The 55,100-nt window shown below is 63.6% G+C and carries 60 protein-coding genes and 5 tRNA genes (1 of these 65 cut by a window edge); 57 read left to right on the top strand and 8 right to left on the bottom strand.

Features of this window, described 5'->3' with window-relative positions; all coding sequences use genetic code 11:
- The 3 genes in view from EO174_RS19655 to hemA are tightly spaced (each overlapping or abutting the next) and all read right to left on the bottom strand, a layout consistent with a single transcriptional unit that may run on beyond the window.
- On the bottom strand, positions 1-1,030 hold the 5' portion of the coding sequence (locus tag EO174_RS19655) for a tetratricopeptide repeat protein (protein ID WP_126946794.1). Its footprint begins 677 nt before the window's first position; only the first 1,030 of its 1,707 coding nucleotides appear in the window; the start codon lies at positions 1,028-1,030; its stop codon lies beyond the left edge, outside the window.
- The gene (gene prfA, locus EO174_RS19650; protein WP_126946791.1) at positions 1,027-2,112 is read right to left on the bottom strand and encodes a peptide chain release factor 1; all 1,086 of its coding nucleotides are present in this window, start codon (positions 2,110-2,112) and stop codon (positions 1,027-1,029) included. Before prfA ends, EO174_RS19655 begins: the two co-directional genes overlap by 4 nt.
- Positions 2,090-3,388, bottom strand: a complete 1,299-nt coding sequence (hemA, locus tag EO174_RS19645) for a glutamyl-tRNA reductase (protein ID WP_126946789.1) — start codon at positions 3,386-3,388, stop codon at positions 2,090-2,092. The genes prfA and hemA overlap by 23 nt, the downstream gene beginning before the upstream one ends.
- 65 nt (positions 3,389-3,453) lie before the next feature.
- Here hemA and EO174_RS19640 point away from each other — a divergent pair, with 65 nt between their 5' ends.
- The 55 genes from EO174_RS19640 (at position 3,454) to EO174_RS19370 (ending at position 47,682) form a co-directional block, all read left to right on the top strand.
- Positions 3,454-5,142 (top strand): tetratricopeptide repeat protein, encoded by a 1,689-nt coding sequence (locus tag EO174_RS19640; protein ID WP_126946786.1) that lies wholly within the window; start codon positions 3,454-3,456, stop codon positions 5,140-5,142.
- Positions 5,139-5,792: a lipoprotein insertase outer membrane protein LolB gene (gene lolB / locus EO174_RS19635; protein WP_126946784.1), complete on the top strand. Its 654-nt coding sequence runs from the start codon at positions 5,139-5,141 to the stop codon at positions 5,790-5,792. The genes EO174_RS19640 and lolB overlap by 4 nt, the downstream gene beginning before the upstream one ends.
- Positions 5,774-6,661, top strand: coding sequence for a 4-(cytidine 5'-diphospho)-2-C-methyl-D-erythritol kinase (ispE, locus tag EO174_RS19630; protein WP_115676527.1), 888 nt, complete (start codon positions 5,774-5,776; stop codon positions 6,659-6,661). The genes lolB and ispE overlap by 19 nt, the downstream gene beginning before the upstream one ends.
- Before the next feature lie 3 nt (positions 6,662-6,664).
- Positions 6,665-6,741 (top strand) — tRNA-Gln (locus EO174_RS19625).
- A gap of 153 nt (positions 6,742-6,894) precedes the next feature.
- Positions 6,895-7,854, top strand: coding sequence for a ribose-phosphate diphosphokinase (locus EO174_RS19620; RefSeq protein ID WP_104582258.1), 960 nt, complete (start codon positions 6,895-6,897; stop codon positions 7,852-7,854).
- 110 nt (positions 7,855-7,964) lie between these two features.
- Complete coding sequence (locus tag EO174_RS19615) at positions 7,965-8,600, top strand: 50S ribosomal protein L25/general stress protein Ctc (protein WP_104582259.1); 636 nt, start codon at positions 7,965-7,967, stop codon at positions 8,598-8,600.
- 49 nt (positions 8,601-8,649) lie between these two features.
- Positions 8,650-9,234, top strand: a complete 585-nt coding sequence (gene pth, locus EO174_RS19610; protein ID WP_126946781.1) for an aminoacyl-tRNA hydrolase — start codon at positions 8,650-8,652, stop codon at positions 9,232-9,234.
- A gap of 74 nt (positions 9,235-9,308) precedes the next feature.
- Positions 9,309-10,400 (top strand): redox-regulated ATPase YchF, encoded by a 1,092-nt coding sequence (ychF, locus tag EO174_RS19605; protein WP_104582261.1) that lies wholly within the window; start codon positions 9,309-9,311, stop codon positions 10,398-10,400.
- A gap of 154 nt (positions 10,401-10,554) precedes the next feature.
- Positions 10,555-10,640: transfer RNA gene (locus EO174_RS19600), tRNA-Tyr, on the top strand.
- 29 nt (positions 10,641-10,669) lie between these two features.
- Positions 10,670-10,743 (top strand) — tRNA-Gly (locus EO174_RS19595).
- Positions 10,744-10,776: 33 nt separating this feature from the next.
- Positions 10,777-10,852: transfer RNA gene (locus EO174_RS19590), tRNA-Thr, on the top strand.
- A gap of 46 nt (positions 10,853-10,898) precedes the next feature.
- The gene (gene tuf, locus EO174_RS19585; protein WP_104582262.1) at positions 10,899-12,089 is read left to right on the top strand and encodes an elongation factor Tu; all 1,191 of its coding nucleotides are present in this window, start codon (positions 10,899-10,901) and stop codon (positions 12,087-12,089) included.
- A gap of 106 nt (positions 12,090-12,195) precedes the next feature.
- Positions 12,196-12,271: transfer RNA gene (locus tag EO174_RS19580), tRNA-Trp, on the top strand.
- Positions 12,272-12,320: 49 nt separating this feature from the next.
- Positions 12,321-12,731, top strand: a complete 411-nt coding sequence (gene secE / locus EO174_RS19575; RefSeq protein ID WP_104560438.1) for a preprotein translocase subunit SecE — start codon at positions 12,321-12,323, stop codon at positions 12,729-12,731.
- 13 nt (positions 12,732-12,744) lie between these two features.
- The gene (nusG, locus tag EO174_RS19570; RefSeq protein ID WP_016900683.1) at positions 12,745-13,302 is read left to right on the top strand and encodes a transcription termination/antitermination protein NusG; all 558 of its coding nucleotides are present in this window, start codon (positions 12,745-12,747) and stop codon (positions 13,300-13,302) included.
- 199 nt (positions 13,303-13,501) lie between these two features.
- Complete coding sequence (gene rplK, locus EO174_RS19565) at positions 13,502-13,930, top strand: 50S ribosomal protein L11 (RefSeq protein WP_016900682.1); 429 nt, start codon at positions 13,502-13,504, stop codon at positions 13,928-13,930.
- A 3-nt stretch (positions 13,931-13,933) separates the two neighbouring features.
- Positions 13,934-14,632 (top strand): 50S ribosomal protein L1, encoded by a 699-nt coding sequence (gene rplA / locus EO174_RS19560; RefSeq protein WP_104582263.1) that lies wholly within the window; start codon positions 13,934-13,936, stop codon positions 14,630-14,632.
- Positions 14,633-15,181: 549 nt separating this feature from the next.
- Positions 15,182-15,715, top strand: coding sequence for a 50S ribosomal protein L10 (gene rplJ / locus EO174_RS19555; RefSeq protein WP_104582264.1), 534 nt, complete (start codon positions 15,182-15,184; stop codon positions 15,713-15,715).
- Between the two features lie 54 nt (positions 15,716-15,769).
- Entirely contained in the window at positions 15,770-16,135 is a 366-nt protein-coding gene (gene rplL, locus EO174_RS19550; RefSeq protein ID WP_008574194.1) for a 50S ribosomal protein L7/L12, read from the top strand.
- A 294-nt stretch (positions 16,136-16,429) separates the two neighbouring features.
- Positions 16,430-20,581, top strand: a complete 4,152-nt coding sequence (rpoB, locus tag EO174_RS19545; protein ID WP_126946778.1) for a DNA-directed RNA polymerase subunit beta — start codon at positions 16,430-16,432, stop codon at positions 20,579-20,581.
- Positions 20,582-20,681: 100 nt separating this feature from the next.
- Complete coding sequence (rpoC, locus tag EO174_RS19540) at positions 20,682-24,896, top strand: DNA-directed RNA polymerase subunit beta' (protein WP_104582265.1); 4,215 nt, start codon at positions 20,682-20,684, stop codon at positions 24,894-24,896.
- Between the two features lie 222 nt (positions 24,897-25,118).
- The gene (gene rpsL, locus EO174_RS19535; RefSeq protein ID WP_002811712.1) at positions 25,119-25,493 is read left to right on the top strand and encodes a 30S ribosomal protein S12; all 375 of its coding nucleotides are present in this window, start codon (positions 25,119-25,121) and stop codon (positions 25,491-25,493) included.
- 12 nt (positions 25,494-25,505) lie between these two features.
- The gene (rpsG, locus tag EO174_RS19530) at positions 25,506-25,973 is read left to right on the top strand and encodes a 30S ribosomal protein S7 (RefSeq protein WP_005993356.1); all 468 of its coding nucleotides are present in this window, start codon (positions 25,506-25,508) and stop codon (positions 25,971-25,973) included.
- A gap of 137 nt (positions 25,974-26,110) precedes the next feature.
- Positions 26,111-28,228, top strand: coding sequence for an elongation factor G (gene fusA, locus EO174_RS19525; protein WP_046345811.1), 2,118 nt, complete (start codon positions 26,111-26,113; stop codon positions 28,226-28,228).
- A 48-nt stretch (positions 28,229-28,276) separates the two neighbouring features.
- On the top strand, positions 28,277-29,467 hold the full coding sequence (gene tuf / locus EO174_RS19520; protein WP_104582262.1) for an elongation factor Tu: 1,191 nt from the start codon (positions 28,277-28,279) through the stop codon (positions 29,465-29,467).
- Positions 29,468-29,930: 463 nt separating this feature from the next.
- Positions 29,931-30,242, top strand: a complete 312-nt coding sequence (gene rpsJ, locus EO174_RS19515) for a 30S ribosomal protein S10 (RefSeq protein WP_003486723.1) — start codon at positions 29,931-29,933, stop codon at positions 30,240-30,242.
- An 11-nt stretch (positions 30,243-30,253) separates the two neighbouring features.
- Positions 30,254-30,904: a 50S ribosomal protein L3 gene (gene rplC / locus EO174_RS19510; RefSeq protein WP_006450633.1), complete on the top strand. Its 651-nt coding sequence runs from the start codon at positions 30,254-30,256 to the stop codon at positions 30,902-30,904.
- Positions 30,905-30,916: 12 nt separating this feature from the next.
- The gene (rplD, locus tag EO174_RS19505) at positions 30,917-31,522 is read left to right on the top strand and encodes a 50S ribosomal protein L4 (RefSeq protein WP_016900669.1); all 606 of its coding nucleotides are present in this window, start codon (positions 30,917-30,919) and stop codon (positions 31,520-31,522) included.
- Positions 31,519-31,818 (top strand): 50S ribosomal protein L23, encoded by a 300-nt coding sequence (rplW, locus tag EO174_RS19500; protein ID WP_002811694.1) that lies wholly within the window; start codon positions 31,519-31,521, stop codon positions 31,816-31,818. Before rplD ends, rplW begins: the two co-directional genes overlap by 4 nt.
- Positions 31,819-31,828: 10 nt before the next feature.
- Positions 31,829-32,656 carry a 50S ribosomal protein L2 gene (gene rplB / locus EO174_RS19495; RefSeq protein WP_003486715.1) on the top strand — a complete coding sequence of 276 codons (828 nt, stop codon included), beginning with the start codon at positions 31,829-31,831 and terminating at the stop codon, positions 32,654-32,656.
- Positions 32,657-32,662: 6 nt separating this feature from the next.
- Positions 32,663-32,932 carry a 30S ribosomal protein S19 gene (rpsS, locus tag EO174_RS19490; RefSeq protein WP_005993369.1) on the top strand — a complete coding sequence of 90 codons (270 nt, stop codon included), beginning with the start codon at positions 32,663-32,665 and terminating at the stop codon, positions 32,930-32,932.
- A gap of 13 nt (positions 32,933-32,945) precedes the next feature.
- Positions 32,946-33,281, top strand: coding sequence for a 50S ribosomal protein L22 (gene rplV / locus EO174_RS19485; RefSeq protein WP_002811686.1), 336 nt, complete (start codon positions 32,946-32,948; stop codon positions 33,279-33,281).
- A gap of 17 nt (positions 33,282-33,298) precedes the next feature.
- Positions 33,299-34,033 carry a 30S ribosomal protein S3 gene (gene rpsC / locus EO174_RS19480; protein ID WP_102252623.1) on the top strand — a complete coding sequence of 245 codons (735 nt, stop codon included), beginning with the start codon at positions 33,299-33,301 and terminating at the stop codon, positions 34,031-34,033.
- Positions 34,034-34,038: 5 nt separating this feature from the next.
- Entirely contained in the window at positions 34,039-34,452 is a 414-nt protein-coding gene (gene rplP / locus EO174_RS19475) for a 50S ribosomal protein L16 (RefSeq protein ID WP_011036127.1), read from the top strand.
- On the top strand, positions 34,452-34,637 hold the full coding sequence (rpmC, locus tag EO174_RS19470; RefSeq protein WP_006450638.1) for a 50S ribosomal protein L29: 186 nt from the start codon (positions 34,452-34,454) through the stop codon (positions 34,635-34,637). The genes rplP and rpmC overlap by 1 nt, the downstream gene beginning before the upstream one ends.
- Before the next feature lie 11 nt (positions 34,638-34,648).
- A complete protein-coding gene (gene rpsQ / locus EO174_RS19465) occupies positions 34,649-34,918 on the top strand; it encodes a 30S ribosomal protein S17 (protein ID WP_102252624.1) in 270 nt (89 codons plus the stop codon).
- 14 nt (positions 34,919-34,932) lie between these two features.
- Positions 34,933-35,301, top strand: a complete 369-nt coding sequence (gene rplN / locus EO174_RS19460; RefSeq protein WP_003486699.1) for a 50S ribosomal protein L14 — start codon at positions 34,933-34,935, stop codon at positions 35,299-35,301.
- Positions 35,302-35,316: 15 nt separating this feature from the next.
- Positions 35,317-35,634 (top strand): 50S ribosomal protein L24, encoded by a 318-nt coding sequence (rplX, locus tag EO174_RS19455; RefSeq protein WP_003486696.1) that lies wholly within the window; start codon positions 35,317-35,319, stop codon positions 35,632-35,634.
- 11 nt (positions 35,635-35,645) lie between these two features.
- A complete protein-coding gene (gene rplE, locus EO174_RS19450) occupies positions 35,646-36,188 on the top strand; it encodes a 50S ribosomal protein L5 (protein ID WP_010371090.1) in 543 nt (180 codons plus the stop codon).
- Positions 36,189-36,206: 18 nt separating this feature from the next.
- Positions 36,207-36,512: a 30S ribosomal protein S14 gene (rpsN, locus tag EO174_RS19445; protein ID WP_005917137.1), complete on the top strand. Its 306-nt coding sequence runs from the start codon at positions 36,207-36,209 to the stop codon at positions 36,510-36,512.
- A 205-nt stretch (positions 36,513-36,717) separates the two neighbouring features.
- On the top strand, positions 36,718-37,116 hold the full coding sequence (gene rpsH / locus EO174_RS19440; RefSeq protein WP_010371096.1) for a 30S ribosomal protein S8: 399 nt from the start codon (positions 36,718-36,720) through the stop codon (positions 37,114-37,116).
- Between the two features lie 15 nt (positions 37,117-37,131).
- Positions 37,132-37,659 carry a 50S ribosomal protein L6 gene (gene rplF / locus EO174_RS19435; RefSeq protein ID WP_104608441.1) on the top strand — a complete coding sequence of 176 codons (528 nt, stop codon included), beginning with the start codon at positions 37,132-37,134 and terminating at the stop codon, positions 37,657-37,659.
- 90 nt (positions 37,660-37,749) lie between these two features.
- Positions 37,750-38,109, top strand: coding sequence for a 50S ribosomal protein L18 (gene rplR / locus EO174_RS19430; RefSeq protein ID WP_016900655.1), 360 nt, complete (start codon positions 37,750-37,752; stop codon positions 38,107-38,109).
- A gap of 158 nt (positions 38,110-38,267) precedes the next feature.
- A complete protein-coding gene (gene rpsE / locus EO174_RS19425; RefSeq protein WP_003486682.1) occupies positions 38,268-38,810 on the top strand; it encodes a 30S ribosomal protein S5 in 543 nt (180 codons plus the stop codon).
- Positions 38,803-38,994, top strand: a complete 192-nt coding sequence (gene rpmD / locus EO174_RS19420; protein WP_104582267.1) for a 50S ribosomal protein L30 — start codon at positions 38,803-38,805, stop codon at positions 38,992-38,994. The genes rpsE and rpmD overlap by 8 nt, the downstream gene beginning before the upstream one ends.
- Before the next feature lie 4 nt (positions 38,995-38,998).
- On the top strand, positions 38,999-39,442 hold the full coding sequence (rplO, locus tag EO174_RS19415) for a 50S ribosomal protein L15 (RefSeq protein WP_016900650.1): 444 nt from the start codon (positions 38,999-39,001) through the stop codon (positions 39,440-39,442).
- A gap of 7 nt (positions 39,443-39,449) precedes the next feature.
- Positions 39,450-40,817 (top strand): preprotein translocase subunit SecY, encoded by a 1,368-nt coding sequence (gene secY, locus EO174_RS19410; protein ID WP_016900648.1) that lies wholly within the window; start codon positions 39,450-39,452, stop codon positions 40,815-40,817.
- A 349-nt stretch (positions 40,818-41,166) separates the two neighbouring features.
- The gene (rpsM, locus tag EO174_RS19405; protein ID WP_003486672.1) at positions 41,167-41,523 is read left to right on the top strand and encodes a 30S ribosomal protein S13; all 357 of its coding nucleotides are present in this window, start codon (positions 41,167-41,169) and stop codon (positions 41,521-41,523) included.
- A gap of 10 nt (positions 41,524-41,533) precedes the next feature.
- Positions 41,534-41,926 (top strand): 30S ribosomal protein S11, encoded by a 393-nt coding sequence (gene rpsK, locus EO174_RS19400; RefSeq protein WP_003486671.1) that lies wholly within the window; start codon positions 41,534-41,536, stop codon positions 41,924-41,926.
- A gap of 15 nt (positions 41,927-41,941) precedes the next feature.
- Complete coding sequence (gene rpsD, locus EO174_RS19395) at positions 41,942-42,568, top strand: 30S ribosomal protein S4 (protein WP_002811641.1); 627 nt, start codon at positions 41,942-41,944, stop codon at positions 42,566-42,568.
- A gap of 53 nt (positions 42,569-42,621) precedes the next feature.
- Positions 42,622-43,620 carry a DNA-directed RNA polymerase subunit alpha gene (gene rpoA, locus EO174_RS19390; protein WP_002811635.1) on the top strand — a complete coding sequence of 333 codons (999 nt, stop codon included), beginning with the start codon at positions 42,622-42,624 and terminating at the stop codon, positions 43,618-43,620.
- A 180-nt stretch (positions 43,621-43,800) separates the two neighbouring features.
- On the top strand, positions 43,801-44,184 hold the full coding sequence (rplQ, locus tag EO174_RS19385; protein ID WP_003486665.1) for a 50S ribosomal protein L17: 384 nt from the start codon (positions 43,801-43,803) through the stop codon (positions 44,182-44,184).
- A 326-nt stretch (positions 44,185-44,510) separates the two neighbouring features.
- Positions 44,511-45,029 carry a disulfide bond formation protein B gene (locus tag EO174_RS19380; RefSeq protein ID WP_115676249.1) on the top strand — a complete coding sequence of 173 codons (519 nt, stop codon included), beginning with the start codon at positions 44,511-44,513 and terminating at the stop codon, positions 45,027-45,029.
- Positions 45,030-45,077: 48 nt separating this feature from the next.
- Positions 45,078-46,469 carry a 3-deoxy-7-phosphoheptulonate synthase class II gene (locus EO174_RS19375; protein WP_126946775.1) on the top strand — a complete coding sequence of 464 codons (1,392 nt, stop codon included), beginning with the start codon at positions 45,078-45,080 and terminating at the stop codon, positions 46,467-46,469.
- A gap of 85 nt (positions 46,470-46,554) precedes the next feature.
- Positions 46,555-47,682: a mechanosensitive ion channel family protein gene (locus EO174_RS19370; RefSeq protein ID WP_104582270.1), complete on the top strand. Its 1,128-nt coding sequence runs from the start codon at positions 46,555-46,557 to the stop codon at positions 47,680-47,682.
- Here EO174_RS19370 and EO174_RS19365 read toward each other — a convergent pair.
- The 3 genes from EO174_RS19365 to typA all read right to left on the bottom strand — a co-directional run bounded on the left by EO174_RS19365 (position 47,672) and on the right by typA (position 51,708).
- Complete coding sequence (locus EO174_RS19365; protein WP_206515094.1) at positions 47,672-49,282, bottom strand: amidase; 1,611 nt, start codon at positions 49,280-49,282, stop codon at positions 47,672-47,674. The two genes, EO174_RS19370 and EO174_RS19365, sit on opposite strands and share 11 nt — an antisense overlap.
- Positions 49,283-49,388: 106 nt before the next feature.
- Complete coding sequence (locus tag EO174_RS19360; RefSeq protein WP_181116471.1) at positions 49,389-49,808, bottom strand: DUF2127 domain-containing protein; 420 nt, start codon at positions 49,806-49,808, stop codon at positions 49,389-49,391.
- A gap of 70 nt (positions 49,809-49,878) precedes the next feature.
- A complete protein-coding gene (gene typA, locus EO174_RS19355; protein ID WP_104560414.1) occupies positions 49,879-51,708 on the bottom strand; it encodes a translational GTPase TypA in 1,830 nt (609 codons plus the stop codon).
- 218 nt (positions 51,709-51,926) lie between these two features.
- On the opposite strand from typA, the gene EO174_RS19350 reads away from it, so the two are divergent.
- Both EO174_RS19350 and EO174_RS19345 read left to right on the top strand, forming a co-directional pair.
- Positions 51,927-52,421 (top strand): peptidylprolyl isomerase, encoded by a 495-nt coding sequence (locus EO174_RS19350; RefSeq protein ID WP_016904578.1) that lies wholly within the window; start codon positions 51,927-51,929, stop codon positions 52,419-52,421.
- A 117-nt stretch (positions 52,422-52,538) separates the two neighbouring features.
- Complete coding sequence (locus tag EO174_RS19345) at positions 52,539-53,525, top strand: malate dehydrogenase (RefSeq protein WP_104582273.1); 987 nt, start codon at positions 52,539-52,541, stop codon at positions 53,523-53,525.
- Positions 53,526-53,717: 192 nt separating this feature from the next.
- On the opposite strand, the gene EO174_RS19340 is transcribed toward EO174_RS19345, so the two are convergent.
- Together EO174_RS19340 and EO174_RS19335 are read right to left on the bottom strand one after the other, a co-directional pair.
- The gene (locus EO174_RS19340) at positions 53,718-54,332 is read right to left on the bottom strand and encodes a glutathione binding-like protein (protein ID WP_119130814.1); all 615 of its coding nucleotides are present in this window, start codon (positions 54,330-54,332) and stop codon (positions 53,718-53,720) included.
- Between the two features lie 63 nt (positions 54,333-54,395).
- On the bottom strand, positions 54,396-54,857 hold the full coding sequence (locus tag EO174_RS19335) for a cell wall hydrolase (RefSeq protein ID WP_104582275.1): 462 nt from the start codon (positions 54,855-54,857) through the stop codon (positions 54,396-54,398).
- Positions 54,858-55,100 lie beyond the last annotated feature (243 nt).

Raw genomic sequence — 55,100 nt, 5'->3', positions numbered from 1 at the left:
CGCGATAGAACGGCTCCAGCGACGGCGGCAGCGCAAAGGCATCGCCCAGCACGTAGTCCATCCACGGCGCGCCCGATGTGCCCGGGTAGGCCAACCAGTTCAGCTGCACCGGCGCCGGCCGCAGCGCGAACACTTCCGGGCGCCCGCCGCCGCCCCAGCCGCGCAGGTCGAACAGCAGATCGATGCCCTGGTCGCGGATGTGCTGCGCGGTGGCCAGGTGCCCGAGCGTGGTGACATCGTGCAGCGTGGTGGCGTGCGCCAGGCGCGTGCGGATCGCGCTGCGGTCGTCGTGGCTGGTGGCGAACAGATGCAGTTGCAGCGCCGGCTGCCGGCGCTTCAGCGCTTCGAACAACGCCACCGTCAGCAAGCCGGTGGGGTGCGCGCCAAACCCATTGGAAACGAAGCCCAGCCGCAGCGCACCCCGGCTGCGCACGGCAGTCGGCGCCAGCGGGCGCAGCATCGCGGCGACGGCCTGCGCGCGCGTCCGTGCACATGCCAGCTGTTCGGCTGCGCTGGCGTCCTCGCTCAGGAAGGCGAACGGTTCCACCGCCGCAGCGCCCTGCGCCACGGCATTGCGCACCTGCGCAGCAAGTGCGTCCAGCGCGCGCCAATCGCACAGGCGGCGCCGCCAGTTGAGCAGTTGCGCAGTGATGTACGGCTCGTCGGGCAGCAACTGATGCGCACGCGTATACGCGGCCGCCGCAGCTTCGGCCTGGCCCGCATCTTCCAATGCATGCCCAAGCCATAACGCGATGCCCGGATGCTGGGGCACCAGGTCCGATGCCTGCTGCAGCAACGCTGCCGCCTCGGCGTGCCGTTGCTGCGTCCAACGCACCCGGCCAAGCCGGGCCACGGCTTCCGGGTGGCCCGGCTGCAGCGCGAGCGCGCGTTGCACCGCGGCCTCGCCCGCAACGATCGCGCCCATGCCGAGTTCGGCATCGGCCAGCATCAGCCAGGCGACGAAATCGCCCGGCTGGCGCCGCACCGCCTCGCGCAGCTGCAGCAGCTCGCGCGGGACCTGCGCACTCACGGGCTGTCGCTCAACCGTGCCAGTTCGTCGGCCTGATGCTCGTGCAGCAGGCGTGCGATCAGTGCATCCAGGTCGCCTTCGATGATGTTGGGCAGGTCGTACAGCGTCAGGCCTTCCACGCGGTGGTCGGTGATGCGCCCCTGCGGGAAGCTGTAGGTGCGGATGCGCTGGCTGCGGTCGCCACTGCCAACCTGCAACTTGCGCGTCTGCGCTTCGGCGGCGGCCGCCTTGCTGCGTTCGGCTTCCACCAATTGCGCCTTCAGCCGCTTCATCGCCTTGTCGCGGTTGGCGTGCTGGCTGCGCTCGGTCTGGCATTCCACCACCACCCCGCTGGGCACGTGGGTGATGCGGATCGCCGACTCGGTCTTGTTGACGTGCTGGCCGCCGGCCCCGGAGGAGCGGAAGGTGTCCACTTTCAGGTCGGCCGGGTTGATCACGATCTCTTCCACGTCGTCGGCTTCGGGAATGATCGCCACCGTGGCCGCCGAGGTGTGGATGCGGCCCTGCGATTCGGTCGCCGGCACGCGCTGCACACGGTGGGTGCCGGATTCGAACTTCAACCGCGAATACGCGCCGCGTCCGACCACCCGTGCCACCACCTCCTTGTAGCCGCCGTGCTCGCCGGGGCTGTCGGACTCGATCTCCACCTTCCAGCCCTGGCGCTCGGCATAGCGCGCGTACATGCGAAACAGGTCGCCGGCAAAGATCGCCGCCTCGTCGCCACCGGTGCCGGCGCGCACTTCCAGGAACAGGTTGCCGTCGTCGCGCGGGTCGCGGGGCACCAGCAGCAACGCCAGTTGCGCATCCAGTTCTTCCAGGCGCGCCTGTGCGGCGGCGATCTCCTCCTCGGCCAGCTCGCGCATTTCCGGATCGTTGCGCATCGCTTCGGCCGCGGTCAGGTCGGCCTTGGCACGCGCCTCGTCTTCCAGGGCCACGGCCACCGGCTCCAGCTGCGACAGTTCGCGCGACAGCGTGCGGAACCTGTCGTTGTTGCTGACCACATCGGGGTCGGAGAGCAGGTGCTGCAGTTCTTCGCGGCGCTCGGCCAGCGCTTCGAGCTTACGGCGCAGGGTCGGCGTCATCGGTCCTCGCGATCGGGGTAGTGACAGGGGGATGTTGGTAACCGGGCTTTTCCGGGAACAGCCGGTCGGCCGCGCTGGTCAATTCCAGGTCGTTGTTGAGCGCAGCATCGCGCAGCGCGGCGGTGGGCGGATGCAGCAGCCGGTTGGTCAGCGCGTGCGCCAGCTGTTCCAGCACCTCGTCGGCCGGCTTGCCGTTGTGCAATTGCTGGCGCGCCTTGGCCAGCAGTTCGTCGCGGGTGCTGTCGCCGAACGCGCGCAAGCGCTTGAGCGGCGCCTGGCGCGCATTGGCCTGCACCGTTTCGACATAGCGTGCCACCTGCAGGTCGATGATGGCCTCGGCCTGGTCGGCGGCTTCCCGGCGGCCACGGCGGTTGTCTTCCACCGCGCGTTCCAGGTCGTCCACGGTGTACAGGTAGGCGTCGCCCAGCTCGGCTACCGAGGCTTCGATATCGCGCGGCACCGCCAGGTCGAACAGCAGCATCGGCTTGCGTTTGCGCGCGCGCAGCGCCTGGTCCACCTGCGCGCGCGTGACGATCGGCTCGCGCGCGGCGGTGGCCGAGAACACCACGTCGGCCTCGGCCAGGTGGAGGTCCAGATCGGTCAGCGGCAGTGCGTAGCCGCCGTGCTGGCTGGCCAGCGCCTGCGCATGGGCGAGCGTGCGATTGGCGATCAACAGGCGGCGCACGCGGCCTTCGCTCAGATGCTTGGCGGCCAGCTCGATGGTTTCGCCTGCGCCGATCAACAGCACGGTGGATTCGTTGAGCCGTGCGAAGGATTCCTGTGCCAGCCGCACCGCGGTGGAGGCCACCGACACCGGGTTGGCGCCAACGCGGGTATCGGTGCGTGCCCGCTTGGCCACCGAGAAGGTCTGCTGGAACAAGCGGTCCAGTCCGCTTCCCAGCGCGCCGTGCGCACGCGCCACTGCCCAGGCATCCTTCACCTGGCCCAGGATCTGCGGCTCGCCCAGCACCATCGAGTCCAGCCCGGTGGCGACGCGGAACAGGTGGCGTACCGCCTGCTCCTCCTGATGCTGATACAGATAGCCGCTCAAGCCAGGGGCGTGGGTTTCCAGCCAGCTCACCAGGCTGTGCGGGTCGTCGGCCATCGCATACAGCTCGGTGCGGTTGCAGGTGGACAGCAACGCGGCCTCGCGCACCTGCGGCAACGCGCGCAGGGATTCGAGCGCGCGCGGCAACGCGTCACCTGCGAACGCCGCGCGTTCGCGCAGGTCCACAGGTGCGGTCTGGTGATTCAGTCCGAGCACCCACAACGTCATTGTTCAGTTGCTTGCGATAAGCTGGCGGCCATTCAGGGCCCCATTTTACGGCCCGGTTGCCCCCGATGCCTGTACCGATTCGCATCCTGTGTGTTCTTCTGCTGGTCGCAGTCTCCACCAGTGCCGCCGCAGTACCCAAGAAAGCACCGCCTGCGCCGCCGCCCAAGGGCGCCGGCACCACCTCGCTGGAGCCGGTGCTCGCCGGCGAATTCGCCTTGCAGGCCGGGCAGTTGGACGAGGCCGCCCGCGCCTATCTGGACGCCGCCAAGGCCGAGGCCGGCGACGCCGGGCTGGCCGAGCGCGCTGCCCGCATCGCCATGCTGGCCAACGACGACCCGCGTGCGATCGAGGCCCTGGCGTTGTGGCGTGCCCGCGCACCGTCGTCGATGTCCATGCGCAGTACCGAAGCCTCGCTGGCCTTGCGCCGCAACGACTTGCGGACCGCCCGCCGTGATCTGCTTGGCCTGCTCAGGGAATCCGACCCGCGCGGCTGGCGCTTTGCCCTGATCGCCCTGGCCAATGGCGGACGCGAGCCGGAAGCCTCGGCCGACGTGCTCGAGGACCTGGTCAAGGCCGGCGCCATTCCCAACCAGATCGAAGCCTGGCAGGAGTTCGGCCGGCTCGCCCTGCGCATGGAGCGCCCGGCGCTGGCCAAGCGCATCGTCGACGAAGTGGTGCGCCGTTTCCCCGAGGAGCCGCGCGTGGCCTTGTTGCACGCCACCCAGCTGCAGCAGGAAGGCAAGAACGAGGAGGCGCTGGCGCTGCTGAAGACTGTCGAGCCGCAGGCGGTCAAGGATTCCGAGCTGCGTGGCGCGCTGGCCTTTGCCTACGATGCCATGGGGCAGACCGAAGCCGCCGCGCGGGTGCTGTCGACCGGGCCGCAGGACACCCAGACCTACGGGCTGCGCGCCTCCATGCTGGCCAAGGAAAAGGATCGCACTGCGCTGGAGGCGCTGTACGGCGAGCTCAAGAGCAATGCCGCCAAGCCCGACCCGGACCGCCGCCTGCTGCTCGGCAAGATCGCCGAATTCCTCAAGCGCTACGACGAGGCGGTGGAGTGGTATCGCGGCGTACCCGGCGGCCCGCAGCTGAGCGAAGCGCGTCTGCGCGCCGCCAGTGCGCTGTACGAGTTGGGCCGCAAGCCCGAGGCGCTGGCCGAAGTCCGCGCCTTGCAGAGCGATGCCACTGCCGACGACGACGCACGTCGCGACGCCTATGTGCTCGAGGCCGAGCTGCACCAGCGCGCCGGCGACGCACCGGGCGAACTGGATGCCTTCGAGCGCGGCCTGGCCGCCTATCCGGACGACGGAGCCTTGCTGTACGCCCGCGGCCTGGCCTGGGAGCGCCGCGACGATGTCGCACGTGCCGAGGCCGACCTGCGCAAGATCCTGGTCGCCGAGCCGGAAAACGTGGCGGCGCTGAATGCGTTGGGCTACACCCTGGCCGACCGCACCACCCGCTACAAGGAAGCGCTGGCGTTGATCGACCGAGCCCGCACCGCCGACCCGGACAACCCGGCCATCGTCGACAGCTACGGCTGGGTGCTGTACCGCATGGGCCGCGCCAAGGAGGCCCTGGTGCAGCTGCGCCGTGCCTGGGCCCTGGTCAAGGACCCGGAAATCGCCGCGCATGTGGGCGAGGTGCTATGGGTCAGCGGCAAGCAGGACGAAGCGCGGCGCTACTTCGATGAAGCGCGGCGTCTGGACCCGGACAACCGCGCGCTGCAACGCGCCGCGGAAAAATTCGGCCTATGAGCACGGCGATCCGAACACTGGCCCTGAGCGGGCTGGTGCTGGTCGGGCTGTCGGCCTGCGTCAGCGTGCCGCGCGGGCAGGGCAGTGGCGCGGCCGTGGTGGAGCAGGTGTCCGAGCACGCGCGCCAGGCCGAAGCTGCGCGCCAGGCCTGGCTGCAGGCGCATCCGAACTGGTCGTTCCAGGGCCGGGTGGCGATCAGCAAGGGCAGTCAGGGCGGGAGCGGCCGTATCGACTGGCAGCAGGACGGTGCGCAATACCGCGTGCAGCTCAGCGCGCCGGTGACCCGGCAGAGCTGGGTGCTCACCGGCGACACCACCACTGGCGCCGGACGCCTGGAAGGACTGGAGGGTGGCCCGCGCAGCGGCCCCGATGCCGAGCAGGTACTGCTGGAAGCAACCGGCTGGACCATCCCGGTCAACCAGATGCCGGACTGGGTCCGTGCGCTGCGCATCGCCGACGCGGGCGCCGAACGCGTGGACCTGGATGCAGCCGGTCGGCCGCGCACCGTGCAGCAGGATGGCTGGACGATCGATTTCCTCGCCTGGGCGCCGGCTGGCGAAGGCCAACTCGAGCTGCCGCAGCGCATCGAAGCCCGCAATGGCGAGGCCAAGGTGCGTCTGCTGGTCGACCACTGGGCGGTGTCGCCCTGATGCCTGCGGCGCAAGCGGGCTGGTCGGCGTGGCCTGCGCCGGCCAAGCTCAACCTGTTCCTGCGGATCGTCGGGCGCCGCGCCGATGGTTACCACCTGCTGCAGACCGTGTTCCGGCTGCTGGACTGGGGGGACACCATTCATCTTCGCCTGCGCGATGACGGGCTGATCCGGCGTATCGGCGACAGCCTGCCCGGCGTGGCGGAAGACGACGACCTGGTGATCCGTGCCGCGCGCCTGCTGCAGTCCAGCGCGGGCACGCAGGCCGGCGCCGACATCCGGGTCGACAAACGCATCCCCGCCGGCGGTGGTTTCGGGGGGGGCTCGTCGGATGCCGCCACCGTACTGGTCGCGCTGAACGCCTTGTGGGGCCTGGGTTTGCCGGTCGATACGCTGGCCGGGCTGGGATTGCGGCTGGGTGCCGACGTGCCAGTGTTCGTGCGCGGGCACAATGCCTGGGCCGAGGGTGTCGGCGAGCAACTGACGCCAATCAGCCTCCCGGCAGCGTCCTATGTGCTGGTCGATCCGGGAATCCACGTGCCCACCCCGGCCTTATTTCAGTCACGGGAATTGACGCGGGATGCTGCGCCCGTGAAAATAGCGGACTTCGCTTCGGGTTCTCTGCTCGACAATGCGTTCGAGCCGGTCCTGCGGCGCCGTGAACCCGCCATCGAGGCAGTGTTCCAGGCGCTGTCCAGGATCGGGACGCCGCGTTTGACCGGGTCAGGGGGCGGGTGTTTCGTCGAATTCGCCACGCGCGCTGCTGCAGAGCAGGCCATGGCGCAGTTGCCGGGCAGCCTGAGGGCGTGGGTCGTGGAAGGTGCAGCGCACTCGCCACTGCTCGACGCACTGGACGCGAGACAGGTTTGATGCAGGGGCGTCGCCAAGAGGCCCAAGGCACCAGGTTTTGATCCTGGCATTCGTAGGTTCGAATCCTACCGCCCCTGCCAATATGCAGATCCCTCTGCAACAGTCGTATATGCAGATCCTTCTGCAACAGCCCGCACCTCCATGTGCGGGGATTCAAGGAAAGCCCGGCATTTGGTCGGTTTGTCCAGCTCAACCATCGCCCGCACGCTCTTCGCCGCCGCCCGAGAGACCTCATGCAAGACCAACGTAATCTGCTGGTGTTCTCCGGCAATGCCAACAAGCCGCTTGCCCTGAGCATCTGCAAGGAGCTCGGCGTTCGCATGGGCAAGGCGCTGGTCACGCGCTTTTCCGATGGCGAGGTGCAGGTCGAAATCGAGGAAAGCGTGCGCCGGCAGGAAGTGTTCGTGATCCAGCCGACCTGCGCGCCAAGTGCGGAAAACCTGATGGAGCTGCTGGTGCTGATCGACGCGCTCAAGCGCGCCAGCGCCGCCTCGGTGACTGCGGTCATCCCGTACTTCGGCTACTCGCGTCAGGACCGCCGCATGCGTTCCTCGCGCGTGCCGATCACCGCCAAGGTTGCCGCCAAGATGATCTGCGCGATGGAGGCCGACCGCGTGCTGACGGTCGATCTGCACGCCGACCAGATCCAGGGCTTCTTCGACGTGCCGGTGGACAACGTCTACGCCTCGCCGCTGCTGCTGGCCGACATCTGGCGCGCCTATGGCACCGACAACCTGATAGTGGTGTCGCCGGACGTGGGTGGCGTGGTGCGCGCGCGCGCCGTCGCCAAGCGCCTGGACGATGCGGATCTGGCCATCATCGACAAGCGTCGTCCGCGCGCCAATGTGGCCACGGTGATGAACATCATCGGCGACGTGCAGGGCAAGACCTGCGTGCTGGTCGACGACCTGGTCGATACCGCCGGTACCCTGTGCGCAGCCGCCGCAGCGCTGAAGCAGCGCGGCGCGCTCAAGGTCGTGGCCTACATCACCCACCCGGTGCTGTCCGGCCCGGCGGTGGACAACATCAACAATTCGCAGCTCGACGAGCTGGTGGTCACCGACACGATTCCGCTGACCGAAGCTGCGCGCACCTGCGCCAAGATTCGTCAGCTGAGCGTGGCCGAACTGCTGGCCGAGACCATTCGCCGCATCGCCTTCGGCGAATCGGTGAGTTCGCTCTACGTCGACTGAACCCCATTCGGTGCCCGCAGTGTGCGGGTGCCGGTACCACGTCTCTCCTGGTCGCGGGTGAGACGCTTCATCGCCGCGAGGCGGTATTCCAATCTAGGTAGTGAAACAACATGGCAAAGACTCACGAAATCAAGGTCGAGCGCCGCGCAGACGAGGGGAAGGGTGCGAGCCGCCGCCTGCGTCACGCTGGCGTCATTCCGGCCATCGTCTACGGTGGCGAACTCGAGCCGGTCAGCATCCAGCTCAACCACGAGCAGATCTGGCTTGCCCAGCAGAACGAGTGGTTCTACTCGTCGATCCTGGACCTGAATCTCAATGGCGACGTGCAGCAGGTGCTGCTGCGTGACATGCAGCGCCATCCGTTCAAGCAGCTGATCATGCACATCGACTTCCAGCGCGTCAGCGCCAACGAGAAGCTCAGTGCCGCTGTGCCGCTGCACTTCGTCAACGAGGCAACCTCGCCGGCCGGCAAGTCCAGCGAAGTGGTCGTCACCCACGAGCTCAACGAAGTCCAGGTGGTCTGCCTGCCGAAGGACCTGCCGGAGTTCATCGAGGTCGACCTCGGCGCCCTGGAAGTGGGCAACGTGATCCACTTGTCCGAGATCAAGCTGCCGGCCGGCGTGGAAATTCCGGAGCTGAAGCTGGGCAAGGAGCACGACGTGGCGGTGGTTGCTGCCAAGCACGTGCGGGTCGAGGAAGAAGACGCTGCCGGTGAAGAAGGCAGCGACGGCGCCGAGACCAAATAAGCCGTCGGCCGATCCTTCGCACTGCGTGGGATCGGCCGCGGTCGCTGGCATGTCTGCACTCCGCCTGATTGTCGGACTCGGGAATCCCGGTCCGGAACACGCGCAAACCCGGCACAACGCCGGGTTTCGTTTCGTCGATGCCCTTGTCCAGCGCCATGGCGCGCGTTGGGGGCTGGATGCCAAGTTGTTCGGCGAGACCGCCAAGGTCGAGATCGCCGGCCAGCCGGTCTGGCTGCTCAAGCCGGCCACCTTCATGAATCTCAGCGGCAAATCGATCACCGCCGCGTTGCGGTTCTGGAAGATCGAGCCGGAGCAGTTGCTCGTTGCGCATGACGAACTGGATCTGGCGCCAGGCGTCGCACGGCTCAAGTTCGATGGCGGCCACGGTGGCCAGAACGGCCTGCGCGATACCATCCGCCTGCTGGGGCACGGCAAATTCCACCGCCTGCGGGTCGGCATCGGCCATCCCGGCCACAAGGACCGCGTGGTGCCATGGGTGCTGGGACGGGCAGGGCGCGACGACGACGCGGCAATCGGGACTGCAGTGGACGCCGCCATCGACGTGCTGCCGCTGGCAATGCAAGGTAATTTCAACGAGGCGATGAAGCGCCTGCATACCAGCAGGGATGCGTGATTGGGGATTGGGGATTTGCAGCCGTGCGGCATTGCGAATCTCCAATCCCGAATCCCAAATCCCGGATGTGACCCATGGGTATCAAATGCGGCATCGTCGGCCTGCCCAACGTCGGCAAGTCGACCCTGTTCAATGCGCTGACCAAGGCGGGCATCGCTGCGGCCAATTTCCCGTTCTGCACCATCGAGCCGAATGTCGGCATCGTGCCGGTGCCGGACCCGCGCCTCAATCAGCTGGCTGAGATCGTCAAGCCGCAGAAGTTGATTCCGACCGCGGTCGAGTTCGTCGACATCGCCGGCCTGGTGGCGGGCGCGGCAAGCGGCGAAGGGCTGGGCAACAAGTTCCTCGCGCACATTCGCGAGGTCGATGCCATCACCCACGTGGTGCGGTGCTTCGAAAACGACGACGTCATCCACGTCAACAACAAGGTCGACCCGATCGCCGATATTGAAACCATCGATACCGAGCTGGCGCTGGCCGACCTGGACAGCGTGGAAAAGGCACTCAACCGTGCCGAGCGCAGCGCCAAGGGCGGCGACAAGGACGCAGCGGCGCGCAAGCCGGTGCTGGCCAAGTTGCAGGCCGCGCTGGCCGACGGCAAGGCCGGGCGTGCAGCCGGTCTGGACGAGGATGAAAAGGCGCTGGTGCGCGACCTGTTCCTGCTGACGCTCAAGCCGGTGATGTACATCGCCAACGTGCTTGAGGACGGCTTCGAGAACAATCCGCACCTGGAGGCAGTGCGCAAGCATGCGTTGACCGAGGGTGCGGAAGTGGTGCCGGTCTCGGCAGCGATCGAAGAAGAGCTGTCGCAGCTCGACGACGAGGACCGCGACACCTTCCTGGCCGATCTGGGGTTGGACGAGCCGGGCCTGAATCGCGTCATCCGCGCCGCCTACAAGCTGCTCGGCCTGCAGACCTACTTCACGGCCGGCGTCAAGGAAGTGCGCGCGTGGACGGTCAAGGCTGGCTCGACCGCGCCGCAGGCCGCGGCGGTGATCCATACCGATTTCGAGAAGGGCTTCATTCGCGCCGAGACGATCGGCTTTGACGACTTCATCAAGCATCGCGGCGAAGCCGGTGCGCGCGATGCCGGGCGTCTGCGCCTGGAAGGCAAGGAATATCGCGTGCAGGAAGGCGACGTATTGCACTTCCGTTTCAACGTCTGATCCCGTGCGCGCGGCGCTGGTCCTCGCGCGCTTTCGGGAGTGGCGAAGAGTTCAAAATTTTTGTTGACACCGGGTGCGTCCCACAACAAAATAACGGGCTGCTTCACCCCGAACCGAATTCGCTTCATCGCGCACCGGTCCGGTAGTAAAAGCTGGAGGGATACCCAAGCGGCCAACGGGGGCAGACTGTAAATCTGCTGGCTTACGCCTTCGGTGGTTCGAATCCACCTCCCTCCACCAGTTTCACGTTGTGGCATGCAGTTCCCGGCGCGGGAGTAGTTCAACGGTAGAACCTCAGCCTTCCAAGCTGATGGTGCGGGTTCGATTCCCGTCTCCCGCTCCATTGAACGCAAATGCATGGCATAATGCAAAACTCGCTCACGTAGCTCAGTCGGTAGAGCACCTCCTTGGTAAGGAGGAGGTCGAAGGTTCGATTCCTTTCGTGAGCACCATTACTCAATCGTCTTCAACTCCAAACGATTACCGAGACACGCACCCATGGCAAAAGCTAAATTTGAGCGCACCAAGCCGCACGTGAACGTCGGCACCATCGGTCACGTCGACCATGGCAAGACCACGTTGACAGCCGCGCTGACCAAGATCGGTGCTGAGCGTTTCGGTGGCGAGTTCAAGGCGTATGACGCGATCGACGCGGCGCCGGAAGAGAAGGCGCGCGGCATCACGATTTCGACCGCACACGTCGAATACGAATCCCCGACCCGTCACTACGCGCACGTCGATTGCCCCGGCCACGCCGACTACGTCAAGAACATGATCACCGGTGCGGCGCAGATGGACGGCGCGATCCTGGTGTGTTCGGCCGCCGACGGCCCGATGCCGCAGACCCGCGAGCACATCCTGCTCTCGCGTCAGGTCGGTGTGCCGCACATCGTCGTGTTCCTGAACAAGGCCGACATGGTCGACGACGCCGAGCTGCTCGAGCTGGTCGAGATGGAAGTGCGCGAGCTGCTCAGCAAGTACGACTTCCCGGGCGATGACACGCCGATCATCCACGGTTCGGCGCGTCTGGCGCTGGACGGCGACCAGAGCGACATCGGTGTGCCGGCGATCCTGAAGCTGGTCGAGGCGCTGGATTCGTTCATTCCGGAGCCGACCCGCGACGTCGACCGCCCGTTCCTGATGCCGGTCGAAGACGTGTTCTCGATCTCCGGCCGCGGCACCGTGGTGACCGGTCGTATCGAGCGCGGCATCATCAAGGTTGGCGACGAAATCGAAATCGTCGGTATCCGTGATACCCAGAAGACCACCGTCACCGGCGTGGAAATGTTCCGCAAGCTGCTGGACCAGGGTCAGGCAGGCGACAACGCCGGTCTGCTGCTGCGCGGCACCAAGCGTGACGACGTCGAGCGCGGCCAGGTGCTGTGCAAGCCGGGTTCGATCAAGCCGCATACCGAGTTCGAAGCCGAAGTCTACGTGCTGTCGAAGGACGAGGGTGGCCGTCATACCCCGTTCTTCAAGGGCTACCGTCCGCAGTTCTACTTCCGCACCACCGACATCACTGGCGCCTGCCAGCTGCCGGAAGGCGTGGAGATGGTGATGCCGGGCGACAACGTGAAGATGGTCGTGACCCTGATCAATCCGGTCGCGATGGACGAAGGTCTGCGCTTCGCCATCCGTGAAGGCGGTCGTACCGTCGGCGCCGGCGTGGTTGCCAAGATCGTCAAGTAAGTGCCTGCGTCCAGTCGCCTTGCGGCGGCTGGATTCAAACGAATGGCGGGCCGGCTAAACCGCGGTCCGCCTTCGTTGTCTTAGGGTTTGCGGTAAACGAGTACATACGCCAGTAGCTCAATTGGCAGAGCAGCGGTCTCCAAAACCGCAGGTTGGGGGTTCGAGTCCCTCCTGGCGTGCCACTCCTCTTTCCGGCCCAGCGATTCGGGTCAGATCGGTAACTAGAGCCGGATGAATAGCAAAATCGAGCCTTCCAAAAGCGCGTCTGCTGCCAGCGCCGATATCGTGAAATACGTCATCTCCGCGCTCCTGGTGATCGCGGGGTTGTTTGTGTGGTTCTGGTTTTCTGCGCCCGAGCGTGCCACGCAGTTTGGAGCCTGGACGCCGCAGTTGCGCGCGCTGGCTGTGATCGTGGGGTTGGTGGCCGGTGCGTTTGTGTTTCTGGGGACCGGCAAAGGCCGGGAAGCCCGTGAATTCATGTCCGAATCCAGGTTCGAGTTGCGCAAGGTGGTCTGGCCGACGCGCCAGGAAGCCATCCGCACGACCTGGGTCGTGATTGTTGTTGTGATCATTCTGAGTTTGCTGTTGGGCGGCTTCGACTTCGTCATCCAGAAGCTCACGCAGTGGTTCCTGGCTCGTTGAGGAGAATCAAGCAGTGAAGCGTTGGTATGTCGTTCACGCCTATTCAGGCTTCGAAAAATCCGTTGCGCAGGCTTTGCGCGACCGTATCGCGCGCACCGAGATGGAAGATCGCTTCGGCGACGTCCTGGTGCCGACCGAAGAAGTCATCGAAATGCGCGCCGGCCAGAAGCGCCGGTCCGAGCGCAAGTTCTTCCCCGGCTACGTGCTGGTGCAGATCGAGACCCACGAAGAAGCCGGTATTCCGCGCATCGACAATGAAAGCTGGCACCTGGTGAAGGAAACTTCCAAGGTGATGGGCTTCATCGGCGGCACCGCCGACCGTCCGTTGCCGATCCGCGACGAAGAGGCGGATGCGATCCTGCAGCGTGTGCAGGATGGCGTCGAGAAGCCGCGTCCGAAGGTCCTGTTCGAGCCGGGTCAGATGGTGCGCGTCACCGACGGTCCGTTCAACGACTTCAACGGCGTCGTGGAAGAAGTCAATTACGAGAAGAGCCGGTTGCGGGTTGCCGTGCTCATCTTCGGTCGCTCCACGCCGGTCGAGCTCGAGTTCGGTCAGGTCGAGAAGGGTTGAGGTCGGTTGGGCGCTGTCTAGGCGCCCGCCTCGAATGCTGCTATAGTGCGCGGCTCGCTCACCTGGCGAACCGCCGGGAATCAATGGCTGCCGCATGGCAGCCATCTGCGTGTGGTCAGAAACGTGAAGCCGGGACACGTGATTTCCCGGTCCGATGGGGAGCCTGCAGTCAAGGCGCTAGCACCCGGAGAGTATCGAAATGGCAAAGAAGATAACTGCTTACATCAAGTTGCAGGTCAAGGCTGGTCAGGCTAATCCTGCGCCGCCGGTCGGCCCTGCACTGGGTCAGCGCGGTCTGAACATCATGGAGTTCTGCAAGGCGTTCAATGCAGCGACCTCCAAGCTGGAGCCGGGTCTGCCGACGCCGGTGGTGATCACTGCGTATTCCGACCGTACCTTCACCTTCATCACCAAGAGCACCCCGGCCAGCGTGCTGCTCAAGAAGGCCGCAGGCGTGACCTCCGGTTCCAAGCGCCCTAACACCGACAAGGTGGGCAAGGTGACGCGCAAGCAGCTGGAAGAGATCGCCAAGGTCAAGGAAGCCGATTTGACGGCGGCCGAGCTGGAAGCGGCAGTGCGCACGATTGCGGGTTCTGCCCGCAGCATGGGTTTGACGGTGGAGGGCTAAGACATGGCACAGAGCAAGCGCGTTAAGGCCATTGCGGCCGCTGTCGTTCCGGGCAAGACCTATGCCTTCGAAGACGCAATCAAGATCCTGAAGACCGTTGCCAAGGCCAAGTTCGTCGAGTCGATCGACGTTGCCGTGCGCCTGGGCGTGGACGCCAAGAAGTCCGACCAGCAGGTGCGCGGTTCGACCGTGCTGCCGGCCGGTACCGGCAAGAGCGTGCGCGTTGCGGTGTTCGCACCGGCCGGCGCCAAGGCTGACGAAGCCCTGGCCGCTGGTGCCGAGGCGGTGGGCATGGACGACCTGGCCGAGAAGATGCAGGCCGGCGACCTGAGCTACGACGTGGTCATCGCCACCCCGGACGCGATGCGCGTCGTCGGTAAGCTCGGCACCCTGCTGGGCCCGCGTGGCCTGATGCCGAACCCGAAGGTCGGCACCGTGTCGGCCAACCCGGGCGAAGCGGTCAAGAATGCCAAGTCGGGTCAGGTGCGTTACCGCACCGACAAGGCCGGCATCATCCACTGCACCATCGGCAAGGCCAGCTTCGATGACGAAGCGCTGAAGTCGAACCTGCAGGCGCTGCTGGTCGATCTGATCAAGGCCAAGCCGGCCACCTCCAAGGGGACCTACCTGCAGAAGGTGTCGGTCAGCTCGACGATGGGTCCTGGCGTGACGGTCGACCAGTCGAGCCTTGCGCTGAAGTGAGTTGAAGGGTCGGGCCTGTCATGGGCCTGACCCGTCGATGGAGTACAGCATTGTTTTTCCGGCCCGGGTCACCGTGTGCTGGGAGTCCGTTCCCTCCTTTGGGGTAACGGACATTTTGAAGGCGATCGCCGGCTTGTCCGGCGGTAGCCGTCAAAGACCGCAGGCGCGGTCAGCGCAGATCGACGACGGGCACGGATGCTCGCACTGGCAAGGAGTCGCCGTCGATGCAGCGGGATCGCTTAATCAGGTTCGCAAGAGCCGGCCGGCGTAGATGGTGTCGCCCTTCTGGAGCTTTCTGGTTTACGCGCGTCTGGGACATCCCGGATCGAGCCCACTCCAGGTCTAGAACGGCCACCAAAGGAACATCGGTCGATGTTCCCGGCTTCCAGGAAGGAGGCTGCCCTGGACCGCAACCGGCAGGAGCCGCGAGCGGAGTAGTTTGAAGCGGGGATTAGGGGTTCGGCATTGGGGATTTGCAGGAGCGGCTTCATGGCTTTCGACGAATCACCAATCACCAATCACCCATCCCGGCTTTAACGGAGGAGTGCAATGGCTCTCAATCTGTCTCAGAAGCAAGAAGTAGTCGCCGAGCTGGCAGACATCGCCGCCAAGGCTCACTCCTTGATCGCCGCCGAATACGCTGGCATCACGGTCTCCCAGATGACCGCGATGCGCAAGCAGGCCCGCGAAACCGGTGTGTTCTTGAAAGTTGTTAAGAACACCCTGGCTGCGCGCGCCGTTGAAGGTACCGAGTTCGCTGTCGTCGCTGACAAGCTGGTCGGTCCTTTGCTGTACGCGTTTTCGATGGAGGAGCCCGGCGCTGCCGGTCGCCTGATCAAGGAATTCGCCAAGGGCAACGACAAGTTGCAGGCCAAGGTCGTGTCCATCGGCGGGGAACTGTTCCCGGCTGGCCACGTCGACGTGTTGGCTTCGCTGCCGACCCGCGACCAGGCCCTGGCCATGCTGGCCCGCGTGCTGTCCGAACCGGCTGCCATGTTTGCCCGTGCCGTCAAGGCCGTGGGCGACAAGCAGGGTGGTGGCGACGAAGCCGCCGCGCCGGTCGCCGAGACTGCCGAAGCTTGATGTCCTAGCGTTCGCTAGAACCCCAATCCAGAAAATCATTTAAAGGTAATCACAATGTCCCTTACCAACGAACAGATCGTCGACGCCATCGCCGAGAAGTCCCTGATGGAAGTGATGGAGCTGGTCAAGGCCATCGAAGAGAAGTTCGGCGTCTCCGCCGCCGCTCCGGTCGCTGCTGCTGCAGCTGGCCCGGCCGCCGTGGTCGAAGAGCAGACCGAGTTCAACGTGGTGCTGACCAACTGCGGCGCCAACAAGGTCGGCGTCATCAAGGCCGTCCGCGCCGTGACCGGCCTGGGTCTGAAGGAAGCCAAGGACCTGACCGAAGCCGGTGGCATGCTGAAGGAAGGCGCTTCGAAGGACGAAGCCGAGAAGATCAAGAAGGAACTGACCGAAGCTGGCGCGACTGTCGAAATCAAGTAAGCAGTACCTTGCATCGCCAGCGTTTCATGGTGATGCACTGAAGGCTGGGAGCGTAAAGCTCCCGGCCTTTGGCCGTTGATGGAAGGCCGGGATTTGAGAGTCGGCATTCGGGATTCGAAGGCAATCTTCGCGTATCCCCAATCTCGTCATCCCCAATCCCTGCTTCACCGAGTTGGTAGTTGGAAGTAGCGGGAGAAGGCGTGCTGGTGCCGGCAATACCAGCGACTTCCAACTGACAATTTTGTTATTTCAGGGCCGCCGCGACGCGGCCCCCGCAGCCTAGGGTGAAGACTCATGACGTCTTATTCGTTCACCGAAAAAAAGCGTATCCGCAAGGACTTCGGCAAGCAGCGCTCGATTCTCGAAGTGCCGTTCCTGCTTGCGATCCAGGTGGATTCCTACCGCGAATTCCTGCAGGAAGACGTGGAGCCGACCAAGCGTAAGGACCTCGGTCTGCACGCGGCACTGAAGTCGGTGTTCCCGATTTCCAGCTACAGCGGCAACGCCGCGCTGGAATACGTTGGCTACAAGCTGGGTCAGCCGGTGTTTGACGAGCGTGAATGCCGTCAGCGCGGCATGAGCTATGGCGCGCCGCTGCGCGTGACCGTGCGTCTGGTGATCTACGACCGCGAGTCGTCGACCAAGGCCATCAAGTACGTGAAGGAGCAGGAGGTCTATCTTGGCGAAATCCCGCTGATGACCGACAACGGCACCTTCATCGTCAACGGCACCGAGCGCGTCATCGTCTCGCAGCTGCACCGCTCGCCGGGTGTGTTCTTCGACCACGACCGTGGCAAGACCCACAGCTCGGGCAAGCTGCTGTACAGCGCCCGCATCATTCCGTACCGCGGTTCCTGGCTGGACTTCGAGTTCGACCCGAAGGATGCGCTGTTCACCCGTATCGACCGCCGCCGCAAGCTGCCGGTGTCGATCCTGCTGCGTGCGCTCGGCTACAGCAACGAAGAGATGCTGGCCGAGTTCTTCGAGATCAACACCTTCCACATCAATCCGGACGAAGGCGTGCAGCTGGAGCTGGTGCCGGAGCGTCTGCGTGGTGAAACGCTGAACTTCGACCTGGCCGATGGCGACAAGGTCATCGTGGAAGCGGGCAAGCGCATCACCGCCCGTCACGTCAAGCAGCTCGAAGCCGCCGGCGTTGCCGCGCTGGCCGTGCCGGACGACTATCTGCTCACCCGCATCCTGTCGCACGACGTGGTCGATGGCTCGACCGGCGAACTGCTGGCCAACGCCAACGACGAGATCACCGAAGACCAGCTGGCGGCCTTCCGCAAGGCCGGCGTCGATGCGGTCGGCACCCTGTGGGTGAACGATCTGGACCGTGGTCCGTACCTGTCCAACACCCTGCGCATCGATCCGACCAAGACCCAGCTCGAAGCGCTGGTCGAGATCTACCGCATGATGCGCCCGGGCGAGCCGCCGACCAAGGAAGCCGCTCAGAACCTGTTCCACAACCTGTTCTTCACCTTCGAGCGTTACGACCTGTCCACGGTCGGCCGTATGAAGTTCAACCGTCGCGTCGGCCGCAAGGACGTGCTGGGCGAGTCGGTGCTGTACGACAAGAAGTACTTTGCCGAGCGCAACGACGAAGAATCCAAGCGCCTGGTCGCCGAGCACACCGACACCTCCGACATCCTGGAAGTGATCAAGGTGCTTACCGAGATCCGTAACGGTCGCGGCGTGGTCGATGACATCGATCACCTGGGCAACCGTCGCGTGCGTTCGGTCGGCGAAATGGCCGAGAACGTGTTCCGCGTGGGCCTGGTCCGCGTCGAGCGCGCGGTCAAGGAACGCCTGTCGATGGCCGAGTCCGAGGGTCTGACCCCGCAGGAACTGATCAACGCCAAGCCGGTGGCTGCGGCGATCAAGGAGTTCTTCGGCTCCTCGCAGCTGTCGCAGTTCATGGACCAGAACAACCCGCTGTCGGAAGTGACGCACAAGCGTCGCGTCTCCGCACTGGGCCCGGGCGGCCTGACCCGCGAGCGCGCCGGCTTCGAAGTGCGCGACGTGCATCCGACCCATTACGGCCGCGTCTGCACCATCGAAACTCCGGAAGGCCCGAACATCGGCCTGATCAACTCGCTGGCCGTGTTTGCCCGCACCAACCAGTACGGCTTCCTCGAGACGCCGTACCGCAAGGTGCTGGACGGCAAGGTCTCCGACGACGTCGAATACCTGTCGGCGATCGAAGAGAACGAGTACGTGATCGCCCAGGCGAACGCGCTAACCGATGCCAAGAACATGCTCACCGAGCAGTTCGTGCCGTGCCGGTTCCAGGGCGAGTCGCTGCTGAAGCCGCCGGCCGAAGTGCACTTCATGGACGTCTCGCCGATGCAGACCGTGTCGGTCGCCGCGGCGCTGGTGCCGTTCCTGGAGCACGATGACGCCAACCGCGCACTGATGGGCGCCAACATGCAGCGCCAGGCCGTGCCGACGCTGCGTTCGCAGAAGCCGCTGGTTGGTACCGGCATCGAGCGTGCGGTTGCGCGCGACTCGGGCGTGACCGTCAATGCCGTGCGTGGTGGCGTGATCGAGCAGATCGACGCGGCCCGCATCGTGGTCAAGGTCAACGAGGCGGAAATCGGCGGCGGCACCGATGCCGGCGTGGATATCTACAACCTGATCAAGTACACCCGCTCCAACCAGAACACCTGCATCAACCAGCGTCCGCTGGTGAACGTGGGTGATGTGATCGCGCGCGGCGACGTGCTGGCCGACGGTCCGTCCACCGACATCGGTGAACTGGCGCTGGGCCAGAACATGCTGATCGCGTTCATGCCGTGGAACGGCTACAACTTCGAAGACTCCATCCTGCTCTCCGAGCGCGTGGTGGAAGAGGATCGTTACACCACGATCCACATCGAGGAACTGACCTGCGTTGCACGCGACACCAAGCTGGGGCCGGAGGAAATTTCCGCCGACATCCCGAACGTGTCCGAGCAGGCGCTGAACCGTCTGGACGAGAGCGGCGTGGTGTACATCGGTGCGGAAGTGCGCGCCGGCGACATCATGGTCGGCAAGGTCACGCCGAAGGGCGAGAGCCAGCTGACCCCGGAAGAAAAGCTGCTGCGTGCGATCTTCGGTGAGAAGGCGTCCGACGTGAAGGACAGCTCGCTGCGCGTGCCCCCGGGCATGGACGGCACCGTCATCGACGTGCAGGTCTTCACCCGCGACGGCATCGAGAAGGACAAGCGTGCGCGTCAGATCGAAGAGTCCGAGATCAAGCGCGTTAAGAAGGACTTCGACGACCAGTTCCGCATCCTGGAAGCGGCCATCTACGCACGTCTGCGTTCGCAGATCGTGGGCAAGGTTGCCAACGGCGGTCCGAACCTGAAGAAGGGCGACAACGTCACCGACGCGTATCTGGACGGGCTGAAGAAATCCGATTGGTTCCAGCTGCGCATGAAGGACGAAGACGCCGCCGACGCCATCGAACGCGCACAGAAGCAGATCCAGGCGCACGAGAAGGAATTTGAAGCACGCTTTGCCGACAAGCGCGGCAAGATCACCCAGGGCGATGACCTCGCACCGGGCGTGCTGAAGATGGTCAAGGTGTTCCTGGCAGTGAAGCGCCGCATCCAGCCGGGCGACAAGATGGCAGGCCGCCACGGCAACAAGGGTGTGGTCTCCAATGTCGTGCCGGTCGAGGACATGCCGTACATGGCCACCGGCGAGCCGGTCGACATCGTGCTGAATCCGCTCGGCGTGCCGTCGCGTATGAACATCGGCCAGATTCTGGAAGTGCATCTGGGCTGGGCCGCCAAGGGCCTGGGTCGCAAGATCCAGCGCATGCTGGAAGCCCAGGCGGCGGTCAGCGAGCTGCGCAAGTTCCTGGACGACATCTACAACCACGACAGCGCGATCAATGCACAGCGCGTGGACCTGTCGCAGTTCAGCGATGAGGAATTGCTCAACCTGGGCAAGAACCTGATCGATGGCGTGCCGATGGCCACCCCGGTGTTCGACGGCGCCAGCGAAGCGGAAATCAAGCGCATGCTGGAACTGGCCGAGCTGCCGCAGAGCGGTCAGACCCAGCTGTACGACGGTCGTACCGGCGAAGCGTTCGATCGCAAGACCACGGTCGGCTACATGCACTACCTGAAGTTGAACCACCTGGTCGACGACAAGATGCATGCGCGCTCGACCGGTCCGTACTCGCTCGTCACCCAGCAGCCGCTGGGCGGCAAGGCGCAGTTCGGTGGTCAGCGCTTCGGTGAGATGGAAGTCTGGGCGCTGGAAGCCTACGGCGCGGCCTACACCCTGCAGGAAATGCTGACGGTGAAGTCCGACGACGTGCAGGGCCGCAACCAGATGTACAAGAACATCGTCGATGGTGAGCACGAGATGGTCGCGGGCATGCCGGAATCCTTCAACGTGTTGGTGAAGGAAATCCGCTCGCTGGCGATCAACATGGAACTGGAAGAGTGATCGCGCCGGATCCCGGTGCCGCAACGCGGTGCCGGGATCTGGAACGTAAGTCCCTCGGTTTCATCTCAGATACGAAATTCCTCCGACCCGGAGATATCAAATGAAAGACCTGCTCAACCTCTTCAATCAACAGCGCCAGACGCTGGATTTCGACGCGATCAAGATCGCGCTGGCATCGCCGGACCTGATCCGTTCGTGGTCCTACGGCGAAGTGAAGAAGCCCGAAACCATCAACTACCGGACCTTCAAGCCCGAGCGTGACGGCCTGTTCTGCGCCGCCATCTTCGGACCGATCAAGGACTACGAGTGCCTGTGCGGCAAGTACAAGCGCATGAAGCACCGCGGCGTGGTCTGCGAAAAGTGCGGCACCGAAGTCACCCTGGCCAAGGTGCGTCGCGAGCGCATGGGTCACATCGACCTGGCCTCGCCGGTCGCGCACATCTGGTTCCTCAAGTCGCTGCCCTCGCGCATCGGCCTGATGCTGGACATGACCCTGCGTGACATCGAGCGCGTGCTGTACTTCGAAGCCTACGTGGTCACCGAGCCGGGCCTGACCCCGCTCGAGCGCCGCCAGCTGCTGACCGAAGAGCAGTACCTGACCGCACGCCAGGAGTACAACGACGACTTCGACGCCGCCATGGGCGCCGAGGCCGTGTACGAATTGCTGCGCACGATCGACCTGCAGTCGGAAATGACCCGCCTGCGCGAGGAAATCGCCAGCACCGGTTCGGAAACCAAGCTCAAGCGCCTCACCAAGCGCATCAAGCTGATCGAAGCCTTCCTGGAATCGGGCAACCGTCCGGAGTGGATGGTCATGACCGTGCTGCCGGTGCTGCCGCCGGACCTGCGTCCGCTGGTGCCGCTGGATGGCGGCCGCTTCGCGACCTCGGATCTGAACGATCTGTACCGCCGCGTGATCAACCGCAACAACCGTCTGCGTCGTCTGCTCGAGCTCAATGCGCCGGACATCATCGTGCGCAACGAGAAGCGCATGCTGCAGGAATCGGTCGATGCGCTGCTGGACAACGGCCGTCGCGGCCGTGCCATCACCGGCACCAACAAGCGTCCGCTGAAGTCGCTGGCCGACATGATCAAGGGCAAGCAGGGCCGGTTCCGTCAGAACCTGCTCGGCAAGCGCGTGGACTACTCCGGTCGTTCGGTCATCACCGTCGGTCCGTACCTCAAGCTGCACCAGTGCGGCCTGCCGAAGAAGATGGCGCTGGAGCTGTTCAAGCCGTTCGTGTTCGCCAAGCTGCAGCGTCGCGGCCTGGCCACCACCATCAAGGCCGCCAAGAAGCTGGTCGAGCGCGAAGAAGCCGAAGTCTGGGACATCCTGGAAGAAGTGATCCGCGAGCATCCGGTGCTGCTGAACCGTGCGCCGACCCTGCACCGCCTGGGCATCCAGGCGTTCGAGCCGGTGTTGATCGAAGGCAAGGCCATCCAGCTGCATCCGCTGGTGTGTACTGCGTTCAACGCCGACTTCGACGGTGACCAGATGGCCGTCCACGTGCCGCTCTCGCTGGAAGCCCAGCTGGAAGCGCGTGCGCTGATGATGTCCACCAACAACATCCTGTCGCCGGCCAACGGCGAGCCGATCATCGTGCCGTCGCAGGACGTGGTGTTGGGCCTGTACTACATGAGCCGCGCCCTGGAGAACAAGAAGGGCGAAGGCATGGTGTTCGCCAACACCAGCGAAGTGAAGCGCGCCTACGACAACCGCGTGGTGGAACTGCACGCCAAGGTCAAGGTCCGCATCACCCAGGTGGACGTGGAAGCCGACGGCAAGCGCAGCAGCGGCACCTCGATCGTGGACACCACGGTCGGTCGTGCGCTGCTGAGCGAAATCCTGCCCGAAGGCCTGCCGTTCCAGCTGGCCAACACCGAGATGACCAAGAAGAACATCTCGCGTCTGATCAACTCCAGCTACCGTTTGCTGGGCTTGAAGGACACCGTCGTGTTCGCCGACAAGCTGATGTACACCGGCTATGCCTATGCGACCCGCGCAGGCGTGTCGATCGGCATCGACGACATGCTGATCCCGGACGAGAAGAAGGGCATCCTCACCGAGGCCGAAGCCGAAGTGCTGGAGATCCAGGAACAGTACCAGTCCGGTCTGGTCACCGCCGGCGAGCGCTACAACAAGGTCGTGGACATCTGGTCGCGCACCAGTGAGCGCATCGCCAAGGCGATGATGGACACCATCGGTACCGAGAAGGTCGAAAATGCCAAGGGCGAGACCATCGACCAGAAGTCGATGAACTCGCTGTACATCATGGCCGACTCCGGTGCGCGTGGTAGCCAGGCGCAGATCCGTCAGCTGGCCGGCATGCGTGGCCTGATGGCGCGTCCGGATGGCTCGATCATCGAGACGCCGATCAAGGCGAACTTCCGCGAAGGCCTGAACGTGCAGGAGTACTTCAACTCCACCCACGGTGCCCGTAAGGGTCTGGCCGATACCGCGCTCAAGACCGCGAACTCGGGGTATCTGACCCGTCGTCTGGTCGACGTGGCACAGGACGTGGTGATCACCGAGGTCGATTGCGGCACCACCGAAGGGTTGATCATGACCCCGATCGTGGAAGGCGGCGACGTGGTGGAACCGTTGCGCGAGCGCGTGCTGGGCCGTGTGGTGGCCGAGGACGTGTACTTGCCGGGCAACGACGAAGAGCCGATCGTCACCCGCAACACGCTGCTGGACGAAGCCTGGGTTGCCAAGCTGGAAGACGCCAGCGTGCAGTCGGTGAAGGTGCGTTCGACCATCAGCTGCGAATCCTCGTTCGGCGTTTGCGCACGCTGCTACGGTCGCGATCTCGCCCGCGGTCACCAGGTCAACATCGGTGAGGCGGTCGGCGTCATTGCGGCGCAGTCGATCGGTGAGCCGGGTACCCAGCTGACCATGCGTACGTTCCACATCGGTGGCGCGGCATCGCGTGCGGCGGCGGTGGACAACATCACCGTCAAGACCACCGGTTCGGTGAAGTTCAACAACCTCAAGTCGGTGGCGCACGCCAGCGGCGCGCTGGTCGCTGTCTCGCGTTCGGGCGAACTGTCCGTGCTCGACGGCCATGGCCGCGAGCGCGAGCGTTACAAGCTGCCGTACGGTGCCACCATCACCGCCAAGGATGGTGATGCGGTCAAGGCCGGGCAGGGTGTGGCGAACTGGGATCCGCATAACCACCCGATCGTGTCGGAAGTGGCCGGTTTCATCCGCTTCATCGACTTCGTCGACGGCGTCACCGTCATCGAGAAGACCGACGAACTGACCGGTCTGGCCTCGCGTGAAATCACCGACCCGAAGCGTCGCGGTGCACATGCCAAGGAGCTGCGCCCGATCGTGCGCATCGTCGACGGCAAGGGCAACGACCTGACGATCCCGAATACGGATCTGCCGGCGCAGTACCTGTTGCCGCCGCGCTCCATCGTCAACCTGCAGGACGGCGCCGCCGTCGGCGTGGGCGACGTGGTCGCCAAGATCCCGCAGGAAGCGTCCAAGACCCGCGACATCACCGGTGGTCTGCCGCGCGTTGCCGATCTGTTCGAAGCGCGCAAGCCGAAGGATCCGGCGATCCTGGCCGAGCGCTCGGGCATCATCAGCTTCGGTAAGGACACCAAGGGCAAGCAGCGCCTGATCATCAAGGACACCGATGGGTCGGAACACGAAGAGCTGATTCCCAAGTACCGCCAGATCATCGTGTTCGAAGGCGAGCATGTGACCAAGGGCGAGACCGTGGTGGACGGCGAGCCGAGCCCGCAGGACATCCTGCGTCTGCTGGGTGTCGAGCCGCTGGCCGCGTATCTGGTCAAGGAAATCCAGGACGTGTATCGCCTGCAGGGCGTGAAGATCAATGACAAGCACATCGAGGTGATCACCCGCCAGATGCTGCGCAAGGTCGAGATCACCGACCAGGGCACCAGCAAGTTCCTCAACGGCGAGCAGGTCGAGCGCCAGCGCGTCATCGAGGAAAATGCCCGCCTGGTCAAGCGCAACGAGCTGCCGGCCAAGTACGATCCGGTGCTGCTGGGTATCACCAAGGCCTCGTTGGCCACCGAGTCGTTCATCTCGGCGGCCTCGTTCCAGGAGACCACCCGCGTGTTGACCGAGGCTGCCGTGCGCGGCACCCGCGACAACCTGCGCGGTCTGAAGGAAAACGTGATCGTGGGTCGTCTGATCCCGGCCGGTACCGGCCTGGCGTATCACGCCGGACGCCGCAAGTCGTCGGGTCTGACCGACTCGGAAATGGAAACGCTGTCGGGCAAGCCGACGGTTGCCGAACCGGTCGCAGCCGTGGCCGACGCTGGCGCGGACGAGGAGTAAGCGCTCCGACGGCGGTCGCAAGATCGCCGTAAGCCAAGCGAAAAGGAGGGCAGGAGGCCCTCCGTTTTCCGGCCTTTGGATGGGCCAGCAGGGTTAGATTTCCGTGAAGTTGACGGAGTTTCGTCCTGCCAGCTATACTTCCCTGTCTCGGCGGGCCGTTTTTCGGCCTGCCTTTGTTTTCGTGCAAGGCCGTCTCGGCCTCTCAATCAGAAGAATCAACTGATGACGACGATCAATCAGCTGGTCCGCAAGCCTCGGCAAGCGACCACCTACAAGAGTGCCTCTCCGGCACTGGACAAGTGTCCGCAGCGCCGTGGCGTCTGCACACGCGTCTATACCACTACCCCGAAGAAGCCGAACTCGGCCCTGCGTAAGGTTGCCAAGGTGCGCCTGACGAACCAGGAAGAGGTCATCAGCTACATCGGTGGTGAAGGCCACAACCTGCAGGAGCACTCCGTGGTCCTGATTCGCGGTGGCCGCGTCAAGGATCTTCCCGGTGTGCGTTATCACACCGTCCGTGGTTCGCTGGACGCCGCCGGCGTCGCAAAGCGCCGTCAAGGTCGTTCCAAGTACGGCGCCAAGCGCCCGAAGAGCTAAGGAAACACTCCAATGTCCCGTAAAGGTTCTACTCCGCAGCGCACCGTCCTGCCTGATCCAAAGCATGGCAGCGAAACCATTGCCCGCTTCATCAATATGGTGATGCAAAGTGGCAAGAAGTCGGTTGCTGAGAAAATTGTCTATGGCGCGATGGACGTCATTGGCGAAAAGAATCCGAATGCCGTCGAGCTGGTGCAGAAAGCACTGGACAACGTGGCCCCGGCTGTCGAAGTTAAATCGCGTCGCGTCGGTGGTGCTACCTATCAGGTGCCCGTCGAAGTGCGCTCCTCTCGTCGCATGGCGCTGGCAATGCGCTGGTTGATCGATTCCGCGCGCAAGCGTGGCGAGAACACCATGCCGCGCAAGCTGGCTGCAGAACTGTTGGACGCCTCGGAAAGCCGTGGCGGCGCGATCAAGAAGCGCGAAGAGACGCACCGTATGGCGGAGGCGAACAAGGCGTTCGCACATTACCGCTGGTGACCTCGTGGGCCTTGGTAACGGGGCCCTTCAGCACCATCTGAGTGCTGTTTGCGACGCCTTTGGCGTCGCATCCAATCCGAAGGCCGCCGAAAGGCGGCGTTCGGCCATCCGAAATCCAAGAAATTGAGAGGCTCCCCGTGGCCCGCACCACCCCTATCGAGCGTTACCGCAACTTCGGCATCATGGCCCACATCGATGCCGGCAAGACCACCACCTCCGAGCGCATCCTGTTCTACACCGGTGTCAGTCACAAGATCGGCGAAGTCCATGACGGCGCTGCAGTGATGGACTGGATGGAGCAGGAGCAGGAGCGTGGTATCACCATCACCTCCGCTGCGACCACTGCATTCTGGTCGGGCATGGACAAGTCCATGCCGCAGCACCGCTTCAACATCATCGATACCCCCGGGCACGTCGACTTCACCATCGAAGTGGAGCGCTCCTTGCGCGTGCTCGACGGTGCGGTGTTCGTGCTGTGCGCCGTTGGTGGCGTGCAGCCGCAGTCCGAGACCGTGTGGCGCCAGGCCAACAAGTACTCCGTGCCGCGCATGGCCTTCGTCAACAAGATGGACCGTACCGGTGCCAACTTCGACAAGGTCGTCGAGCAGCTGAAGGCCCGTCTGGGTGCCTACGCCGTGCCGATGCAGGTGCCGATCGGCGCCGAAGACGGCTTCGAGGGCGTGGTCGACTTGCTCAAGATGAAGGCGATCCATTGGGATACCGCATCGCAGGGCACCACCTTCGAATACCGCGACATCCCGGCCGACCTGGTCGAGATCGCGACCGAGGCGCGTTCGTTCATGGTCGAGGCGGCTGCAGAAGCCAGCGAAGACCTGATGGACAAGTACCTCAACGAGGGCGACCTGAGCGAAGAGGAGATCCTGGTGGGTCTGCGCGAGCGCACCCTGAAGGTCGAAATCGTGCCGGTGTTCTGTGGCTCGGCGTTCAAGAACAAGGGCGTGCAGGCCATGCTCGACGGCGTCGTGCACCTGCTGCCGTCGCCGGCCGACCGTCCGCCGGTCCAGGGTATCGACGAGGACGAGAAGGAAGACACCCGTCCTGCCACCGATACCGCGCCGTTCTCGGCGTTGGCGTTCAAGATTATGACCGACCCGTTCGTGGGCTCGCTGACGTTCTTCCGTGTCTACTCGGGCACGTTGAACTCCGGCGACCAGGTCTACAACCCGGTCAAGTCGAAGAAAGAGCGCGTGGGCCGCATCCTGCAGATGCACTCCAACAATCGCGAAGAGATCAAGGAAGTGCGCGCTGGTGACATCGCCGCTGCCGTGGGTCTGAAGGACGTCACCACCGGCGACACGCTGTGTGCGCAGGACAAGGTCATCACCCTGGAGCGCATGGTGTTCCCGGAGCCGGTGATCTCGATGGCGGTGGAACCCAAGACCAAGTCGGACCAGGAAAAGATGGGCATGGCCCTGGGCCGTCTGGCGCAGGAAGATCCCTCGTTCCGCGTCAAGACCGACGAAGAATCCGGCCAGACCATCATCTCGGGCATGGGCGAGTTGCACCTGGACATCATCGTCGACCGTATGCGTCGCGAGTTCAATGTCGAGGCCAACGTCGGCAAGCCGCAGGTGGCCTACCGCGAAACGATCCGCAAGTCCGACGTCAAGTCCGACTACAAGCACGCCAAGCAGTCCGGTGGTAAGGGTCAGTACGGTCACGTGGTGATCGAGCTGTCGCCGATGACCGAGGAAGATCGCAAGAGCGACAACGTCAAGGACGATTTCCTCTTCATCAACGACATCACCGGCGGCATCATCCCGAAGGAATTCATCCCCTCGGTTGAAAAGGGTCTGCGCGAGACGATCACCAGTGGTCCGATCGCCGGCTTCCCGGTGGTGGGTGTGAAGGTCAAGCTGGTGTTCGGCTCGTACCACGACGTCGACTCCTCGGAAATGGCGTTCAAGCTGGCCGCGTCGATGGCGTTCAAGCAGGGCTTTGCGAAAGCCAGCCCGGTGTTGCTGGAGCCGATCATGAAGGTCGAGATCGTCAGCCCGGAGGATTACCTGGGTGACGTGATGGGCGACGTGAGCCGCCGTCGTGGCGTGCTGCAGGGTCAGGACGACAGCCCGTCGGGCAAGATCATCAACGCGATGATTCCGCTGGGCGAGATGTTCGGTTATGCGACCTCGCTGCGCTCGATGAGCCAGGGCCGTGCGACGTTCTCGATGGAATTCGACCACTACGAAGAGGCACCGGCCAACATCGCCGACGCCGTCACCAAGAAGGGCTGAGTTCGCTCAGCCGCTTCTCACAAATTTTTCAATTAGAGGTAGTTAGTCATGGCAAAAGCTAAATTTGAGCGCACCAAGCCGCACGTGAACGTCGGCACCATCGGTCACGTCGACCATGGCAAGACCACGTTGACAGCCGCGCTGACCAAGATCGGTGCTGAGCGTTTCGGTGGCGAGTTCAAGGCGTATGACGCGATCGATGCGGCGCCGGAAGAGAAGGCACGCGGCATCACGATTTCGACCGCACACGTCGAATACGAATCCCCGACCCGTCACTACGCGCACGTCGATTGCCCCGGCCACGCCGACTACGTCAAGAACATGATCACCGGTGCGGCGCAGATGGACGGCGCGATCCTGGTGTGTTCGGCCGCCGACGGCCCGATGCCGCAGACCCGCGAGCACATCCTGCTCTCGCGTCAGGTCGGTGTGCCGCACATCGTTGTGTTCCTGAACAAGGCTGACATGGTCGACGACGCCGAGCTGCTCGAGCTGGTCGAGATGGAAGTGCGCGAGCTGCTCAGCAAGTACGACTTCCCGGGCGATGACACGCCGATCATCCACGGTTCGGCGCGTCTGGCGCTGGACGGCGACCAGAGCGACATCGGCGTGCCGGCGATCCTGAAGCTGGTCGAGGCGCTGGATTCGTTCATTCCGGAGCCGACCCGCGACGTCGACCGTCCGTTCCTGATGCCGGTCGAAGACGTGTTCTCGATCTCCGGCCGCGGCACCGTGGTGACCGGTCGTATCGAGCGCGGCATCATCAAGGTTGGCGACGAAATCGAAATCGTCGGTATCCGTGATACCCAGAAGACCACCGTCACCGGCGTGGAAATGTTCCGCAAGCTGCTGGACCAGGGTCAGGCAGGCGACAACGCCGGTCTGCTGCTGCGTGGCACCAAGCGTGACGACGTCGAGCGCGGCCAGGTGCTGTGCAAGCCGGGTTCGATCAAGCCGCACACCGAGTTCGAAGCCGAAGTCTACGTGCTGTCGAAGGACGAGGGTGGCCGTCATACCCCGTTCTTCAAGGGCTACCGTCCGCAGTTCTACTTCCGCACCACCGACATCACTGGCGCCTGCCAGCTGCCGGAAGGCGTGGAGATGGTGATGCCGGGCGACAATGTGAAGATGGTCGTGACCCTGATCAATCCGGTCGCGATGGACGAAGGCCTGCGCTTCGCCATCCGTGAAGGCGGTCGTACCGTCGGCGCCGGCGTGGTTGCCAAGATCGTCAAGTAAGTCTTGCAATCCGGCGGCTTCGGTCGCTGGATCCGCACGAAAAAGGGTCGGCGCAAGCCGGCCCTTTTTCGTGGGCCGCGTCGGAGGCGCGCGCGTGGCCGGCGTTTTTATCGGGTAGGGCGCTTGCGCATGTAAAAGTGCCCCGCTATAATGCGCGGCTCGGTGTCCCTGGGTAGGGCGCTGAGTTACAGCGAAAAGAACGGCAGGATGCCGCTCGTGTTCGCCAGACCGGGAAGGTCGCGTTGCATGGAGCACTCAACAACTCACCCGTTGTTGACCGTGCTCTTGTTGCGCATTATACTTTTCCGTCTGGGCAGGCCGGTTTACCGGTCTGCCTCAGTTTTTGGGCGGAGGAAATGCCCTCGTCAGCAGGATGCATGGCGATTTCATCTACGTCAGGAATATCGGGGCAGGTATCCCAGAGGCCTTGCCCGTCGCTCTTTTAACGAAGGAAGCTTCCGTCATGTCGGAACAAAAGATCCGGATTCGGTTGAAAGCGTTCGATCATCGTTTGATCGACCGTTCGGCCAGCGAGATCGTCGAAACGGCTAAGCGGACCGGCGCGCAAGTGCGTGGCCCGATCCCGTTGCCGACCAAGATCGAACGTTACACCATCCTCGTATCCCCGCATGCCGACAAGGATGCGCGTGACCAGTACGAAACCCGCACGCACAAGCGTGTGCTCGATATCGTCGACCCGAACGACAAGACCGTGGACGCGCTGATGAAGCTCGAACTCGCGGCTGGCGTCGACGTTCAGATCAAGTTGACCTGAGGACTACGACCATGACGAAGAAATATTCGTTGGGCTTCGTAGGCCGCAAGGCTGGTATGAGCCGCGTCTTCACCGAAGACGGTCGCTCGGTACCGGTCACGCTGATCGAAGCAACTCCAAACCGCATCGCGCAGATCAAGACCGTCGAAGCTGACGGCTACAGCGCCGTGCAGATTACCGTTGGTGCCCGTCGTGCCGCGCTGGTCAACAAGCCGGCTGCTGGCCACTTCGCCAAGGCGAAGGTGGAAGCGGGTCGCGGCCTGTGGGAATTCCGCGTTGAAGATGCCCAGCTCGGCGATTTCGCCGTCGGCGGCGAAATCAAGGCGGACATCTTCGAGGTCGGCCAGAAGGTCGACGTCCAGGGCGTCACCAAGGGTAAGGGTTTCCAGGGCACCATCAAGCGCTACAACTTCCGTATGGGCGATGCAACTCACGGTAACTCGCTGTCGCATCGCGCGCCGGGTTCGTTGGGTCAGCGCCAGACCCCGGGGCGCGTTTTCCCGGGCAAGAAGATGTCGGGCCACATGGGCGCCGTGCAGCAAAGCACGCAGAACCTGGAAGTGGTCAAGGTCGACGTCGAGCGTGGTCTGATTGCTATCCGCGGCGCCGTGCCTGGCGCAGCTGGTGGCGACGTGATCGTCCGTCCGGCGAGCAAGGCATAAGGAGAGATGACGATGGAACTCGTTATCACGGGTAGCAACAACAAGGTCTCGGTCTCCGATGCCGTGTTCGGTCGCGAATTCAGCGAAGATCTGGTTCACCAGGTCGTCGTCGCTTATCGCAATGCCGGTCGCGCTGGTACCAAGGCACAGAAGACGCGTTCGGAAGTTGCGGGCACGACCAAGAAGTCGAAGAAGCAGAAGGGCGGCGGTGCGCGTCATGGCGCGCTGACGGCTCCGATCTTCGTCGGCGGCGGCGTGACCTTCGCGGCCAAGCCGCGCAGCTTCGAACAGAAAGTCAACCGCAAGATGTACCGTGCGGCCATCTGCGCGATCTTCTCTGAGCTTAATCGCCAGGGTCGCCTGATGATCGTCGATGCGTTCGACGTCGAAACCACCAAGACCCAGGGTCTGATCGAGAAGCTGAAGGGACTGGATGTGGGCAAGCGCCCGCTGATCGTCACCGAGGAAGCCTCCGAGCACCTGTATCTGTCCGCCCGCAATCTGCCGTATGTGCAGGTGCGTGATGTGCAGGGTCTGGATCCGGTCGCTCTGGTCGGGGCCGATACGGTCGTGATCACCGCCGATGCGGTCAAGAAGGTCGAGGAGTGGCTGGCATGAGCAGCAACGAAAAAATCTTCAGCGTGCTGCGTGCTCCGCGAGTCTCCGAAAAGACCGCGCGCCTGCAGGAAATCTCCAACCAGTATGTCTTCGAAGTTTCGAACGAAGCCACCAAGGCCGATGTAAAGGCCGCGGTTGAGCAGCTGTTCGACGTCAAGGTCAAAGCGGTCAACGTGGTCAACGTCAAGGGCAAGAGCAAGTCCTTCCGTAACCGTGCTGGCAGCCGTGGCAATTGGCGCAAGGCGTACGTCCGCCTGGTTGATGGTCAGTCCATCGACGTAACGGCCAAGGCCTGAGGTCCATCCCATGCCATTGATGAAGTTCAAACCCACCTCTCCCGGCCGTCGTTCCGCCGTGCGCGTGGTTACTCCCGATCTGCACAAGGGCGCACCGCACGCGGCGCTGCTCGATTCGCAGAGCAAGTCCGGTGGTCGTAACCACCATGGCCGCATCACCGTGCGTCACGTCGGTGGTGGTCATAAGCAGCACTACCGCATCATCGACTTCAAGCGCAACAAGGAAGGTATTCCGGCGCGTGTGGAGCGGATCGAATACGATCCGAACCGTACCGCTCATATCGCCCTGCTGTGCTATGTCGACGGCGAGCGTCGCTACATCATCGCCCCCAAGGGCTTGAAGGCTGGCGATCAGGTCATTGCCGGTGCCAACGCACCGATCAAGACCGGCAACACGCTGCCGCTGCGCAACATCCCGGTCGGTACGACGGTCCACGGTATCGAGCTGAAGCCGGGTAAGGGCGCTCAGATCGCACGTGCTGCCGGTGCAGCCGTCCAGCTGGTCGCTCGCGAAGGCATCTATGCCACGCTGCGTCTGCGCTCGGGCGAAATGCGCAAGGTGCCGGTCGAGTGCCGCGCTACCATCGGCGAAGTCGGCAACGACGAGCACAACCTCGAGAAGCTGGGCAAGGCTGGCGCCAAGCGCTGGCGCGGTGTTCGCCCGACCGTTCGCGGTGCGGCCATGAACCCGGTCGATCACCCGCACGGTGGTGGTGAGGCCAAGGCTGGCCAGGGTAATCCGCATCCGGTCACCCCGTGGGGTGTTCCGACCAAGGGTTACAAGACGCGCAAGAACAAGCGCACCCAGCAATTCATCGTCCGCGATCGTAGGGGCTAATCGACCATGGCACGTTCACTCAAGAAGGGCCCGTTCGTCGATCACCACCTTGCAAAGAAGGTGGAGTCCGCTGCGGGTAGCAAGAAGCCGATCAAGACCTGGTCGCGCCGTTCGATGATCCTGCCGGAAATGGTAGGCATCACCATCGCCGTGCATAACGGCAAGAACCACATTCCGGTGCTCGTCAACGAGAATATGGTCGGCCACAAGCTCGGCGAATTTGCCGTCACCCGGACCTTCAAGGGTCACGGTGGCGACAAGAAGTCGAGCAGGTAAGGGAGAGATGACGATGGAAGCGAAAGCAATCCTGCGCACCGCGCGCATCTCCCCGCAGAAGGCCCGCCTAGTCGCTGACCAGGTGCGTGGTTTGTCCGCCGAACGTGCGGTCAATCTGCTGAAGTTCTCGGATAAAAAGGCTGCGCACCTGATCAAGAAGGTTGTGGAGTCGGCGATTGCCAATGCCGAGAACAATCAGGGCGCGGATGTCGACGAGCTGAAGGTCAAGACCATCATGGTTGATGAAGGTCCGTCCCTGAAGCGTTTCATGGCGCGGGCGAAAGGCCGCGGTACCCGCATCCTCAAGCGCACCAGTCACATCACTGTGATTGTCGGCGCCGCCAAGTAAGCGGAAAGGAAAAGACCATGGGTCATAAAGTTCATCCGACTGGAATTCGCCTTGGCATCGCCAAGGACTGGAATTCCAAGTGGTACGCAAACAAGGCCGACTTCGCCGCCTATCTGGCAGCCGACCTGAAAGTGCGTGAAATGCTGCGCAAGAAGCTCGCGCAGGCAGGTATCAGCAAGATCTTGATCGAGCGCCCTGCCAAAACCGCCCGCGTGACCATTCACACCGCCCGTCCGGGCGTGGTGATCGGCAAGCGTGGCGAGGACATCGAAAAGCTGCGCAAGGAAGTGAGCGCGATGATGGGTGTTCCTGCCCACATCAACGTCACCGAAGTGCGCAAGCCGGAGCTGGATGCGCAGCTGGTCGCCGAGTCGATCGCGCAGCAGCTTGAGCGTCGCATCATGTTCCGCCGTGCAATGAAGCGCTCGGTCGGCAACGCGATGCGCCTGGGTGCCCTGGGCATCAAGGTCAACGTGGCTGGCCGCCTCAACGGTGCAGAAATCGCCCGTTCGGAGTGGTACCGCGAAGGCCGCGTGCCGCTGCACACGCTACGTGCCGACATTGATTACGGTTTTGCCGAGGCGTCCACGACGTACGGCATCATCGGCATCAAGGTCTGGATCTATAAGGGTGAGGTCTTCGACTTCTCCCAGGTTGGCCAGGAGAAGCAGGACGACAGCCCGCGCAACGATCGTAACGATCGCGGCGACCGTGGTGACCGTCCTTCGCGCCCGGCTCGTGAAGCGAGGTAACGGCAATGTTGCAACCCAAGCGAACCAAATACCGCAAGATGCACAAGGGCCGTAACGACGGCCTGGCATGGAGCGGAAACGCCGTCAGCTTCGGCGAGTACGGCCTCAAGGCAACCGCGCACGGTCAGCTGACCGCGCGTCAGATTGAAGCAGCACGTCGTACGATCAGCCGCCACGTCAAGAAGGGCGGCAAGATGTGGATCCGTGTGTTCCCCGACAAGCCGATCACCAAGAAGCCGATCGAAGTCCGCATGGGCTCCGGTAAGGGCAACGTGGAGTACTGGGTCGCGCAGATTCAGCCGGGCCGCATGATCTATGAAATCGAGGGGATTCCCGAAGATATCGCACGTGAGGCGTTCCGCCTTGCCGCCGCGAAATTGTCGGTGACCACCACTTTCGTGACCCGGACGGTGCGCTGATGGATATCAAACAACTCCGCGAGAAGTCGGCTGACGAACTGAAGGCCCACCTGACCGATCTGCGTAAGGAGCAGTTCTCGCTCCGTATGCAGCAGGTCACCGGCCAGCTGCCGAAGACCCACGATACCCGCCGGGTGCGCCGCGAGATTGCTCGCGTCAAGTACCTGCTCGGCAGCACCAAGTAAGGACGGCCGCGATGAGCGACAACAACGAAAAGCAAACGCTGCGCACGGTCGAAGGCCGTGTCGTCAGCAACAAGATGGACAAGACGGTCACCGTGTTGGTGGAGCGCCAGGTCAAGCACCCGTTGTACGGTAAGTACATCAAGCGCTCGTCCAAGCTCCACGCACACGACGCCGACAATGCCTGCAACGAAGGCGACGTCGTGCGTGTGACCGAGATTGCTCCAATGTCCAAGACCAAGAACTGGCGGGTGGTCGAAATCGTCACCCGTTCGGCCGAATAAGGGAGATCTGAATCATGATCCAGATGCAGAGCTACCTCGATGTCGCCGACAATTCGGGTGCCAAGGAAGTGATGTGCATCAAGGTGCTGGGCGGCTCCAAGCGCCGCTACGCACACATTGGCGACATCATCAAGGTGACCGTCAAGGACGCCATTCCGCGTGGCAAGGTCAAGAAGGGCGAAGTCTACGACGCCGTCGTGGTGCGTACCCGCAAGGGTGTGCGCCGTCCCGACGGTTCGCTGATCCGCTTCGATGGCAACGCCGCTGTGCTGTTGAACAATAAGCAGGAGCCGATCGGGACCCGCATCTTCGGGCCGGTGACGCGCGAGCTGCGTTCCGAGAAGTTCATGAAGATCGTCTCGCTCGCTCCCGAAGTGCTGTGAGCGGAGGACATATACATGGCTAACCGTATCAAGAAGGGCGACCAGGTCGTCATCAACACCGGCAAGGACAAGGGTAAGCAGGGTGAAGTTGTGCGTGTGGACGGCGATCGCGTGATCGTCTCCAATGCCAACGTCATCAAGCGCCACACCAAGCCGAACCCGCAGGCGGGTGTCGCCGGCGGCGTGGTCGAGCGTGAAGCGTCGATCCATATCTCCAACGTCAATATCGTCAACCCGGCAACGGGCAAGGGCGAGCGCGTTGGCTTCAAGGTGCTGGAGGATGGACGCAAATTGCGTGTGTTCCGCTCCAGCGGTGAGGCGCTCGACGCCTGAGGAATGCGATCATGAACACTCGTCTCGAAAAGTTTTACAAGGAAAACGTGGTGCCGGCCCTGATGAAGGAATTCGGCTACACCAATCCGATGGAAGTGCCGAAGCTGGTCAAGGTCACGCTCAACATGGGCGTGGGCGAGGCGGCTACCAACAAGAAGATTCTGGAAAATGCGGTCGCCGACATGTCCAAGATCTCCGGCCAGAAGCCGGTGGTCACCAAGTCGCGCGTTTCGGTCGCATCGTTCAAGATTCGTGACGGTTGGCCGATCGGCTGCAAGACCACCTTGCGTCGCGCCAAGATGTACGAGTTTCTGGATCGTCTGATCAACATCTCGCTGCCGCGCGTGCGCGACTTCCGTGGTGTTTCCGGTCGCTCCTTTGACGGTCGTGGCAACTTCAACATGGGTGTGAAGGAACAGATCATCTTCCCGGAAATCGACTTCGACGCCGTCGACGCGATTCGCGGTATGGATATCGCCATCACCACCACCGCCAAGACGGATGCGGAAGCGAAGGCGCTGCTGGCAGCGTTCAAGTTCCCGTTCCGTAACTGACCGTCGAGGACATCCGAAATGGCAAAGACCTCCATGATCCACCGCGACATCAAGCGTGCAAAGCTGGCGAAGAAATTCGCCGGCAAGCGTGATGCGCTGAAGAAGATCCTCTCCAGTCAGGATGCGTCCTACGAAGAGAAGATCGATGCGTCGACCAAGTTGCAGAAGCTGCCGCGCGATTCGTCGCCGAGCCGCCACCGCAACCGTTGCGAGCTGTCCGGCCGTCCGCGCGGTGTTTACCGCAAGTTCGGTCTGGGTCGCAACATGCTGCGCAAGGCCACGATGAACGGTGACGTTCCGGGCCTGCGCAAGGCAAGCTGGTAACAGCATTGCCGGCCGTTTGCGGCCGGCTTGAACAGGATCGTTCTGTTCAACAGGGGAGTCCGACGCAAGTCGGGCTCTTTTGTCGTATACTTCCGCTTCTGTCTTGCCCGCATGGGCGCGGCATGGCGTAAAGGGTCCTGGCCCATCCCCAGGAAAACACAAGATTTTCGCGAAAGCGGATATCGGTGCACTCAAAGGTACTCATATGAGCATGACTGATCCCATCGCCGACCTGCTGGTACGCATCAAGAATGCGGCCGCGGTTGGTAAGCAGACGGTGAAATTGCCGTCGTCCAAGATCAAGGTTGCGATCGCCCAGGTCCTGAAGGACGAGGGTTACATCACCGACCTGCGCGTGACAGCGACCGAGAACAACAAGTCGGAGCTGGAAATCGTGCTGAAGTATTTCGAAGGCCGTCCGGTCATCGAGACCCTGAAGCGTTTCTCGCGCTCGGGTCTGCGCCAGTACCGCGGCAAGACCGAGCTGCCCAAGGTCCTGGGTGGCCTGGGTATCGCCATCATCTCCACGTCGAAGGGCATCATGACCGATGCGCAGGCTCGCGAAGCCGGCGTTGGTGGTGAAGTCCTGTGCTTCGTGGCCTAAGGGAAGGAATCGATCATGTCCCGTGTAGCCAAGAAGCCTGTTTCCCTTCCGAAGGGTGTTGAACTCAATGTCCAGCCCGAGCTGGTCAGCGTCAAGGGCCCGAAGGGCACCCTGACCCTGCCGAAGCCGACTGGCGTCGAAATCGCCATCGACGGCGACGTTGCCACGCTATCGGCCAATGACCCGTCGCAGATCGCCATCACCGGTACCGTGCGCGCCATCCTGGCCAACATGGTCAAGGGTGTGTCCGAAGGCTTCGAGCGCAAGCTCGAGCTGGTCGGCGTCGGTTACCGCGCCGCCATGCAGGGCAAGGATCTGAGCCTGGCGCTCGGTTTCTCGCATCCGCTGGTGTTCGTGGCGCCGGAAGGCATCACGCTGTCGACCCCGACCCAGACCGAGATCGTGGTCCAGGGCGCCGACAAGCAGCGCGTCGGCGAAGTCGCCGCCAAGATTCGCGGTTTCCGTCCGCCGGAGCCCTACAAGGGCAAGGGTGTGAAGTACGCCGGTGAAGTCATCATTCGCAAGGAAGCCAAGAAGGCGTAACGCAGGTCCCTCTGCTAGGAGCCCGGCCATCCATGGCCCGGACTTTCGATGCAAAAGCCTGCTTCCTTCAGCTTCCGTAGGATAAATATCATGAGCATCAACAAGAACATCGCCCGTCTGCGTCGCGCCAAGTCCACCCGTTCGCACATCCGTGAGCTGGGCGTCGCTCGCCTGTCGGTGCTGCGCACCGGCCAGCATCTGTATGCGCAGGTCTTCACTGCCGACGGTTCCAAGGTGATCGCCGCGGCGAACACCCTGCAGGCCGACGTCAAGGAAGGCCTGAAGAACGGCAAGAACAGCGATGCGGCCGTCAAGGTCGGCAAGCTGATCGCCGAGCGCGCCAAGGCTGCGGGCATCGAGAAGGTCGCGTTCGACCGCTCGGGCTACCGCTACCATGGCCGTATCAAGGCGCTGGCCGATGCAGCTCGCGAAGGCGGCCTGCAGTTCTAAGCACTGCTGCGGACGTGGCCATCGGTCACGTCCGCGATACCGCCGGCAGGGAGATGCCGGACCGTCCCGTTCTTTTGCAACGGAGCCGGGAACACTGCGTGACTTCACAACCATAAGCGGCTTCGAGCCGTACATACTCAATCAATCAAGGAATCAAGATGGCAGAAGAACGTGCACCGCGGGGTCGTGATCGCGACCGTAACCGCGAAGAGAAAGTCGACGATGGCATGATCGAAAAGCTGGTCGCGGTCAATCGCGTCAGCAAGACGGTCAAGGGCGGTCGCCAGTTCACCTTCACCGCGCTGACCGTGGTCGGCGATGGTCTGGGCAAGGTCGGTTTCGGTTATGGCAAGGCGCGCGAAGTGCCGGTCGCCATCCAGAAGTCGATGGAGCAGGCGCGCAAGAACCTGGCCACCGTCGATCTGAACAACGGTACCTTGTGGCATGCCGTCAAGTCCGGCCATGGCGCAGCACGCGTCTACATGCAGCCGGCCTCGGAAGGTACGGGCGTCATCGCCGGCGGCGCCATGCGCGCTGTGCTGGAAGCGGTTGGCGTCAAGAACGTGCTGGCCAAGGCGGTTGGTTCGCGTAACCCGATCAACCTGGTCCGTGCAACCCTGAAGGGTCTGTCGGAAGTGCAGTCGCCGGCGCGTGTTGCGGCCAAGCGCGGCAAGAAGGTGGAGGAGCTCAACCATGGCTAAGGACACCAACAAGACCGTGACGGTGCGCCTGGTGCGTGGCCTGCGTGGAACCCAGTCGCGTCACCGCCTGTCGGTGCGTGCGTTGGGCCTGAATAAGCTCAACGATGTGCGTGAACTGAAGGACAGCCCGCAGGTTCGCGGCCTGATCAACACCGTTCACTACCTCGTCAAGGTTGAGGACTAATCCCATGACTTTGCATCTCAATGACCTCAAGCCCGCCGACGGCGCCCGCACCGAGCGCACCCGCGTCGGCCGTGGCATCGGCTCCGGCCTTGGCAAGACCTGTGGCCGCGGCCACAAGGGTTCGTTCGCGCGCAAGGGCGGCGGCAAGATCAAGGCCGGCTTCGAAGGCGGCCAGACCCCGATGCAGCGCCGTCTGCCGAAGATCGGTTTCCGTTCCAAGATGGCGCGTGACAGTGCCGAAGTGTTGTCCTACCAGCTGGACAAGCTGGAAGCCGGTGAGATCGATTTTGCAGCGCTGCGTGCGGCCAATCTGGTCCCGAGCCGCGCCAAGAAGGCGAAGATCGTGCTGAAGGGCGAGCTGAGCAAGAAGTTCGTGCTGAAGGGCGTGGCTGCAAGTGCAGGCGCCAAGGCAGCAATCGAAGCTGCCGGCGGCAGCGTAGAGGAGTAATCGGCAGATGGCGCAGGCTGGCATTGGTAACCTCGGTGGCGGGCTCGGCAAGTTCACGGAACTTCGCCAGCGGCTGCTGTTCGTCCTCGGGGCATTGATCGTCTATCGCATCGGCTGCTATGTGCCTGTGCCTGGCGTGAATCCCGATGCCATGCTTTCGTTGATGCAGGCGCAGGGCGGCGGCATCGTGGACATGTTCAACATGTTCTCGGGCGGCGCCCTGCACCGTTTCAGTATTTTTGCGTTGAACGTGATGCCGTACATCTCGGCATCGATCGTGATCCAGTTGGCCACGCACATCTTTCCCGCCCTCAAGGCGATGCAGAAGGAAGGCGAATCCGGCCGACGCAAGATCACCCAGTATTCGCGCATCGGTGCGGTGCTTCTGGCAGTGGTGCAGGGCGGTAGTATCGCGCTGGCACTGCAGAATCAGACCGCGCCCGGTGGCGCTCCGGTGGTGTATGCGCCGGGCATGGGCTTCGTGCTCACCGCAGTGATCGCGCTGACCGCCGGCACCATCTTCCTGATGTGGGTGGGCGAGCAGGTCACCGAGCGTGGCATCGGCAACGGCGTGTCGCTGATCATCTTCGCCGGCATCGTGGCGGGTCTTCCGTCGGCGGCGATCCAGACCGTCGAGGCCTTCCGCGAAGGCAATCTGAGCTTCATTTCGCTGCTGCTGATCGTCATCACCATTCTGGCCTTCACGCTGTTTGTGGTGTTCGTCGAACGCGGGCAGCGACGTATCACGGTCAATTACGCGCGCCGCCAGGGCGGTCGCAATGCGTACATGAACCAGACCTCGTTCCTGCCGCTGAAGCTCAATATGGCAGGCGTGATTCCGCCGATCTTCGCCTCCAGCATCCTCGCCTTCCCGGCGACGCTGTCGATGTGGTCCGGTCAGGCGGCGTCCGGCAGCGGCGTGGGCTCCTGGCTGCAGAAGATCGCCAATGCGCTCGGGCCGGGCGAGCCGGTGCACATGCTGGTGTTTGCGGCGCTGATCATCGGCTTTGCGTTCTTCTACACCGCGCTGGTGTTCAACTCGCAGGAAACCGCCGACAACCTCAAGAAGTCGGGCGCGCTGATTCCGGGCATCCGCCCTGGCAAGGCGACGGCGGATTATGTGGACGGCGTGCTGACACGTCTGACCGCAGCGGGTTCGTTGTACCTGGTGATCGTCTGCCTGCTGCCGGAAATCATGCGCACGCAGCTGGGCACCTCGTTCCACTTCGGTGGTACGTCGTTGCTGATCGCCGTGGTGGTGGTGATGGACTTCATTGCGCAGATCCAGGCGCATCTGATGTCGCATCAGTACGAGAGCCTGCTGAAGAAGGCCAACCTCAAGGGTGGCTCGCGCGGCGGTCTGGCGCGCAGTTAAGTCTCGCGGGCGGTTAGGTGGTACACTAGATCTTCATTGCGTGAAGACGGCCTGGTTCCCGGGCCATGATCTTCCGATCAGAAGGGCGGCTCGCGCGACGTCTCGCGCGCGGGTGTGACGAGGTGGTCCTGTGCGGGAGTAGTACAGGCGATTCGGAGAAGTTTTCTGGATCAACATCGTCCGGCGCCGGAGCGAGGGCACACTCCCCACGCCGGGTCCATGGAACTTTTGGTTCCACGGGCTTCAAAGCAATCCGAGGCCTTGCTACAATTCCGAGTTCACTTTTGATCCATCCTGCCGGATGGCGCCTGGGCGCTGTCGGGCCATCACTCAGTTGGAGAATCGCGTCATGGCGCGTATTGCAGGCGTCAACCTGCCAGCCCAGAAGCACGTCTGGGTCGGGTTGCAAAGCATCTACGGCATCGGCCGTACCCGTTCGAAGAAGCTCTGCGAATCCGCAGGCGTTACCTCGACCACGAAGATTCGTGATCTGTCCGAACCCGAAATCGAGCGCCTGCGCGCCGAAGTCGGCAAGTATGTCGTCGAAGGCGACCTGCGCCGCGAAATCGGTATCGCGATCAAGCGACTGATGGACCTTGGCTGCTATCGCGGTCTGCGTCATCGCCGTGGTCTCCCGCTGCGTGGTCAGCGCACCCGTACCAACGCCCGCACCCGTAAGGGTCCGCGCAAGGCGATCAGGAAGTAAGGGATAGATCATGGCAAAGCCAGCAGAAAAGAAAACGAAGAAGAAGATCAAGCGCGTCATCACTGATGGCGTCGCCCACGTCCACGCTTCGTTCAACAACACCATCGTCACCATCACCGATCGCCAGGGCAATGCGCTGTCGTGGGCTACGTCCGGCGGCGCCGGCTTCCGTGGTTCGCGCAAGTCGACCCCGTTCGCTGCTCAGGTTGCCGCCGAAAAGGCTGGCCGCGCTGCGCTCGACTACGGCGTGAAGTCGCTGGAAGTACGTATCAAGGGTCCGGGTCCGGGCCGTGAGTCGGCCGTGCGTTCGTTGAACAACGTGGGCTACAAGATCACCAACATCATCGACGTGACGCCAATCCCGCACAACGGGTGCCGTCCGCCGAAGAAGCGTCGCGTCTAAAGGGAGCGATAAGAAATGGCTCGTTATATCGGTCCTACCTGTAAGCTCGCCCGCCGCGAAGGCGCCGATCTTTCCCTCAAGAGCCCGGCGCGTGCGCTGGACTCCAAGTGCAAGCTTGAGCAGAAGCCCGGCCAACATGGCGCGGCTCGCAAAGGCAAGCTCTCCGACTATGCTACCCAGCTGCGCGAAAAGCAGAAGGTCAAGCGCATCTATGGGTTGCTGGAACGTCAGTTCCGCAACTACTACAAGAAGGCCTCGACCAAGAAGGGCAACACCGGCGAGAACCTGCTGCAGTTGCTGGAAACCCGTCTGGACAACGTCTGCTACCGCATGGGCTTTGCCGTCACCCGTCCGGCCGCGCGCCAGCTGGTGTCGCACCGTGGCGTGCTGGTCAATGGCAAGTCGGTGAATCTGGCTTCGTACCAGATCAAGGCTGGCGATGCGATCACGCTGTCGGAAAAGGCACAGAAGCAGCTCCGCGTGCAGGAAGCTCTGACCGTGGCTGAGCAGCACGACATGACGCCGTCGTGGGTCGAAGTCGATTCGAAGAAGTTCAGCGGCGTGTTCAAGGCCGTTCCGGATCGCGCTGACCTGCCTTCGGATATCAACGAAGCGCTGATCGTCGAGTTGTATTCGAAGTAATTCACATTGGAGAGCCTCCGGCACCGCCGGAGGTTCGCAGGAGACCCCGCAACATGACGGTTACCGCCAACCAGGTTCTGCGCCCCCGTGGTCCGCAGATCGAACGTCTTACCGACAATCGCGCAAAGGTCGTGATCGAGCCCTTGGAGCGCGGTTACGGGCACACGCTGGGCAATGCCCTGCGTCGTGTGCTGTTGTCGTCGATCCCGGGTTTTGCGATCACCGAGGTCGAGATCGACGGCGTGCTGCACGAGTACACCACGGTCGAAGGGCTGCAGGAAGACGTGCTTGACGTCCTGCTCAACCTGAAAGACGTGGCGATTCGTATGCATAGTGGCGACAGCGCGACGCTGTCGTTGTCCAAGCAGGGTCCGGGTACGGTCACTGCGGCCGACATCAGGACCGATCACAACGTCGAGATCATCAACGGCGACCACGTGATCTGCCACCTGACCAAGGACACGGCGCTTAACATGCGCCTGAAGATCGAGCGTGGTTTCGGCTATCAGCCGGCTGCCGCGCGTCGTCGTCCGGACGAAGAGACCCGCACCATCGGTCGTCTGATGCTGGATGCGTCGTTCTCGCCGGTGCGTCGCGTTGCCTATGCCGTGGAAGCTGCGCGCGTTGAACAGCGCACCGACCTCGACAAGCTGGTGATCGATATCGAGACCAACGGCACCATCGATGCCGAGGAAGCCGTGCGCACCGCCGCCGACATCCTCAGCGATCAGCTGTCGGTGTTCGGCGATTTCACCCACCGCGATCGCGGTGCGGCCAAGCCGGCTGCCAGCGGCGTGGATCCGGTGCTGCTGCGCCCGATCGACGACCTCGAGCTGACCGTGCGTTCGGCCAACTGCCTGAAGGCCGAGAGCATCTACTACATCGGCGATCTGATCCAGAAGACCGAAGTGGAACTGCTCAAGACCCCGAATCTTGGCAAGAAGTCGCTGACCGAAATCAAGGAAGTGCTGGCACAGCGCGGCCTTGCACTGGGCATGAAGCTGGAGAACTGGCCGCCGGCCGGTGTCGCCCAGCACGGCATGCTTGGTTAATGCATCACCCGCATGGGCGTCTTCGGGCGCCCATGCTGTTTTTACATCGACGGGCCAAAGCCCGCGGTGACATCCGGTCGAAGGACGGCCGGCTCGGACCAACCGCAGTCCATTCAACAGCGCCAGGATGGCGACAACGTCTCTCAAAGCAGTCTCAACATTCCTTAGGAAATCACACTCATGCGTCACCAGAAATCTGGCCGTAAGTTCAACCGCACCAGCGCGCACCGCGAAGCCATGTTCCGCAATATGGCCGCCTCGCTGTTCAAGCACGAGCTGATCAAGACCACCTTGCCGAAGGCCAAGGAACTGCGTCGCGTCGCCGAGCCGCTGATCACCATCGGCAAGGTCGATGGCGTTGCCAACCGTCGTCTGGCGTTTGCCCGCCTGCGCGACAAGGAAGCCGTGGGCAAGCTGTTCGTCGAACTGGGCCCGCGTTATGCGACCCGTCCCGGCGGCTACCTGCGCATCCTGAAGGCCGGCTTCCGTGCCGGTGACAATGCGCCGATGGCGTATGTCGAGCTGGTCGACCGTCCGGTCGTCGCCGAGGAAGTGGCCGAGTAATCGGTTCGCCATTCGCAAGGATCTTGAAAAGCCCGGCTAGCGCCGGGCTTTTTCATTGCAGGCCCCCGAGCCGGGCCTGTCGCCTTGGCGTCGATGTCACAGCCGCAATGCAGTGCAGCGACTTGCAGGGTTCAACCATCGCCAAGCGGCCTGCTGCGACGGTGGCTGCGTCAGGGCTGCATCGCCAACATGCAGGGTGGCGCGTGGCGGGCGATAGGCATGGCTGGACGGGACTTCGCGCCGCAACCTGCCCGATGCAGGCATCCGTGGTCACCGCGGCGGCGATGGCTGATAATCGGACATTCGATCCTAGGCAAGCGGTAGCGATGAATCCATTTCGTTGGGGTTTCCGGGCGCAGTTTTTGCTGGGCTTTCTTGGATGCGCAGGATTGCTTGCCTATGCGATCTATGTGCAGCTGCATCTTGGTCTGGAGCCATGCCCGCTCTGCATCTTCCAGCGGATCGCCTTTGCGGCGCTGGCGGTGTTGTTTCTGCTGGGCGCGTTGCATGGGCCGCGCGCCGCGGGCACGCGTAAGGTCTATGGCGTGCTGAGTTTCCTGGCTGCCGGTGTGGGCATGGGCATCGCGGCGCGGCATGTCTGGGTGCAGATCCGGCCCAAGGACATGATGTCGTCGTGCGGGCCGCCGTTGAGCTTCCTGAGCGAGACGATGGGGCCGTTCGAAGTGTTCCGCACGGTACTGACCGGCACCGGCGACTGCGGCAACATCGATTGGCGCTTCCTGGGCCTGAGCATGCCGATGTGGAGCATGCTGTGGTTCGTGGGCCTGGCACTGTGGGCGCTGTATGCCGGGTTCAGGCAGCGTGGTCCGCGCAAACTGTTCTGATCGTTCCGTTCCGGCACTGGCCGGCGCCCACGCTTTCTGGAGTTCACGATGTCCGCTTTCCCTCATTCGTCCGTCAACCAGGCAGACCAGTGGTCGCCGCAGAGTTGGCGGCAGCGGCCGGCGCTGCAGATGCCGGTGTACCCGGATGCCGTTGCGTTGGAGCACACCCTGGGTGAATTGCGGCAGTTGCCGCCGCTGGTGACCTCCTGGGAAATCTTCGCGCTCAAGCGCCAGCTGGCCGAGGCGCAGGAGGGCAAGCGCTTCCTGCTGCAGGGCGGAGATTGCGCCGAAAATTTCAGCGATTGCGAATCGGGCACGATTTCCAACCGCCTGAAGGTGCTGCTGCAAATGAGCCTGGTGCTGGTGCACGGCCTGCACCTGCCGGTGGTGCGGGTCGGGCGCTTTGCGGGGCAGTACGCCAAGCCGCGCTCGGCCGATACCGAGACCCGCGATGGGGTGACCTTGCCGAGCTACCGCGGCGATGTGATCAACGCACCCGCCTTCACCGAAGCGGCACGCGTGCCGGATCCGCAGCGCATGATCACCGCGCATTCGCGCTCGGCAATGACGATGAATTTCGTGCGGGCCCTGATCGACGGCGGCTTTGCCGACCTGCATCATCCCGAATACTGGAATCTGGACTGGGTAGGCTATTCGCCGCTGGCTGCGGACTACCAGAAGATGGTGGCGTCGATCGGCGATGCGGTGCGCTTCATGGAAACCCTGTCCGGCGCCGAGGTCTACAACCTCAATCGCATCGACTTCTACACCTCGCACGAGGCATTGTTGCTGCCGTACGAGGAGGGCCTGACTCGCCAGGTGCCGCGTCAGTGGGGCTGGTTCAACCTGAGCACGCATTACCCGTGGATCGGCATGCGCACCGCCGCGCTGGATGGCGCGCATGTGGAATATCTGCGTGGGGTACGCAACCCGATTGCAATCAAGGTGGGGCCGTCGGTGCAGCCGGATCAGCTGCTGCGTCTGATCGATGTGCTCAATCCGGAAGACGAACCTGGCCGCCTGAGCTTCATCCACCGCATGGGGGCGGCGCAGATCGCCGAAAAGTTGCCGCCGCTGCTGGAGGCGGTCCGGCGCGACGGGCGTCGGGTGTTGTGGGTGTGCGATGCGATGCACGGCAATACCGAAAGCACCGGCAATGGCTACAAGACACGCCGTTTCGACAATATCCGCAGCGAGGTCGAGTTGTCGTTCGATCTGCACGCGGCAGCCGGGACGCGGCTGGGCGGGGTGCATCTGGAACTCACTGGCGAAGATGTCACCGAATGTACCGGTGGCGCGCGCGAGTTGACCGAGCGCGATCTGGAACGCGCCTACCGGTCCAGCGTGGATCCACGCCTGAACTACGAGCAGTCGCTGGAAATCGCAATGGCGATCGTGCGCAAGCAACAGCAGGTGGCGGCGCAGCCGCTGGGCGGGTGAGGTCCCCGTGCGCATGACGTGATACTCATGCCGCGTGCGGCATGCTGTTGCAGCCATCCCTCTTTCCCCCCACAGGAGGAACGGTTTGACTGCCGATTGGAACGTCATCCGCGAATACGCAATCCCGCTTGGTGCCTCGCTGCTGGCGGGCATCGTCACCTGGTCGCTGATGCTGTGGCTGTTTCGCCGCATGCAGGGCCGCGACTACCGCCGCGCACGCATCATCCGCGTGGTCACGCTGCCGGCTGCCTTCATCCTGCCGCTGCTGTTTCTGGGCATCGCCACCGAAGCGACGCCACTGGCCGGCAAGACGCTGGCAGCGGTACAGCACCTGCTGCACGTCGGCATCGTCGGTTGCGTGACCTGGTTGTTCGTGCGTGCGGTCGCCGCTGGCGAGATGGCGATCCTGCGCAGCAATCCGATCGAGGTGTCCGACAACCTCACCGCCCGGCGCATCCAGACCCAGACACGCGTGCTGAGCCGGGTGGTGATGGGCGCGGTGATCCTGCTCGGCATCTCGGTGGTGCTGCTTGGCTTCGAACAGGTGCGCCAGATCGGCAAGACGCTGCTGGCCTCGGCCGGCATCATCGGGCTGGTGGCCGGTATCGCGGCCAAGCCGGTGTTCGGCAACCTGATCGCCGGCCTGCAGATCGCCCTGACCCAGCCGATCCGGCTGGACGATGTGGTGATCGTGGAAGGCGAATGGGGCCGCATCGAGGAGATCGGCAGCTCGTACGTGGTGGTGCGGATCTGGGACGAGCGACGGATGGTGGTGCCGCTCACCTGGTTCATCGAAAACCCGTTCCAGAACTGGACACGCAGCAGCGCCGACCTGCTCGGCACCGCATTCCTGTGGCTGGACTACCGCACCCCGATCGCGGCGGTGCGTGCCGAGCTGGAGCGCATCTGCAAGAGCGAGCCGCTCTGGGATGGGCGGGTCTGCGTGACCCAGGTGACCGAAACCAGCGAGAGCACGATCCAGGTGCGTCTGCTGGTGAGTGCGCGCAATTCCGGCGATGCGTTCGACCTGCGCTGCATCAGCCGCGAGCGCATGATCGACTTCCTGACCCGCGAGCACCCGTACGCCTTGCCGCGAATCCGTGCCGAAATCGCCGCGCAGGAAAAGCCGCCCCTGCGCGCTGCCGCGCCGATCGCCCCGGAGAGCGTGCGCTCGCCCGGTGCCGAAGACGGCGAGCCTGCGACTACGGTGTAGCTGCAGGCGGTGCTGCCGGTGACGCGCCTGGTGCCGCCGGCGCATAGCTGGGCGCAAACCGCGCTTTGCTGCGCTGCTCGTACGCGTAGGCCAGTTCGATCAGGCGTGGCTCGCTCCAGGCGCTGCCCATGAACAACAGGCCCAGCGGCAGGCCCTGGGTCTGGCCCATCGGCACGCTCAGGCTGGGATAACCAGCCACCGCGGCCGCACCGTAGCCGGCACCGGGAAAGGTGTCGCCCTTGACCAGGTCGGTGACCCAGGCGGCACCGGTGGTGGGCACGATCAGCGCATCCAGGCGGTCGGCCTGCAATGCGGCATCGATGCCTTCCGGCCCGGCCAGCCGTTTGGCCGTGGCGCGGGCGGTGAGATACGCGGCATCGTCGAGCCCGGGCGCGGCCTGTGCCTGCTCGAACAGTTCCTGCCCGAAGTAGGGCATCTCGCGCTGCGCGTGGCTGCGGTTGAAGGCGATCACCTGTTCCAGGCTCGACACCGGGGCGGCGCGGCTGCGCAGATACGCGTTCAGGCCGGCCTTGAACTCGACCAGCAAGACCGTCTGTTCGGCAGCATCCCACTGGCCATCGGTCGCCAGGCGGGTTTCGATCACGGTGGCACCGGCCGTGCGCAGGGTCTGCACGGCGCGGTCCAAGGCGGCGGCGATCGCGGGATCCTCGCGCAGTGGATTACGCAGCAGGCCCAGGCGCGCGCCGCGCAGGCCATCGGGCTTGAGGTGAGCCAGGTAGTTCGGGGTGGGCGCAGGCGCAGTGCGCGTGGCCGGATCCTGCGGGTCGGGCGCGGCGATCGCCTGCAGCACGGCGGCAGCATCGGCGACGCTGCGCGTCATCGGGCCGGCGGTGTCCTGGCTGGCCGAGATCGGAATGATGCCATCGCGGCTGACCAGGCCCACGGTCGGCTTGAGCCCGACCAGACCGTTCACCGAGGCCGGGCAGGTGATGCTGCCGTCGGTCTCGGTGCCAATACCGACGGTGGCCAGGCTGGCGGCGATCGCCGCGCCGGTGCCGGCGCTGGAGCCGCAGGGGTTGCGATCCAGCGCGTAAGGGTTGCGGGTCAGACCACCGCGTGCACTCCAGCCGGAACTCGACTTGGTGGAGCGGAAATTGGCCCATTCGCTCAGATTGGTCTTGCCCAGGATCACTGCGCCGGCCGTGCGCAGGCGTTGCACCACAAAGGCGTCGCGGCCTGGCCTGAAATCGGCAAGCGCCAGCGAACCGGCGCTGTTGACCATCGGCAGCGCATCGATGTTGTCCTTGAGCAACACCGGAATGCCGTGCAGGGGCCCGCGCACATGGCCGGCGCGGCGTTCGGCGTCCAGTGCGCGTGCGTCGGCTTCGGCTTGCGGGTTGAGTTCGATCACCGCATTGAGGGTGGGGCCGGCGCGATCGATGGTCGCCACGCGGCGCAGGTACGCGCGGGTCAGATCCAGGCTGCTGGTCTTGCCGGACGCCATGCGTGCCTGCAGGCCAACGACGTCGGCATCGCTCAGAGCGTCTTGCCTGGCAGCGGCTGCATGGGCATCGGCAGGCGCCAGGCGGTCGTCGGCATGCGCACAGCCGCACAGCGCCAGCAGTAGCGCGAAGGACAAGGTGGTGGATCGCATGGGTGGTCTTCCCCGGAGGACTGTTTGCAGGCTAACGGCGCTGCGTCGGGGTGACAACGTGTATGAGGTGCCCGCAGACGGGCAGGGTGCGTCAGCGCCGCCGGCGCTTGATCAGGTCGCGTGCCAGCACGCCGACCACGATCAGATTGATTGCCAGCACGCCCCAGGCGGTCCAGCCGGGATGGCGGACGATGGCGTAGATATCGAAAGGCAGATAGATGGCCGCCGACAGGCAGCCCAGCAGCGACGCCCAGGCCTTGGCACGCCACAGACCCCAGGCTTCCACGACGTGCAGCAGGCCGTAGGCCAGCATTGCGGCTGCGGCCAGATGGACGGCGTCGGGGCTGATGGTCTTGAGCAACGACGGCAGTGCGCCGTGGTCGGGATCCAGATTGAAGCGGCGGATCAGCGTGCTGACCGCGTTCTGCAGCGGGAGCGGGCCCAGAATTTCCAGGCCCGTCGCCGCCAACAGCGCAAGCGCCCCCTTGACCGTCTCCAGCAAGGCGATCACATGCAGTCCCGGATGCGCGCGCGGATCCGGGCTGTAGGGCGTGTTGCGCACGATGATGGACCGGTCGTGCTTAGCCGGAACGGCCAGCGCGCTTGCGGTCGCTTTCGGTGAGGAACTTCTTGCGCAGGCGGATTTCCTTCGGGGTGACTTCGACCAGCTCATCGTCCTCGATGAAGTCCAGCGCCTGTTCCAGCGTGTACTTGATCGCCGGGGTCAGTTTGATCGCATCGTCCTTGCCCGAGGCGCGCATGTTGGTCAGCGGCTTGGTCTTGATCGCGTTGACGGTCAGATCGTTGTCCTTGGAGTGGATACCGATCAGCTGACCTTCGTACACGTTGTCGCCTTCTGCAGCGAACAGGCGGCCACGCTCTTCCAACGGCCCCAGCGCATAGGCAGGGGTGGCGCCGGCGGCATTGGCGATCATCACACCGTTCTGGCGCTTGGCGATGGCGCCCTGTTCCTTCGGGCCGTAATGGTCAAACACGTGGAACAGCAGGCCCGAGCCCTGGGTCAGGGTGCGGAACTCGTTCTGGAAGCCGATCAGGCCACGCGCCGGGATCATGTAATCCAGGCGCACGCGGCCCTTGCCGTCCGGCTCCATGTTCTTCAGCTGGCCCTTGCGGGTGCCCAGCTTTTCCATCACGCCGCCCTGGTGCTGTTCTTCGATGTCCACCACGAGCTGTTCGATCGGCTCCATCTGCTTGCCGTCGATCTCCTTGATGATCACTTCCGGACGCGACACGGCCAGCTCGTAGCCTTCACGACGCATGTTTTCGATCAGCACCGACAGATGCAGCTCGCCACGGCCGGAGACCAGGAACTTGTCGGCGTCGGAGCCTTCCTCGACCTTCAGTGCCACGTTGTGCACCTTCTCGCGGTCCAGACGGTCGCGCAGCTGGCGGCTGGTCAGGAACTTGCCGCCGGACAGGTCCTTGTTGCCGGCGAACGGCGAGTTGTTGACCTGGAAGGTCATCGAGATGGTGGGCTCGTCCACGGTCAGCGCCGGCAACGCTTCCGGCGCGTCGAGCGCGCACACGGTGTCGGAAATGGTCAGCTCGGCCACGCCGGAGATGGCGACGATGTCGCCGGCCTCGGCGGTGTCCTGCTCGATGCGCTCCAGGCCCAAAAAGCCCAGCACCTGCAGCACCTTGCCCTGGCGCTTCTTGCCTTCGCGGTCGATCACGCTGACCGGCATGTTCTTCTTCAGCACGCCGCGCTGGATGCGGCCAATGCCGATCACGCCGACGAAGTTGTTGTAGTCCAGCTGGCTGATACGCATCTGGAACGGGCCGTCCGGATCCACGTCCGGTGCCGACACGTGCTGCATGATCGCTTCGTACAGCGGGGTCATGTCGCCGTCGCGCACGCTCGAATCCAGGCTGGCGTAGCCGTTCAGGGCCGAGGTGTAGACGATCGGGAAGTCCAGCTGCTCATCGGTGGCGCCGAGCTTGTCGAACAGGTCGAACACCTGGTCGATCACCCAGTCCGGGCGTGCGCCGGGACGGTCGATCTTGTTGACCACCACGATCGGCTTGAAGCCCATCGCGAACGCCTTCTGGGTCACGAAGCGGGTCTGCGGCATCGGGCCGTCCATCGCGTCGACCAGGATCAGCACCGAGTCCACCATCGACAGCACGCGCTCGACCTCGCCACCGAAGTCGGCGTGTCCCGGGGTGTCGACGATGTTGATGCGGTTGCCGTTCCAGGTGATGGCCGTGTTCTTGGCCAGGATCGTGATGCCACGCTCCTTTTCCTGGTCGTTGCTGTCCATCACGCGCTCAGCCAGCACGGTGCGCTCGGACAGGGTGCCGGACTGCTTCAGCAGGCAGTCGACGAGGGTGGTCTTGCCATGGTCGACGTGCGCGACGATGGCGATATTGCGAAGTTTTTCGATAGACATGCGGAAAGGGCCCCTGTCTGGCGCCAGTCTTGAGATGAGGTAAGCCCGACATTATAGCGGTTTCGTTGCCGTGCCGTTGCGTTCGGCCGTCGAGCGGTCCAAAACGCCCATTCAGCTTGCCGTGAGACCCCCGACGATGGTCCAACCTGCACGGTCGCCTGCACGGCCGGGTGTATTCTAATGGGCTGTCATACACCCTGAAACCTGCAAGGATTTCCATGTCCCTGATCGCCCATTTCGACACCACCCGCGGCCCGATCGTGGTCGAGCTGTTCGCCGACAAGGCCCCGCTGACCGTCGCCAACTTCGTCAACCTGGTCCAGCGCGGCTTCTACGACGGCCTGAGCTTCCACCGCGTCATCGCCGACTTCATGATCCAGGGCGGCTGCCCGGAAGGTTCCGGCCGCGGCGGCCCGGGCTACCGGTTCGAGGATGAAGCCAACAATGGCGTCGGCCACGAGCGTGGCGTGCTGTCCATGGCCAATGCCGGCCCCAACACCAACGGCAGCCAGTTCTTCATCACCCACACCGCCACCCCATGGCTGGACGGCAAGCACACCGTGTTCGGCAAGGTCACCCAGGGCCTGGACGTGGTCGATGCCGTCGCCCAGGGCGATGTGATCAACAAGGTGACGATCGAAGGCGATACCGACGCCGTGCTGGCCGCCAAGGCCGACCGCGTCGCGGAGTGGAACAAGATCCTCGCCGCCTGACGGCTTTTCCCGAACGGCCGCCGTGTGCGGCCGTTCGTCTGTCACTGCGCGCCGCCAGGCCTCGCGCCACGCCAGCGTGCACCTCCACCCATGTTTTTTTAGCAGAGGAAACTCCCCATGAAAGCACCTGTTCGTGTTGCCGTGACCGGCGCTGCCGGCCAGATCGGCTATGCCCTGCTGTTCCGCATCGCCTCCGGCGAAATGCTGGGCAAGGATCAGCCGGTGATCCTGCAATTGCTGGAACTGTCCAATGAAAAGGCCCAGGCCGCGCTCAAGGGCGTGATCATGGAGCTGGAAGACTGCGCATTCCCGTTGCTGGCCGGTGTGGTCGGCACCGACGACGCCGAAGTGGCGTTCAAGGACATCGATGTCGCCCTGCTGGTCGGTGCGCGCCCGCGCGGCCCGGGCATGGAGCGCAAGGACCTGCTGCTGGAGAACGCCAAGATCTTCACCGCGCAAGGCGCGGCGTTGAACAAGGTGGCCAAGCGTGACGTCAAGGTGCTGGTGGTCGGCAACCCGGCCAACACCAATGCCTACATCGCAATGAAGTCGGCGCCGGATCTGAACCCGAAGAACTTCACCGCCATGCTGCGTCTGGACCACAACCGTGCGCTCAGCCAGCTGTCGCAGAAGCTCGGCAAGCCGGTCGGCGGCATCGAGAAGCTGGTGGTGTGGGGCAACCACAGCCCGACCATGTATCCGGACTACCGTTTCGCCACCGCCGATGGTGCGTCCATCGGTGATGCGATCAACGACCAGGAATGGAATGCGTCCACCTTCATTCCGACCGTTGGCAAGCGCGGCGCGGCGATCATCGAAGCGCGCGGCCTGTCCTCGGCAGCGTCGGCCGCCAATGCCGCCATCGATCACGTGCGTGACTGGGTGCTGGGCAGCAATGGCAAGTGGGTGACGATGGGCGTGCCGTCCGACGGCTCCTACGGCATTCCGGAAGGCGTGATCTTCGGCTTCCCGGTCACCACCGAAAACGGCGAGTACACCCTGGTCAAGGATCTGCCGATCGACGACTTCAGCCAGAAGTACATCGACAAGACCCTGGCCGAGCTAGAAGAAGAGCGCAGCGGCGTGTCGCATCTGCTGGGCTGAATTTCCCGGGTTGGCAGTACATGAAGAACGCCGGGCACTGCCCGGCGTTTTTTTATGCGTCGCTTCCGTGATGCGTTGCATTACATGTGCCGGTCGGTGGCGCGGGAAGCGCGCCATCACGCCCATCGATCCTGCAAGGCCGATGCGATTCGCGTTGCCGCCGCATCGATCACATCACGCAGTGCGCTCGGCTCAGGCCAGGCCTTCGGCCTTTAGCGCGGCCTGCACATCGGCATCGTCGAGCATGCGCTGCACGAAAGCAGCCACGGCGCTCAGCCCGCTCAGGTCCACGCCCGCCTTCTGCGCCCATCGCAGCGTCACGAACAGATACGCATCGGCGCCGGTGTGGGTGTCGCCGGCCAGCCAGTTGCGCCCCTGCAGATGCGCGTCGACACGTTCGTACAGGGCGCGCAGCTTGTTGCGTGCGTCGTCATGGCTGCGCGCAATCAGCGCCTCGTCCTGCAGATAGGCAGTGCTGCCGAAAATCGGCTTGAAGGTCGGATGCACATCGGCATTGGCGAAGGCGATCCAGCGATTGATTTCCGCACGGCTGCGCGCGCTGCCATCGCCGGACAGCCCGGTGAGCGGTGCAACGTCGGCGATGTAGTTCAGGATGGCCGCATTCTGGGTCAGCGCCCAGTCGTCGACGACCAGCAACGGCACCGCACCGGCTGGATTGAGGCGCAGATACCCGGGCGACTTCATCGTGGCAGCGTCGACCACTTCCAGCTCGAAGGGCAGCCCCGACCAGCGCAGCACGATGTGATCTGCCAGCGAACACGCGCCCGGCTTGGTGTACAGCTTCATGAGAATTCCCGCACAAAGACGAAGACGCAAGCTTAGCGGCAACGCGTGAGTGCGTGGGTGACGTCAGGATGCGGTGCGCGGGCGCAGCTTCTGCACGCGATAGAACGTGTGGTCGCCGATGGTGGCCACCTGGTATGCATTGCGCCAGCTCGGGCTGGCGATCGCGCTTGCGGCAAAGTGGCTGGCGCCCGGCACGATTTCCTTGCGCTGACCCACCGGTAGCGCCCAGTTGCGCTCTGCAGCCAGCGCCACATGCAGCGCCTTGTTCCAGGCATCGTCATTTTTCAGCTGCGTTCCCGGGGCCACGATGGTGGGCGCGAACTGCTTGCGCGCGGTGACCACCTGACACATCGAATCGCCCCACAAACCGCTGTCCAGGCGACGCAACGCAACTTCCGCGACGGCTTGCTGGCCGCGCAAGGTCTGATCACGCGCTTCCAGGTACACGGTGGTACTCAAGCACAACGAATCTGCAGCTGGCTGCGGCAACAACTGCGACAGCCAAAGTATCCAAACCAGTTTCATAGAACTCCTTGCTCCGTATGGGCCGATCCGCAGAGCATCCAAGGTGGATGCACCAGTACAGAGGGCTTGGCGTCATGGGGAGGCGGCCTGCCACGGGTCGCCCGGTCTCCGGCGAAACAAGGATCTACCGGAGGTGCCCACCAAATGCGGTGGGTCAAAAAGTTGGCGCAAGGTAGGCGTCGATCACAGAATCGCGGCTGAATAGGCGGGGTTGACGCGTGTGAGTGCTTGCTACATCTACCG

It is taken from the genome of Xanthomonas sp. BRIP62418, from assembly GCF_003993495.1.
Lineage (GTDB): Bacteria > Pseudomonadota > Gammaproteobacteria > Xanthomonadales > Xanthomonadaceae > Xanthomonas > Xanthomonas euroxanthea.
Note: the sequence above shows the minus strand (reverse complement) of the source record. Positions and strands in the feature narration are given on the sequence as shown.

Excerpts from the sequence above, each read along its gene's own strand:
- prfA (WP_126946791.1), bottom strand. The coding sequence starts at position 2,112 with ATGACGCCGACCCTGCGCCGTAAGCTCGAAGCGCTGGCCGAGCGCCGC.
- hemA (WP_126946789.1), bottom strand. The coding sequence starts at position 3,388 with ATGACGTTGTGGGTGCTCGGACTGAATCACCAGACCGCACCTGTGGAC.
- EO174_RS19640 (WP_126946786.1), top strand. The coding sequence starts at position 3,454 with ATGCCTGTACCGATTCGCATCCTGTGTGTTCTTCTGCTGGTCGCAGTC.
- lolB (WP_126946784.1), top strand. The coding sequence starts at position 5,139 with ATGAGCACGGCGATCCGAACACTGGCCCTGAGCGGGCTGGTGCTGGTC.
- EO174_RS19620 (WP_104582258.1), top strand. The coding sequence starts at position 6,895 with ATGCAAGACCAACGTAATCTGCTGGTGTTCTCCGGCAATGCCAACAAG.
- EO174_RS19615 (WP_104582259.1), top strand. The coding sequence starts at position 7,965 with ATGGCAAAGACTCACGAAATCAAGGTCGAGCGCCGCGCAGACGAGGGG.
- pth (WP_126946781.1), top strand. The coding sequence starts at position 8,650 with ATGTCTGCACTCCGCCTGATTGTCGGACTCGGGAATCCCGGTCCGGAA.
- ychF (WP_104582261.1), top strand. The coding sequence starts at position 9,309 with ATGGGTATCAAATGCGGCATCGTCGGCCTGCCCAACGTCGGCAAGTCG.
- tuf (WP_104582262.1), top strand. The coding sequence starts at position 10,899 with ATGGCAAAAGCTAAATTTGAGCGCACCAAGCCGCACGTGAACGTCGGC.
- secE (WP_104560438.1), top strand. The coding sequence starts at position 12,321 with ATGAATAGCAAAATCGAGCCTTCCAAAAGCGCGTCTGCTGCCAGCGCC.
- rplK (WP_016900682.1), top strand. The coding sequence starts at position 13,502 with ATGGCAAAGAAGATAACTGCTTACATCAAGTTGCAGGTCAAGGCTGGT.
- rplA (WP_104582263.1), top strand. The coding sequence starts at position 13,934 with ATGGCACAGAGCAAGCGCGTTAAGGCCATTGCGGCCGCTGTCGTTCCG.
- rplJ (WP_104582264.1), top strand. The coding sequence starts at position 15,182 with ATGGCTCTCAATCTGTCTCAGAAGCAAGAAGTAGTCGCCGAGCTGGCA.
- rplL (WP_008574194.1), top strand. The coding sequence starts at position 15,770 with ATGTCCCTTACCAACGAACAGATCGTCGACGCCATCGCCGAGAAGTCC.
- rpoB (WP_126946778.1), top strand. The coding sequence starts at position 16,430 with ATGACGTCTTATTCGTTCACCGAAAAAAAGCGTATCCGCAAGGACTTC.
- rpoC (WP_104582265.1), top strand. The coding sequence starts at position 20,682 with ATGAAAGACCTGCTCAACCTCTTCAATCAACAGCGCCAGACGCTGGAT.
- rpsL (WP_002811712.1), top strand. The coding sequence starts at position 25,119 with ATGACGACGATCAATCAGCTGGTCCGCAAGCCTCGGCAAGCGACCACC.
- rpsG (WP_005993356.1), top strand. The coding sequence starts at position 25,506 with ATGTCCCGTAAAGGTTCTACTCCGCAGCGCACCGTCCTGCCTGATCCA.
- tuf (WP_104582262.1), top strand. The coding sequence starts at position 28,277 with ATGGCAAAAGCTAAATTTGAGCGCACCAAGCCGCACGTGAACGTCGGC.
- rpsJ (WP_003486723.1), top strand. The coding sequence starts at position 29,931 with ATGTCGGAACAAAAGATCCGGATTCGGTTGAAAGCGTTCGATCATCGT.
- rplC (WP_006450633.1), top strand. The coding sequence starts at position 30,254 with ATGACGAAGAAATATTCGTTGGGCTTCGTAGGCCGCAAGGCTGGTATG.
- rplD (WP_016900669.1), top strand. The coding sequence starts at position 30,917 with ATGGAACTCGTTATCACGGGTAGCAACAACAAGGTCTCGGTCTCCGAT.
- rplW (WP_002811694.1), top strand. The coding sequence starts at position 31,519 with ATGAGCAGCAACGAAAAAATCTTCAGCGTGCTGCGTGCTCCGCGAGTC.
- rplB (WP_003486715.1), top strand. The coding sequence starts at position 31,829 with ATGCCATTGATGAAGTTCAAACCCACCTCTCCCGGCCGTCGTTCCGCC.
- rpsS (WP_005993369.1), top strand. The coding sequence starts at position 32,663 with ATGGCACGTTCACTCAAGAAGGGCCCGTTCGTCGATCACCACCTTGCA.
- rplV (WP_002811686.1), top strand. The coding sequence starts at position 32,946 with ATGGAAGCGAAAGCAATCCTGCGCACCGCGCGCATCTCCCCGCAGAAG.
- rpsC (WP_102252623.1), top strand. The coding sequence starts at position 33,299 with ATGGGTCATAAAGTTCATCCGACTGGAATTCGCCTTGGCATCGCCAAG.
- rplP (WP_011036127.1), top strand. The coding sequence starts at position 34,039 with ATGTTGCAACCCAAGCGAACCAAATACCGCAAGATGCACAAGGGCCGT.
- rpmC (WP_006450638.1), top strand. The coding sequence starts at position 34,452 with ATGGATATCAAACAACTCCGCGAGAAGTCGGCTGACGAACTGAAGGCC.
- rpsQ (WP_102252624.1), top strand. The coding sequence starts at position 34,649 with ATGAGCGACAACAACGAAAAGCAAACGCTGCGCACGGTCGAAGGCCGT.
- rplN (WP_003486699.1), top strand. The coding sequence starts at position 34,933 with ATGATCCAGATGCAGAGCTACCTCGATGTCGCCGACAATTCGGGTGCC.
- rplX (WP_003486696.1), top strand. The coding sequence starts at position 35,317 with ATGGCTAACCGTATCAAGAAGGGCGACCAGGTCGTCATCAACACCGGC.
- rplE (WP_010371090.1), top strand. The coding sequence starts at position 35,646 with ATGAACACTCGTCTCGAAAAGTTTTACAAGGAAAACGTGGTGCCGGCC.
- rpsN (WP_005917137.1), top strand. The coding sequence starts at position 36,207 with ATGGCAAAGACCTCCATGATCCACCGCGACATCAAGCGTGCAAAGCTG.
- rpsH (WP_010371096.1), top strand. The coding sequence starts at position 36,718 with ATGAGCATGACTGATCCCATCGCCGACCTGCTGGTACGCATCAAGAAT.
- rplF (WP_104608441.1), top strand. The coding sequence starts at position 37,132 with ATGTCCCGTGTAGCCAAGAAGCCTGTTTCCCTTCCGAAGGGTGTTGAA.
- rplR (WP_016900655.1), top strand. The coding sequence starts at position 37,750 with ATGAGCATCAACAAGAACATCGCCCGTCTGCGTCGCGCCAAGTCCACC.
- rpsE (WP_003486682.1), top strand. The coding sequence starts at position 38,268 with ATGGCAGAAGAACGTGCACCGCGGGGTCGTGATCGCGACCGTAACCGC.
- rpmD (WP_104582267.1), top strand. The coding sequence starts at position 38,803 with ATGGCTAAGGACACCAACAAGACCGTGACGGTGCGCCTGGTGCGTGGC.
- rplO (WP_016900650.1), top strand. The coding sequence starts at position 38,999 with ATGACTTTGCATCTCAATGACCTCAAGCCCGCCGACGGCGCCCGCACC.
- secY (WP_016900648.1), top strand. The coding sequence starts at position 39,450 with ATGGCGCAGGCTGGCATTGGTAACCTCGGTGGCGGGCTCGGCAAGTTC.
- rpsM (WP_003486672.1), top strand. The coding sequence starts at position 41,167 with ATGGCGCGTATTGCAGGCGTCAACCTGCCAGCCCAGAAGCACGTCTGG.
- rpsK (WP_003486671.1), top strand. The coding sequence starts at position 41,534 with ATGGCAAAGCCAGCAGAAAAGAAAACGAAGAAGAAGATCAAGCGCGTC.
- rpsD (WP_002811641.1), top strand. The coding sequence starts at position 41,942 with ATGGCTCGTTATATCGGTCCTACCTGTAAGCTCGCCCGCCGCGAAGGC.
- rpoA (WP_002811635.1), top strand. The coding sequence starts at position 42,622 with ATGACGGTTACCGCCAACCAGGTTCTGCGCCCCCGTGGTCCGCAGATC.
- rplQ (WP_003486665.1), top strand. The coding sequence starts at position 43,801 with ATGCGTCACCAGAAATCTGGCCGTAAGTTCAACCGCACCAGCGCGCAC.
- EO174_RS19380 (WP_115676249.1), top strand. The coding sequence starts at position 44,511 with ATGAATCCATTTCGTTGGGGTTTCCGGGCGCAGTTTTTGCTGGGCTTT.
- EO174_RS19375 (WP_126946775.1), top strand. The coding sequence starts at position 45,078 with ATGTCCGCTTTCCCTCATTCGTCCGTCAACCAGGCAGACCAGTGGTCG.
- typA (WP_104560414.1), bottom strand. The coding sequence starts at position 51,708 with ATGTCTATCGAAAAACTTCGCAATATCGCCATCGTCGCGCACGTCGAC.
- EO174_RS19350 (WP_016904578.1), top strand. The coding sequence starts at position 51,927 with ATGTCCCTGATCGCCCATTTCGACACCACCCGCGGCCCGATCGTGGTC.
- EO174_RS19345 (WP_104582273.1), top strand. The coding sequence starts at position 52,539 with ATGAAAGCACCTGTTCGTGTTGCCGTGACCGGCGCTGCCGGCCAGATC.
- EO174_RS19340 (WP_119130814.1), bottom strand. The coding sequence starts at position 54,332 with ATGAAGCTGTACACCAAGCCGGGCGCGTGTTCGCTGGCAGATCACATC.
- EO174_RS19335 (WP_104582275.1), bottom strand. The coding sequence starts at position 54,857 with ATGAAACTGGTTTGGATACTTTGGCTGTCGCAGTTGTTGCCGCAGCCA.